This window comes from Nonomuraea sp. NPDC050783 (genome assembly GCF_040802095.1).
Taxonomy (GTDB): Bacteria; Actinomycetota; Actinomycetes; order Streptosporangiales; family Streptosporangiaceae; genus Nonomuraea.
This window is the reverse complement of record NZ_JBFAHK010000017.1, coordinates 56,880-112,276: the sequence shown is the minus strand read 5'-3', so window position 1 is coordinate 112,276 and position 55,397 is coordinate 56,880. Positions and strand designations below refer to the sequence as shown.

Annotated in this window: 53 protein-coding genes (2 of these 53 cut by a window edge); 28 read left to right on the top strand and 25 right to left on the bottom strand. The window is 72.0% G+C overall.

Going from position 1 to position 55,397, the window contains the following annotated elements; translation table 11 throughout:
* Positions 1-1,031: the 3' portion of an FAD-dependent monooxygenase gene (locus AB0H75_RS35480; RefSeq protein WP_367804017.1), read on the top strand. Its footprint begins 286 nt before the window's first position; only the last 1,031 of its 1,317 coding nucleotides appear in the window; its start codon lies beyond the left edge, outside the window; it ends in the stop codon at positions 1,029-1,031.
* Here the strand turns inward: AB0H75_RS35480 and AB0H75_RS35475 are convergent.
* On the bottom strand, positions 953-4,054 hold the full coding sequence (locus AB0H75_RS35475; RefSeq protein WP_367804016.1) for a BTAD domain-containing putative transcriptional regulator: 3,102 nt from the start codon (positions 4,052-4,054) through the stop codon (positions 953-955). The two genes, AB0H75_RS35480 and AB0H75_RS35475, sit on opposite strands and share 79 nt — an antisense overlap.
* Positions 4,055-4,196: 142 nt before the next feature.
* Here AB0H75_RS35475 and AB0H75_RS35470 point away from each other — a divergent pair, with 142 nt between their 5' ends.
* The 3 genes from AB0H75_RS35470 to AB0H75_RS35460 all read left to right on the top strand — a co-directional run bounded on the left by AB0H75_RS35470 (position 4,197) and on the right by AB0H75_RS35460 (position 7,715).
* Positions 4,197-4,799: an RNA polymerase sigma factor gene (locus AB0H75_RS35470; RefSeq protein ID WP_367804015.1), complete on the top strand. Its 603-nt coding sequence runs from the start codon at positions 4,197-4,199 to the stop codon at positions 4,797-4,799.
* Positions 4,792-5,658, top strand: a complete 867-nt coding sequence (locus AB0H75_RS35465; protein WP_367804014.1) for a hypothetical protein — start codon at positions 4,792-4,794, stop codon at positions 5,656-5,658. The genes AB0H75_RS35470 and AB0H75_RS35465 overlap by 8 nt, the downstream gene beginning before the upstream one ends.
* A 398-nt stretch (positions 5,659-6,056) precedes the next feature.
* Entirely contained in the window at positions 6,057-7,715 is a 1,659-nt protein-coding gene (locus AB0H75_RS35460; RefSeq protein WP_367804013.1) for a TROVE domain-containing protein, read from the top strand.
* A gap of 118 nt (positions 7,716-7,833) precedes the next feature.
* On the opposite strand, the gene AB0H75_RS35455 is transcribed toward AB0H75_RS35460, so the two are convergent.
* The 6 genes from AB0H75_RS35455 to AB0H75_RS35430 form a co-directional block, all read right to left on the bottom strand.
* Positions 7,834-8,049: a hypothetical protein gene (locus AB0H75_RS35455; RefSeq protein ID WP_367804012.1), complete on the bottom strand. Its 216-nt coding sequence runs from the start codon at positions 8,047-8,049 to the stop codon at positions 7,834-7,836.
* Between the two features lie 238 nt (positions 8,050-8,287).
* Positions 8,288-8,605, bottom strand: a complete 318-nt coding sequence (locus tag AB0H75_RS35450; protein ID WP_367804011.1) for a DUF3140 domain-containing protein — start codon at positions 8,603-8,605, stop codon at positions 8,288-8,290.
* Positions 8,606-8,642: 37 nt separating this feature from the next.
* On the bottom strand, positions 8,643-9,104 hold the full coding sequence (locus AB0H75_RS35445) for a YdeI/OmpD-associated family protein (protein ID WP_367804010.1): 462 nt from the start codon (positions 9,102-9,104) through the stop codon (positions 8,643-8,645).
* Positions 9,101-9,895 (bottom strand): alpha/beta fold hydrolase, encoded by a 795-nt coding sequence (locus AB0H75_RS35440; RefSeq protein ID WP_367804009.1) that lies wholly within the window; start codon positions 9,893-9,895, stop codon positions 9,101-9,103. Before AB0H75_RS35440 ends, AB0H75_RS35445 begins: the two co-directional genes overlap by 4 nt.
* Before the next feature lie 419 nt (positions 9,896-10,314).
* Complete coding sequence (locus tag AB0H75_RS35435) at positions 10,315-11,340, bottom strand: LacI family DNA-binding transcriptional regulator (RefSeq protein ID WP_367804008.1); 1,026 nt, start codon at positions 11,338-11,340, stop codon at positions 10,315-10,317.
* A 68-nt stretch (positions 11,341-11,408) separates the two neighbouring features.
* The gene (locus AB0H75_RS35430; RefSeq protein ID WP_367804007.1) at positions 11,409-11,678 is read right to left on the bottom strand and encodes a sulfurtransferase TusA family protein; all 270 of its coding nucleotides are present in this window, start codon (positions 11,676-11,678) and stop codon (positions 11,409-11,411) included.
* 105 nt (positions 11,679-11,783) lie between these two features.
* Here AB0H75_RS35430 and AB0H75_RS35425 point away from each other — a divergent pair, with 105 nt between their 5' ends.
* Positions 11,784-12,119, top strand: a complete 336-nt coding sequence (locus AB0H75_RS35425; protein WP_367804006.1) for a PadR family transcriptional regulator — start codon at positions 11,784-11,786, stop codon at positions 12,117-12,119.
* A 14-nt stretch (positions 12,120-12,133) separates the two neighbouring features.
* Here AB0H75_RS35425 and AB0H75_RS35420 read toward each other — a convergent pair whose 3' ends face one another.
* On the bottom strand, positions 12,134-12,499 hold the full coding sequence (locus AB0H75_RS35420; RefSeq protein ID WP_367804005.1) for a DUF4267 domain-containing protein: 366 nt from the start codon (positions 12,497-12,499) through the stop codon (positions 12,134-12,136).
* Between the two features lie 88 nt (positions 12,500-12,587).
* On the opposite strand from AB0H75_RS35420, the gene AB0H75_RS35415 reads away from it, so the two are divergent.
* From AB0H75_RS35415 to AB0H75_RS35405, 3 genes are all read left to right on the top strand, one after another.
* A complete protein-coding gene (locus AB0H75_RS35415; protein WP_367804004.1) occupies positions 12,588-13,190 on the top strand; it encodes a TetR/AcrR family transcriptional regulator in 603 nt (200 codons plus the stop codon).
* A 182-nt stretch (positions 13,191-13,372) separates the two neighbouring features.
* The gene (locus AB0H75_RS35410; RefSeq protein ID WP_367804003.1) at positions 13,373-14,110 is read left to right on the top strand and encodes a hypothetical protein; all 738 of its coding nucleotides are present in this window, start codon (positions 13,373-13,375) and stop codon (positions 14,108-14,110) included.
* Positions 14,107-14,673 (top strand): hypothetical protein, encoded by a 567-nt coding sequence (locus tag AB0H75_RS35405; RefSeq protein WP_367804002.1) that lies wholly within the window; start codon positions 14,107-14,109, stop codon positions 14,671-14,673. The genes AB0H75_RS35410 and AB0H75_RS35405 overlap by 4 nt, the downstream gene beginning before the upstream one ends.
* A gap of 336 nt (positions 14,674-15,009) precedes the next feature.
* Here AB0H75_RS35405 and AB0H75_RS35400 read toward each other — a convergent pair whose 3' ends face one another.
* Complete coding sequence (locus AB0H75_RS35400) at positions 15,010-18,114, bottom strand: hypothetical protein (RefSeq protein ID WP_367804001.1); 3,105 nt, start codon at positions 18,112-18,114, stop codon at positions 15,010-15,012.
* A 443-nt stretch (positions 18,115-18,557) separates the two neighbouring features.
* A complete protein-coding gene (locus AB0H75_RS35395; protein ID WP_367804000.1) occupies positions 18,558-19,154 on the bottom strand; it encodes a TetR/AcrR family transcriptional regulator in 597 nt (198 codons plus the stop codon).
* 118 nt (positions 19,155-19,272) lie between these two features.
* Here AB0H75_RS35395 and AB0H75_RS35390 point away from each other — a divergent pair, with 118 nt between their 5' ends.
* Positions 19,273-20,187 (top strand): NmrA/HSCARG family protein, encoded by a 915-nt coding sequence (locus AB0H75_RS35390; protein WP_367803999.1) that lies wholly within the window; start codon positions 19,273-19,275, stop codon positions 20,185-20,187.
* 112 nt (positions 20,188-20,299) lie between these two features.
* Here the strand turns inward: AB0H75_RS35390 and AB0H75_RS35385 are convergent, their stop codons facing one another.
* The gene (locus tag AB0H75_RS35385) at positions 20,300-21,313 is read right to left on the bottom strand and encodes a LacI family DNA-binding transcriptional regulator (protein WP_367803998.1); all 1,014 of its coding nucleotides are present in this window, start codon (positions 21,311-21,313) and stop codon (positions 20,300-20,302) included.
* Positions 21,314-21,423: 110 nt separating this feature from the next.
* On the opposite strand from AB0H75_RS35385, the gene AB0H75_RS35380 reads away from it, so the two are divergent.
* From AB0H75_RS35380 to AB0H75_RS35355, 6 genes are all read left to right on the top strand, one after another.
* Entirely contained in the window at positions 21,424-22,698 is a 1,275-nt protein-coding gene (locus tag AB0H75_RS35380) for an ABC transporter substrate-binding protein (RefSeq protein WP_367803997.1), read from the top strand.
* Positions 22,695-23,609 (top strand): carbohydrate ABC transporter permease, encoded by a 915-nt coding sequence (locus AB0H75_RS35375; protein WP_367803996.1) that lies wholly within the window; start codon positions 22,695-22,697, stop codon positions 23,607-23,609. Before AB0H75_RS35380 ends, AB0H75_RS35375 begins: the two co-directional genes overlap by 4 nt.
* Complete coding sequence (locus tag AB0H75_RS35370) at positions 23,606-24,370, top strand: carbohydrate ABC transporter permease (RefSeq protein WP_367803995.1); 765 nt, start codon at positions 23,606-23,608, stop codon at positions 24,368-24,370. The genes AB0H75_RS35375 and AB0H75_RS35370 overlap by 4 nt, the downstream gene beginning before the upstream one ends.
* Positions 24,363-26,162 carry a glycoside hydrolase family 127 protein gene (locus tag AB0H75_RS35365; RefSeq protein ID WP_367803994.1) on the top strand — a complete coding sequence of 600 codons (1,800 nt, stop codon included), beginning with the start codon at positions 24,363-24,365 and terminating at the stop codon, positions 26,160-26,162. Before AB0H75_RS35370 ends, AB0H75_RS35365 begins: the two co-directional genes overlap by 8 nt.
* An 84-nt stretch (positions 26,163-26,246) precedes the next feature.
* Positions 26,247-26,366 (top strand): Ig-like domain-containing protein, encoded by a 120-nt coding sequence (locus tag AB0H75_RS35360; protein ID WP_367803993.1) that lies wholly within the window; start codon positions 26,247-26,249, stop codon positions 26,364-26,366.
* Between the two features lie 102 nt (positions 26,367-26,468).
* Positions 26,469-28,523 carry a sensor histidine kinase gene (locus AB0H75_RS35355; RefSeq protein WP_367803992.1) on the top strand — a complete coding sequence of 685 codons (2,055 nt, stop codon included), beginning with the start codon at positions 26,469-26,471 and terminating at the stop codon, positions 28,521-28,523.
* A 31-nt stretch (positions 28,524-28,554) separates the two neighbouring features.
* Here AB0H75_RS35355 and AB0H75_RS35350 read toward each other — a convergent pair whose 3' ends face one another.
* Together AB0H75_RS35350 and AB0H75_RS35345 are read right to left on the bottom strand one after the other, a co-directional pair.
* The gene (locus AB0H75_RS35350) at positions 28,555-30,162 is read right to left on the bottom strand and encodes a cellulase family glycosylhydrolase (RefSeq protein ID WP_367803991.1); all 1,608 of its coding nucleotides are present in this window, start codon (positions 30,160-30,162) and stop codon (positions 28,555-28,557) included.
* Between the two features lie 110 nt (positions 30,163-30,272).
* The gene (locus AB0H75_RS35345) at positions 30,273-30,923 is read right to left on the bottom strand and encodes a TetR family transcriptional regulator (RefSeq protein WP_367803990.1); all 651 of its coding nucleotides are present in this window, start codon (positions 30,921-30,923) and stop codon (positions 30,273-30,275) included.
* A gap of 92 nt (positions 30,924-31,015) precedes the next feature.
* Between AB0H75_RS35345 and AB0H75_RS35340 the strand changes: the two genes are divergently transcribed.
* From AB0H75_RS35340 to AB0H75_RS35330, 3 genes are read left to right on the top strand one after another with little or no spacing between them, the layout of a single operon-like run.
* Positions 31,016-31,465 (top strand): (2Fe-2S)-binding protein, encoded by a 450-nt coding sequence (locus tag AB0H75_RS35340; RefSeq protein ID WP_367804128.1) that lies wholly within the window; start codon positions 31,016-31,018, stop codon positions 31,463-31,465.
* Positions 31,462-32,457 (top strand): xanthine dehydrogenase family protein subunit M, encoded by a 996-nt coding sequence (locus AB0H75_RS35335; protein ID WP_367803989.1) that lies wholly within the window; start codon positions 31,462-31,464, stop codon positions 32,455-32,457. The genes AB0H75_RS35340 and AB0H75_RS35335 overlap by 4 nt, the downstream gene beginning before the upstream one ends.
* Positions 32,454-34,745, top strand: coding sequence for a xanthine dehydrogenase family protein molybdopterin-binding subunit (locus tag AB0H75_RS35330; RefSeq protein ID WP_367803988.1), 2,292 nt, complete (start codon positions 32,454-32,456; stop codon positions 34,743-34,745). The genes AB0H75_RS35335 and AB0H75_RS35330 overlap by 4 nt, the downstream gene beginning before the upstream one ends.
* Here the strand turns inward: AB0H75_RS35330 and AB0H75_RS35325 are convergent.
* Positions 34,702-35,277, bottom strand: a complete 576-nt coding sequence (locus AB0H75_RS35325; protein WP_367803987.1) for a TetR/AcrR family transcriptional regulator — start codon at positions 35,275-35,277, stop codon at positions 34,702-34,704. The genes AB0H75_RS35330 and AB0H75_RS35325 overlap by 44 nt on opposite strands.
* A gap of 81 nt (positions 35,278-35,358) precedes the next feature.
* Here AB0H75_RS35325 and AB0H75_RS35320 point away from each other — a divergent pair, with 81 nt between their 5' ends.
* The 4 genes from AB0H75_RS35320 (at position 35,359) to AB0H75_RS35305 (ending at position 39,764) form a co-directional block, all read left to right on the top strand.
* Entirely contained in the window at positions 35,359-35,808 is a 450-nt protein-coding gene (locus AB0H75_RS35320; protein ID WP_367803986.1) for a nuclear transport factor 2 family protein, read from the top strand.
* A 270-nt stretch (positions 35,809-36,078) separates the two neighbouring features.
* Entirely contained in the window at positions 36,079-37,704 is a 1,626-nt protein-coding gene (locus AB0H75_RS35315) for a polysaccharide lyase family 1 protein (RefSeq protein ID WP_367803985.1), read from the top strand.
* Positions 37,705-37,715: 11 nt separating this feature from the next.
* Complete coding sequence (locus tag AB0H75_RS35310) at positions 37,716-38,738, top strand: polysaccharide lyase family 1 protein (protein WP_367803984.1); 1,023 nt, start codon at positions 37,716-37,718, stop codon at positions 38,736-38,738.
* Positions 38,739-38,747: 9 nt separating this feature from the next.
* Positions 38,748-39,764: a polysaccharide lyase family 1 protein gene (locus AB0H75_RS35305; protein ID WP_367803983.1), complete on the top strand. Its 1,017-nt coding sequence runs from the start codon at positions 38,748-38,750 to the stop codon at positions 39,762-39,764.
* Here the strand turns inward: AB0H75_RS35305 and AB0H75_RS35300 are convergent.
* The 3 genes from AB0H75_RS35300 to AB0H75_RS35290 all read right to left on the bottom strand — a co-directional run bounded on the left by AB0H75_RS35300 (position 39,754) and on the right by AB0H75_RS35290 (position 42,700).
* On the bottom strand, positions 39,754-40,722 hold the full coding sequence (locus AB0H75_RS35300; RefSeq protein ID WP_367803982.1) for a zinc-binding dehydrogenase: 969 nt from the start codon (positions 40,720-40,722) through the stop codon (positions 39,754-39,756). The two genes, AB0H75_RS35305 and AB0H75_RS35300, sit on opposite strands and share 11 nt — an antisense overlap.
* 58 nt (positions 40,723-40,780) lie before the next feature.
* Complete coding sequence (locus tag AB0H75_RS35295; protein WP_367803981.1) at positions 40,781-41,842, bottom strand: ROK family protein; 1,062 nt, start codon at positions 41,840-41,842, stop codon at positions 40,781-40,783.
* A 93-nt stretch (positions 41,843-41,935) separates the two neighbouring features.
* The gene (locus AB0H75_RS35290) at positions 41,936-42,700 is read right to left on the bottom strand and encodes a cyclopropane-fatty-acyl-phospholipid synthase family protein (protein WP_367803980.1); all 765 of its coding nucleotides are present in this window, start codon (positions 42,698-42,700) and stop codon (positions 41,936-41,938) included.
* Between the two features lie 119 nt (positions 42,701-42,819).
* On the opposite strand from AB0H75_RS35290, the gene AB0H75_RS35285 reads away from it, so the two are divergent.
* The gene (locus AB0H75_RS35285; protein WP_367803979.1) at positions 42,820-43,986 is read left to right on the top strand and encodes a DUF418 domain-containing protein; all 1,167 of its coding nucleotides are present in this window, start codon (positions 42,820-42,822) and stop codon (positions 43,984-43,986) included.
* Between the two features lie 140 nt (positions 43,987-44,126).
* Positions 44,127-44,381 (top strand): GntR family transcriptional regulator, encoded by a 255-nt coding sequence (locus tag AB0H75_RS35280; protein WP_367803978.1) that lies wholly within the window; start codon positions 44,127-44,129, stop codon positions 44,379-44,381.
* Positions 44,382-44,481: 100 nt separating this feature from the next.
* Here AB0H75_RS35280 and AB0H75_RS35275 read toward each other — a convergent pair whose 3' ends face one another.
* Complete coding sequence (locus AB0H75_RS35275; protein ID WP_367803977.1) at positions 44,482-45,381, bottom strand: YDG/SRA domain-containing protein; 900 nt, start codon at positions 45,379-45,381, stop codon at positions 44,482-44,484.
* An 899-nt stretch (positions 45,382-46,280) separates the two neighbouring features.
* On the opposite strand from AB0H75_RS35275, the gene AB0H75_RS35270 reads away from it, so the two are divergent.
* On the top strand, positions 46,281-47,228 hold the full coding sequence (locus tag AB0H75_RS35270; RefSeq protein ID WP_367803976.1) for a polysaccharide lyase family 1 protein: 948 nt from the start codon (positions 46,281-46,283) through the stop codon (positions 47,226-47,228).
* A gap of 94 nt (positions 47,229-47,322) precedes the next feature.
* Here the strand turns inward: AB0H75_RS35270 and AB0H75_RS35265 are convergent, their stop codons facing one another.
* Positions 47,323-47,739, bottom strand: coding sequence for a hypothetical protein (locus AB0H75_RS35265; RefSeq protein ID WP_367803975.1), 417 nt, complete (start codon positions 47,737-47,739; stop codon positions 47,323-47,325).
* 302 nt (positions 47,740-48,041) lie between these two features.
* Here AB0H75_RS35265 and AB0H75_RS35260 point away from each other — a divergent pair, with 302 nt between their 5' ends.
* Both AB0H75_RS35260 and AB0H75_RS35255 read left to right on the top strand, forming a co-directional pair.
* On the top strand, positions 48,042-49,892 hold the full coding sequence (locus AB0H75_RS35260) for an ABC transporter ATP-binding protein (RefSeq protein ID WP_367803974.1): 1,851 nt from the start codon (positions 48,042-48,044) through the stop codon (positions 49,890-49,892).
* Positions 49,892-51,721, top strand: a complete 1,830-nt coding sequence (locus AB0H75_RS35255; RefSeq protein WP_367803973.1) for an ABC transporter ATP-binding protein — start codon at positions 49,892-49,894, stop codon at positions 51,719-51,721. Before AB0H75_RS35260 ends, AB0H75_RS35255 begins: the two co-directional genes overlap by 1 nt.
* 223 nt (positions 51,722-51,944) lie before the next feature.
* Here the strand turns inward: AB0H75_RS35255 and AB0H75_RS35250 are convergent, their stop codons facing one another.
* The 6 genes from AB0H75_RS35250 to AB0H75_RS35225 all read right to left on the bottom strand — a co-directional run bounded on the left by AB0H75_RS35250 (position 51,945) and on the right by AB0H75_RS35225 (position 55,004).
* Positions 51,945-52,436, bottom strand: coding sequence for a general stress protein (locus tag AB0H75_RS35250; RefSeq protein WP_367803972.1), 492 nt, complete (start codon positions 52,434-52,436; stop codon positions 51,945-51,947).
* Between the two features lie 42 nt (positions 52,437-52,478).
* The gene (locus AB0H75_RS35245; protein WP_367803971.1) at positions 52,479-52,901 is read right to left on the bottom strand and encodes an Hsp20/alpha crystallin family protein; all 423 of its coding nucleotides are present in this window, start codon (positions 52,899-52,901) and stop codon (positions 52,479-52,481) included.
* 62 nt (positions 52,902-52,963) lie between these two features.
* Positions 52,964-53,722 (bottom strand): hypothetical protein, encoded by a 759-nt coding sequence (locus tag AB0H75_RS35240; protein ID WP_367803970.1) that lies wholly within the window; start codon positions 53,720-53,722, stop codon positions 52,964-52,966.
* A gap of 108 nt (positions 53,723-53,830) precedes the next feature.
* A complete protein-coding gene (locus AB0H75_RS35235) occupies positions 53,831-54,058 on the bottom strand; it encodes a hypothetical protein (RefSeq protein WP_367803969.1) in 228 nt (75 codons plus the stop codon).
* Between the two features lie 74 nt (positions 54,059-54,132).
* Entirely contained in the window at positions 54,133-54,273 is a 141-nt protein-coding gene (locus AB0H75_RS35230; protein ID WP_367803968.1) for a hypothetical protein, read from the bottom strand.
* Between the two features lie 326 nt (positions 54,274-54,599).
* On the bottom strand, positions 54,600-55,004 hold the full coding sequence (locus AB0H75_RS35225) for an ATP-binding protein (protein ID WP_367803967.1): 405 nt from the start codon (positions 55,002-55,004) through the stop codon (positions 54,600-54,602).
* 215 nt (positions 55,005-55,219) lie between these two features.
* Here AB0H75_RS35225 and AB0H75_RS35220 point away from each other — a divergent pair, with 215 nt between their 5' ends.
* Positions 55,220-55,397, top strand: the 5' end (the start) of a protein-coding gene (locus AB0H75_RS35220) for a PP2C family protein-serine/threonine phosphatase (protein WP_367803966.1). 1,001 nt of this gene lie beyond the right edge of the window; the window shows 178 of its 1,179 coding nt (coding positions 1-178); its start codon is at positions 55,220-55,222; its stop codon lies off the right edge, out of view.

The following is a 55,397-nucleotide window of genomic DNA, read 5'->3' as shown; positions in this document are numbered from 1 at the left end:
CGCCCTACCCCAACCTGATCATGCAGCCGCAGTGGCGCACCGAGGCCATCCTGCGCGACCGGCTGGCCGAGCTGGGGCACCGGGTCGAGTTCGGGGCCGAGGTGACCGGCCTGGAGCAGGACGCGGACGGGGTCACCGCCGTCCTCGCCACCGGCGAGCGGGTGCGCAGCGCCTACCTGGTGGGCGCCGACGGCGGGCGCAGCACCGTACGCAAGCGGCTCGGCGTGCCCTTCCGCGGCGAGACGTACGACAGCGAGCGCATGTTGCTGGCCGACATCAGGACCCGCGACCTCGACCGCGACCACTGGCACGCGTGGGGGTCGCTCGCCGAGCGGAGCATCCACTTCACGGTCTGCCCGCTGCCCGGCACCGACGTGTTCCAGCTCGCGGCCCCGTACCCCGGCCACGACGACCTGGCCGCGCTGGTCGCCGAGCACGCGCCGCACGTGCGGATCGACGAGGTCGTGTGGCGCTCGGAGTACCGGGTCAACATCCGGATGGCCGACCGGTTCCGGTCCGGGCGGGTGTTCCTGGCCGGGGACGCGGCCCACGTGCACTCGCCCGCGGGCGGGCAGGGGCTCAACACCGGGGTGCAGGACGCGTACAACCTGGGGTGGAAACTGGCGCTAGGGAGCGAGGCGCTGCTGGAGACGTACGAGGACGAGCGCATGGCCGTGGCCGAGCACGTGCTCGGGCTGAGCACCCGCCTGTACCGGGACAGGGAGATCAAGCGGGGCGACGACACCGACCAGCTCGGCCTGGCCTACCCCGGCAGCCCGCTGTCGGTGGGGGAGCGGGGCGGGGAGCGGCTGGGGGCGTACTTCGCCGAGCAGCGCGGCACCGGCTTCCTGCTGGTCGGCGAGGTCACCGCCGACCACGGGGCCAGGGTGCTGCCGCCGCTGCCCGGCCAGGAGGGCGTCCTGCTCGTGCGCCCCGACGGCTACATCGGCTATCACGGCGACGAGAGCGGCCTCAGCGCGTACCTCTCCGGGTTCGGCATCGCCGCGCCCCTGTCCAGCGCGGCCTCGTAGGCCGCCGTGCCCAGCGCCTCCCGGCAGCGCGCGGCCAGGGCGTTCACGTGGGGATCGGCCGAGGCGGCCAGGCCGCGCAGCGCCCGGGCCGCGCCCAGCAGCTCGGCCGCGCGCGCCGGCTCCAGATGCTCGGCCACGCCCTCCAGCACCGTCGCCCGCACGGTCCGGTCGGAGCAGCCGTCCATCAGCTCCAGCGCCTCGCGCAGCGGCCCGGCCGGCTCGCCGCACACCCGGGCCAGCTCGACCCGCAGGAGCGCCTGGAACTGCACGCTGACCCGCGCGTCCAGGGCCAGCGCCTCCCGCAGCAGCCGCAGCGCCGCGCCGGGGTCGCCGCCGCGCCTGGCCAGCTCCGCCCGCGCGTGCAGCACCCGGGCACCCAGCTCCCGGTCCCGGGAGCGCGCCGCGGCCTCCTGCGCCTGCCGCAGCGTGGCGGCGGCGCCCGGCAGGTCGCCCGCGCGGGCCTTGAGCTGCCCCACCCGCAGCAGGTACGACATCGGGCCGAGCGCCGTGTCCAGCCCCGCCAGCTCGGCCGCCAGCGGCCCCGGCACCTCGGCGAGCGCGACGGCGGCGGCGAAGTCGCCGCGGTTCTCGGCCACCAGTGACAGCCAGTAGAGCGCCGCCCACTGACCCCACCGGTCGCCGGTGCGCCGGAAACCGGCGAGCGCCGGCTCCAGCAGGTCCTCGGCGCCGGCCACCGGCCCGTACTCGAACCGCACCAGGCCGCCGACCAGCAACGCCGCCGACCTGGTCCACAGGTCGGGATGCTCGCGCAGCCGGGCCACGCCCCGCTCCGTGAGCGCCACCACGTCGTCCGGGGTGCCGAGCACGCCGCCCATCGCCCAGAAGTTCAGCGCCGCCGGATGGTCGGAGTCGAGGACCGCCGCCGAGGCCGGCTCGCCGACCAGCATCCGGCACAGCCCGTACGCCAGCTCCCGGCCCCCGGGCGGCGCCTCGCCCACCCGGGCCAGCACCGCGGCCGCCTGCTCGCGCATCTCGCGCAGCCGCCCCCGCATGATCCACGGCCAGAGCAGGGGCAGGATCAGGCGCAGCGGGTCGTCGCCGTGGCGCAGCGCGGCGTCCAGGTTGCCGCGCTCGGCGTCCAGCACCGCCAGCCAGGCGAGCTGCCCGCCGGTACGCAGGTGCGGCTCGGCGGTCTCGGCCAGCTCCGTGTAGTGGCGGGCGTGGGCGCGGCGCAGCTCCGCCAGGTCGGCGGTGCCGGGCCGGTCCGCGGCGTACTGCCGGATGGTCTCCAGCATCGTGTAACGGTCGCCGCTGACCGCGATGAGCGACTTGTCCACCAGCGACGACAGCAGCTCCAGCTCGCCGCCGCAGATCCGGGCGATCGCCTCGTACGTCGCGCCGCCGGAGAAGACGGTCAGGCCGCGCAGCAGCTCGCGCTCGGCGGCGGACAGCAGGTTCCAGCTCCAGTCGACGACCGCGCGCAGCGTGCGGTGCCGGGGCTCGGCCGTGCGGCCGCCGCGCAGCGCCAGACGGTCGCCGAGCTGCTCGACGAGCAGCGGCACCGGCATCGTCCGCAGGCGGGCGGCGGCCAGCTCGATGGCCAGCGGGATGCCGTCCAGCTCCCGGCAGATCCACGCCGCCTGGTCCGGCGCCACCCGCAGGCCGGGGCGGGCGGCGGCGGCCCGCTCGGCGAACAGCGCGACGGCCTTCGGCTCCGGCAGCGGCGCGACCGCGTGGATCGTCTCGCCGGGGATGTCCAGCGGCTCGCGGCTGGTGGCCAGGACGCGCAGGCCCGCCACCTCCGCCAGCAGCCATCCGGCCACCCGGGCGGCCTCCTCGATCACGTGCTCGCAGTTGTCCAGCACGATCAGCGACTCGCCGCCACGGCGTAGCGCGGCCACCGGGTCGCTGGTCCTGAGCACGCTCTCCACGGCGGCGCGTACGCCGTCGGCGGCGGCCAGCTCCACCAGCCACACGCCGCCGGGCACGTCCAGCCCGGCCGCGGCCTCGACCGCCAGCCGCGTCTTACCCGCCCCGCCCGGCCCCACCAACGTCACCAGCCGCGCCCCGCCCCCGCCCCCGCCCTCGCTCCCTCTCCCTCTCCCGCCCTCGCTCCCTCTCCCTCTCCCGCCCTCGCTCCCTCTCCCTCTCCCGCCCTCGCTCCCGCTCCCGCTCCCGCCGAGCAGGGTCCGCAGCCGGGTCACGTCCTCGGTCCGGCCCACGAAGCTCGTCACCTGGGCCGGCAGGTTGCCGCGCGGCGCGGGCGCGGGCTCCCGCAGCGCCTCCAGGTGGGCCTCGCGCAGCTCGGGCCCGGGATCGGCGCCCAGCTCCGACACCAGGGCCGCCCTGATCCGCTCGAAGACGGCAAGGGCCTCCCCGCGCCGTCCCTGCGCCGCCAGCGCCCGCACCAGCAGCGCGTGGAACGGCTCCCGCAGCGGACACGCCGCCACCAGCTCCTCCAGCTCGGCCACCAGCCCGGCCAGCCCGGCCAGCCCAGCGGACCCAGCGGACCCGGCGGAGCCGGCGGACCCGGCGGGGGCGGCCAGTCCAGCGGAGCCGGCGGGGGCGGCGGGGCCGGCCAGTCCGGCGGTGCCGGCGGGATCGCCGGGGGCGGCGGTGGCCAGGTCGCGGGCGATCCTCGTGGCGAGGGCCGTCAGGCGCAGCTCCTCCAGCCGGGCCGCCGGGGCCGCCGCGAACGGCAGGCCCGCCGCGTCCGCCAGCGCCGGCCCGCGCCACAACGCCAGCGCCCGGTGCGGCTCGCCGTCGCGTACCAGGCGCTCGAACGCCCAGGCGTCCACCTCGGCGGGCGGCACGTCCAGCAGGTAGCCGGCGGGGTGCGAGCCGATGACGCCCGGTGCCTCGCGGCGCGCCCGCGACACCAGCGACTGCAGCGCCGCCGGCGGGTGCGCGGGCGGCTCGTCCGGCCACAGGTCGTCGATCAGCCGGTCGGCGGGGACGACCCGGCCGGGGTCGAGCGCCAGCCGTACCAGCAGGGCTCGCACGCGGGCCCCGCCCACCTGCGCCCCCGCCACCTGAAGCGGCCCCAGAATCCCGACCCGCATCCACCCTCCACGACCCGCGTGCCGACCCCAGCCTACGGACGAACCCCCCGCCACGCCGCCGCCTCCCGCGCCGGGACGGGGAACCACCCTGCCGCGGCCCGGCAACAACCTGTTGTCATGATTGATCGCCGGAAGGCACTGTATGAACGACACGAACCAGGCGGACGGCGGCGACGACGCCTCCTCCATAGAACGCTCGCTACGCGAGCCGGAGGCGTTCGCCGAGGTGTTCCGCCGGCACGCCGCCGACATCACCCGCTACGTCACCAGAAGGCTGGGAGCGGACGCCGCCGATGACGTGGTGGCGGAGACGTTCCTGGCGGCGTTCCGGCAGCGCCACCTCTACGACCTGTCCCGCCCGAGCGCCCGCCCGTGGTTGTACGGCATCGCCACCCACCTGATGGGCCGCCACCGGCGCGCCGAGGTGCGGCAGTTGCGGATCCTCGAACGCACCGGCACCGACCCGGTGGCCGCCCCCTTCACCGACCGCAGCGACGACCGGGTCAGCGCCGAGGCGACCCGCCGCCGCCTCGCGGGGGCGCTGGCGACGCTGCCCCGGGGGCACCGCGACGCGTTGCTCCTGGTCGCCTGGGCCGGCCTCACGTACACGGAGGTCGCGGAGGCGCTGGACGTGCGGGTCGGAACCGTGCGTTCGCGGATCAACCGGGGCCGGACGAAGCTCCGGAAGGAGCTCGGCGGCGCCAACCCGATGGCCATCGTCAGCGAGGAGCCCGTCCATGAATGAGATGACCGAGCTCGGCCGCTTCCGGGCGGACGTGCCCGCGCCCGCCGCCGCCACGCTGGCCGCCCAGGAGGAGCGGCTTCTGGCCGCGATGGCCGCGATGGCCACCACGGCCCCCTCCGCTTCCCGGCGCCGGCGCCCCGTGCTCGCGGGCCTGCTGGTCACCGCCACGCTCGCCGCCGCGGCCGTCCTGGGCCCGGTGCTGGGCGGGTGGGAGTCCTCTCCCACCGCCTACGGCAACGCCGCCATCGACATCGTGCTGCGCGGCGACGAGTACGTGGCCACCATCAAGGACCCGTTCGCCGACCACGCCCTCTACACCGAGGCGTTCCGCGCGATGGGCCTGAATGTCGCCCTGGACCTGCGGCCGGCCTCTCCGACGGGGGTCGGCCATATCTTCCGGCTCGGCATCTCCGGCGCGACGGCGAAGGACCGCATCGGCGAGCGGCCTGAGCCGGAAGGCTGCACGCCCGGCCGGCCCGGCTGCACCCTCACCGTCACGATCTCGAAGGGCTTCAGCGGCAGAGGCACGATCTACCTGGGCCGCCCGGCCAGGCCGGGGGAGCCGTACCAGAACAACGCCGACGCCGCCCGGAAGGGCGAGTCCCTGGAGGGCTACGACCCGGACGGCCGCACGGTCGCCGAGGTCCTGGCCGAGACGCGCAGGCGCGGCCTGGAGGTGACGTTCCAGATCATCGAGCCCCACCCCGATGGCCACGGCTTCTCCATGCGCCCGGACCGGCAGCGGGCCGAGGTGGGCGGCCACTGGATCGTCTGGGCCGCCGAGCCGGCCCGCGAGGGCGCGGTGCGCCTGCTGGTGTCGGAGAAGCGCGTGGCGCGGAATCCGGTTACCGGACGATAATTCAGATGAAATGGGGCCCGGCGCTCGCTACCGTGAAAAGCGCGGTCCGGGACATTTCAACGAAGCGAGAGGAGGGCGCGGGTCGAATGGGAGCCGGTTATCTTTCTGTGAAAAAGAGTCCATCCGGTTTCCGCATGCCATATCCGCGCCCTTGCCGCTGGTCGGGTCCGGTGCCGGAGCGGGTCGAAGTCCCGTCGGTTATCCGCTTCTAACGGGGTGGTCGCAGGTTCGAGTCCTGCCCGGGGCACCGTGCCCCGGTAGCTCAGTCGGCAGAGCGCCAAAACGGCCGGTGGGCGAACCCATATCCGCTCCGGCTCCCGTCCCGATCAGCCCGCTCATCACGAGCGCGTTTTCCTTTCCGCCTTTCACGGCGGGCCGAACACCTAAGGAGTCCAGCCATGGCGCGTGACCCCCTTGCCACGATCTCGGCACACGCCACCCCGCAGTCCCGGCCGATGCCGGGCCGTCCCGAGCAGGTACGCAACGCCGCCGGCGGCTACGTCTTCGACAAGGACCTGTGGACCAGGCTGGAGGACTTCCTGATCCTCGGCACCACGGGCGGCACCTACTACGTCGGCCAGGACCGGCTGACCGCCGAGAACGCCGCCGTGCTCTCCCAGGCGATCGCCGCCGACGGGCCGCGCGTCGTCGAGTTGCTGACCGCGATCTCGACGGCCCGCCCGCCGCGGGCGCCGAAGCAGCGGCCGGCCCTGTTCGCGCTGGCCGCCTGCCACGCGCAGGGCGACCCCGCCACCCGCCAGGCCGTCAAGCGGGCGCTGCCGAAGGTCGCGCGCACCACCGACCACCTCGCCCAGTTCTTCGGTTACTGCAAGAACCTGGGCGGCAAGCCGACCGGGCGGGGCATCGCGCCGGTCGCCGGCCGGTCGCTGCGTACCGCGCTGGCCTCCTGGTTCCTGGCCGGCGAGGCCGACGCCGTGGCGTTCAGGGCGTGCAAGGCGCGCCGGCGCAGGACCCCGCAGGGGGAGGAGTTCGACCTGCGCGACGTGCTCCGCATCGCCCACCCGCGCGCGGACGGCGAGCCGCGCGCGACGCTGTTCGGCTGGCTCGCCGGCAACGTCGCCGACGAGCGGGCCCGCGAGGCGCTGCCCGCGGTGGACCGCTTCCTGACCGCCAAGTCCGTCACGAGCGCCGCCGAGGCGGTGCGCGTGGTCACCGAGCTGCGGGTGCCGTGGGAGTTCCTGCCGGACGCGGTGCTGCGCGAGCCCGAGGTGTGGGACGCGCTGATCGACACGATCGGCATGACCGCCCTGCTGCGCAACCTCGCCCGCATGACCCGGATCGGCACGCTCAAGCCGGCGAACGAGGCCGTCCGCCGCGCCGCCGCCCGGCTCACCGACCGCGACGCGCTGCTCAAGGCCCGCATCCACCCCATGGACGCGTGGCTGGCGATGCGCGTCTACGCCTCCGGCCGCGCCCGGCCGGACCGGCGCGCCGCGACGCAGACCTGGACGCCGGTCCCGGCGATCCTGGACGCGCTGGAGGAGACGTACGAGCTGTCGTTCGGCGCCGTCGAGCCGACCGGGAAGCGGCTGCTGGTCGCGGTGGACTCCTCCGGGTCCATGTCGTACGCCCGCGTCCACGTGGGCGGCTCCGACGTCGGCACGCCGTACGAGGTGGGCTGCGCCCTGGCGGTCATGCTCGCCCGCGTCGAGCGCGGCGGCGCGCACGTCATCGACGTGGACACCGTCGTCCACGCCTCGAAGGTGACGCCGCGCACCAACCTGCGCGAGATCGCCTCCTGGCGCCCGTCCGGCGGCGGTACCGACCTGTCGCTGCCGTTCACCTGGGCGAAGCGGGAGCGGATGGACGTGGACGGCGTCGTCGTGCTCACCGACAACGAGACGTGGGCGGGCCGCTCCCACGCGACGCAGGCGCTGACCGCCTACCGGCACGCGGTCAACCCGCGGGCGCGGGTGGTCGTCGCCTCGCTGACCGCGGCCGGCTACACGATCGCCGACCCGCGGGACGACGGCGTCCTGAACGTGGCCGGCCTCGACGCCTCCCTCCCGCTGGTGGTCGGCGGCTTCATCCGGTGACGCCCCGCGTCGGCGGGACGTCACCGGGACGTCACCGGAGCGTAAGGAAAACGGGCGGGCCGCGCCCTGACGTTCAGAGGGTGATCGATGCCGTGCTGCCGGGGCCGGGGAGCGGTGGTCAGGAGTCCGAGGAGAGCCGTTCGAAGAGTTCGAGCGCGGCCTCGCGTACCTCCTGCGGGGAGAGCCCGTCCAGCGTCTCCCTCGCGTGATCGATGTCGCGGGTGGTGGCCAGCGTGATGGCCACGGACGAGGCGGCGGCGCGGGCGGTCGATCCCGTCGGGGCGGCGTCGGCCAGCTCCTGGGCGCTCGCGGCGAGGTCGAGGTTGTCTCTCAACGGATCTCCTCGGATCGGACGAAGACGGATGCGGACGGATGCGGGAGGCGTCGACGACAGTGCTGCTGACAATGCTGCTGGCGGTGCTGCTGACGATGATGACGGATGCTGACCGCGGTGCGGCCCATTGCATCATCTGACGTCGTGTCCCAGCCACCGTTCAGCGGATTCCCGGCATCACCGATCCGGTGCTGCGAACCGTATCACCCGGGGAGAACCGCGCTCCGGCCCTCCCCGCTCAACCGCGCAGCGGGTCGTGCCCGATCGACATGAGCTCGCGCCGCGACTGGTCGTCCGTACGGTCGCCCAGGGTCCCGACCAGCTCGATGACCTGGCGCATCACGTCGAGGTCGTCCTTGGTGAGGTCGCCCTTGCGCTTGTTCAGGACGTGCAGCACGCCGCGCCCCAGCTCGTCGATCCCCATGTCGGGGTCGGGCGGGAAGCCTTCCTCGTCCGAGGCGTCCGCCAGCAGGTACGTGCGCAGCTCCGCGGAGTTCATGTTGACCGCGCGGTGGAACTCTTCCCAGAGCGTGTCGTTGTCAAGACCTTCAGTCATGACGGCCGCCTACCCTGCTCACCTCGCGTTACGCTCGTCAGCCGATCCCGCCGGCGAGCTTGGCCACCGCGTCCTCGACGCGCCGCCGCCGGGTCTCCGGCTTCTTCGCGCCCTCCACGGACAGGATGTGACGGCGCTTGCGGGAGTACGACAGGCTCTCGAAGAACCGCTTCGCCGCCGGCGCGGCGTCGAGCGCGGCGGCCAGGTCGGCGGGCACGGCGGCTTCGCGCGGCGCGGTGTCCAGCTCGACGGTGACCTCCGCCTCGTCACCCGCCGCGACCCCGGCGGCCTGCCGGTTCTCGGCGCTCAGCGGCAGCATGAAGCGCCCGCCCATGACCGCGACCGTGCTGCGGTAGGTGTGGGAGCCGATGGTCACGGTCACGGCCGGACGCCTGCCCGCGCCGAGCGCCTCGACCACCTCGTCCGGCACGGCCAAGCCCGTCGCGGTCCTGCCGCCCAGCTCGATCATCGTCCTGAACGTCACCGTCGTGGATCTCACTGGAAGAACTCCTTCAGCACGGGGGCCAGCGCGGCCGGCTTGACGATGTGGGTCTGGCCGCCGAGCGTGCGGTGCTCGGCGTCGGGGAGCGCCGCGGCCAGGGCGCGGGCGGCGTTGCGGATCCACGCCTGGCTCTTGCCGCCGTCCATGACCAGCGCCGGGACCTTCACCCCCGGCCAGCTCCCCTCCGGGTACGGCCGCCCCTGCTCGTACGCGGCCACGAAGGCGGCGTCGTACGGCAGCGTGTGCGCCACCGCCTTGAGCTTGGGCCAGGCCGGCATGAACCGCATCATGGCCACCACCGGGGCGGGCAGCCCGACGCCCTCGCGCATGAAGTAGCGGACGGCCTCGGCGCGCCGACCGGCGGCCAGCAGCTCGTCCAGCCTGGCCAGGTAGTCGGCGGGGACGGGCGGCCGGGTGTCGTCCACGATGAACGGCGGCTCGTACAGGGCCAGCCGGCGGATCGGCAGGCCGGCGTCCGCGGCGGCCAGGGCCAGGGCGGCGCCGGAGGACGTCCCGTACAGGAACACCGGGCCGCCCGCGGCCTTGATGAGCGCGGCCAGGTCCTCGATCTCGCGCTCGGGGGCGTGTGGAGGGGTGTCGCCGCTCGCGCCGCGGCCGCGGCGGTCGTACGTGAGGACGGTGTGCGTGTCGGCGAGCGCGGTGGCGAGGCCGTCGTTGACGCTCTGACCTCGGTAGCTCATCGCGCCGTCCACCAGGATCACGGCCGGGCCGCTGCCGGTGCTGGTGCAGGCGATGCGGGTGCCGTCTGCGGATCTCACCTCGTTCATGGGTCGAGAGTAGCTGCCGAAAAAAAAATTTGTCAACGGCGAGCGCGGGCGGAATTTGTCGGATTCGTTGAGGTATGGAGGTACTCAGGCGCCTCCTCGCGCGCTCTGCCATGTCAGGAGCCGTTCCGGCGCGGGGGACGCGGGGACGGCTCCCCAGGGCCCGCCGCGAGGGAGGGGCGGCGCGTGCCGCGGACCGGTGCGCGCGGTCTGCCAGCCGCCCACCCGGTCCGCGGCACGCGCGGCGACACGGGGCTGCGGCACGGTCCGCGACACGGGGCTGCGGCACGGTCCGCGACACGGGGCTGCGGCACGGTCCGCGACACGGGCTGCGACGCGGGCGGTGGCACGGTCCGCGACACGGGCTGCGACGCGGGCGGTGGCACGGTCCGCGACACGGGCGGGCGGACCGGCCGGCCGGCTCAGGACCTGCTCATCCAGGCCGGCGCCGGGCCGGTGCTGCCGCGCGGGGTGAGGGCGGCGGCCTGGTCCTCGTACGGGGGCACGCTCTCGCCGGCGATCAGGGCGAGCAGCCGCTGGGCCGCGTGCGCCCCGTACGCCGGGATGTCCCGGGTCAGGGCCGTCAGCGGCGGCCGCACGACCTGCGACAGCGGCGAGTCGTCCCAGGCCACGACGGACAGGTCGCGCGGCACCTCCACGCGCATCTCCTGGGCCACCGACAGCCCGGCGACCGCCATGATGTCGTTGTCGTAGATGATCGCCGTCGGCCGGTCGGGCGAGCTGAGCAGGCGACGGGTGGCGCGGGCGCCCTCCTCGCCGGTGTAGTCGGTGTGCACGGTGACCGGCTCGGCGACCCCCTGGCACGCCTCGGCGAAGGCCCGGTCGCGCACCGCGGTGTGCACCAGCTCGGGCAGCCCCGCGACCCGGGCGATGCGCCGGTGGCCGAGCGCGACGAGGTAGCCGACGGTCTCGCGTACGGCCTGCCCGTCGTCGGACCAGATCGAGGACAGCGAGCCGGACTCCGACGGGTGCCCGATGACGACGACCGGCATGCCGAGCCGCTCCAGCTCCCCGACCCGGGTGTCGGACGTGTGCAGGTCCACCAGGAACGCGCCGTCGATGCGGCTCTCGCCCCACCAGCGCCGGTAGACCTCGCTCTCCTGCTGGTGGTCGGTGACGACCTGGAGCAGCAGCGCGTACGACCGGTCGGCCAGCACGCCCTCGATGCCGCTGATCAGCTCCATGAAGAACGGCTCGACGCCGAGGATGCGCGCGGGGCGGCAGAGCGCGAGCCCCACGCAGTCGGCCCTGGCGCCGTTGAGCGCCCGCGCGGCGCTGTTGGGCCGCCAGCCGATCTCCTCGGCGATGGCCACGATCCTGGCCCGCGTCGCCTCCGACACCCCCGGCTGCCCGTTGAGCGCGTAGGACACCGCCACCTTGGAGACGCCCGCCCGGGCGGCGATGTCGGCGATCGTCGGTCGCTTCACGGGCTTCCTCTCTGAACCGGGTAACCAGGTCTACTGTAGGCCACCCGGGAAAGAAGCCTGTTAACCGGTCAAGCCACGTGCCAGGGCCGCGCGTCCAGGGTGTCCTGCGCGACCTCGGCGACCCGCAGCGCGTACGTGGGCCGCTCGGCCCCCTCCACCGGCCCCAGATAGGCGTGCCCGGTCAGGTGGCACCAGGCCGGCAGGTCGACGGGCGCGGCCGGATCGGTGGCGATCAGGTGGATCACCGCTCCCGGCCCGGCCCGGCGTACGTGGCCGCGCAGCTCGATGAGGAGCTGCACGCACAGCTTGTCGCCGCCGTCGACTACGAGATCAGGCATGAGTATAGGAAATCATCCCTCGGGACCGGTATGCGCCGGTTCTGTGCCCGACGGGCATTGCCGGATCCGGTAGCCGGTGTTACGAAGTAGCCGGAAGGGCTGTTCATGGGCGGGCAGATGACCGAACTGCTCAAGGGGACGCTGGAGGGCGTCGTCCTGGCGATCCTGTCCGGCCGGCCCGCTCACGGCTACGAGATCACGGCCCGGCTGCGGAAGCGGGGCTTCTCCGGCCTGGCCGAGGGCACCGTCTACGCGCTGCTGGTCAGGATCGAGCGGCGCGGCCTCGTGGACGTGGAGCGGGTCCCGTCCGGGAAGGGGCCCCCGCGCAAGGTCTACTCGCTCAACGCGCGGGGACGCGAGTGTCTCGACGAGTTCTGGAGGTCCTGGACCTTCCTCGCGGAACGGCTCGAACAGCTCCGCCGGGGCGACGGGCCATCGTGACCGGCGGGGCGGGATCAGAGGAGGAAGAGCAGGACGGCGTCGATCAGGACGAGCACGGCGGTGGCGAAGTGCACGCCGAACGCGACCGCCTTGGTGCCGCCGTTGCGCAACACGATCAGGGTGTCGCCCAGGGGCAGCAGGGCCACGACGAGCATGAACCAGGCCTCGGCCTGGGCGCCGGCGAAGAACAGCAGGGCCAGGCCGACCAGGCCGTAGGTGCCGTCACGCAACCCCTTGATCGTCAGGTAGGCGCGGTCGGTCGTGGCGGGCACGCCGTAGCCCGTGGCGGCGGCGACGGGCTGGAACAGGAAGCGGGCGCCGATCAGCAGGCACAGGAGGTTGAGGACGATGGCGAGGCCGTAGGCGATGACAGTGAGCACGGGGGTCTCCGTTTGCTAGCGCTGCTAGGAACAAGAACGAAGCTAGCAGAGCAATGACAATTCCGCTAGCGGTGCTAGATTGCGGAGCATGACGATCCAGAACCGCAAGGAGCGCGAGCGCGCGGAGCGGGAGAAGCTCATCATCACCGCGGCCCGGGAGCTGGCCGAGGCCGAGGGCTGGGAGGCGGTGACCACGCGCCGGCTGGCCGAGCGGGTCGAATACAGCCAGCCGGTCCTCTACAGCCACTTCAAGGGCAAGGGCGCCATCATGACGGCCGTCGCCCTGGAAGGCTTCGCCGAACTGGCCGCCGAGCTGCGCGAGGCGCGGATGGCGGCGCCGGATCCAGCGCAGGCCCTCGCCCGGGTCGGCGCCGCCTACGTGGCCTTCGCCGACCGGCGCCCGGCCCTCTACGACGCCATGTTCCGGCAGAGCGTCGACCTGCCCTTCGCCACGCCCGAGACGCCGGCCGCCCTGCGCGCCGGGTTCGAGGAGTTCACCGAGGCCCTCCGCCCGCACCTGCGCGCCCCGCACCTGGCCGGCGCCGACCCGGGGCCGCTGGCCGAGACCTTCTGGGCGGCCCTGCACGGCCTGGCGACGCTGATGCGCGGCGGCCGGCTCCCCCGCGAACACCACGACACCCGCCTCACCCTCCTCCTCGCCTGCTTCACCCACCAGCCCACGCCGCGGTGAACGCTGATTTGCCGTTCGCCCGTTATTCGATGGATTTATACGGGTGACGTGACCCATAGACCGGCCGGCGAGTGGTAAAAACACCGTAAGAGACGGTCAATCTCTGGCATGCTGCACCATGCGAAAGGGAGGAAGCGGCCGAAGCGACTTCCTCCCGTATGGCGAGGAGAATATCCCACCCCATGCTCGATGACAACCAGTGCCATCACGACACGGCAAAACGCATGCTGGACTTCGCGGCCGTCGCGACTCCCTGGCATCGCAGATTGTGGCGGCTGGGGACCGTCCTGGAACTGTCGGAGCTTCTGGAGGCGGTGAGCGCGAGAGCCCTGGGGGCTCTCGCCGAATCCTCGGTGAAGTACCTAGGTGACGTGCTGGCGAAGAGGATCCAGCGGGATCCCGGGATGGGGTCTCCCGCCGAGCGCGGTCAGCTCATCAAACACGTCAACAGGACCATGCAGGCGGACGGGCATGACTGGGTGGCGCTGAACATGTTGTCGCAGGAGAGTCGGCCCGTCTATCTGTCACGGTGGGCGAGCCATCTCAGAAGTGCGGAGACGGGATGCGAGCCGACTGCTCGGGCAATCGTCAGTCACATATTGGATGAGGGCTACAGCGCGGAGGCGACACACAAATGGCTGACATATCAGGTGAAATACAATAAGACGGCCATGCAGTTGAGCGATCTGTGCGATGAGGCGCAGGCTCTCCTCAACCGCCCGAAGGTGAGATTCACCGTATTGGTGCCGTTGGTAGCCTGCCCTCCTCTTCCCGAGGACCGACCGGCGTCGTGGTTGAGCTCGTCACAGACCGCTGACTGGCTCTCGTCCTGGTTTCCGGCCGCTCCGGGCATCAGGCAGGCGGGCGGTCTCGTCCTGGAGATCGACCCAGGGACAAGTACTCGGCTCTCAAGGCAGTGAACAGCGAGGTCGAGAGGCTGACGGCCCGGTTCCAGGTGGGCGCGCGCCAACGACTGGAGTTCCAACCGACGCTCTACATGCTCGGCGAGCCGGAGCCTCTGGACTACCTCGGTGGACCGCGTCGCGTGCAGGTGCACGCGCTCGAACGCACGAAGGAAATCTTCCGTCTTCGCATCGATCCGCAGCTCGACGCGGCTCTGGAGCTCCTGCAGCCGCTCGATCGGGGTACGCCCGCCGCGGCGATCGCCGGTAGCTGGGCCGCGCTGGAGGCCCTGCTGGTGGGGCCTGGGGACACCGCCAACCGCGTGGTCGCCGCGACCCGGATGGCCCGCATCGTGACGTGCGGCTACGTCATCAGTGAGTTGCTGGCGCTCGCGCGCGTTCACGCCGGTACCGGTGATGACGCCGTGGCAAGACACCTGCGCTCGATCGACGACGACCAGGAGAGGGCGATCCACTTCGAGAAGGCGATCAGGAGCGGTTCGGTGACCGGCACCGTGTCGTCCAGGCCGGTGCGTTGCACGGCGTCCCGGCTCTCGCGTTCGCGGCCGCGGCGGAGTTGAGGCTGACGCAGAGTGCCTTCAGCGGACGGTGTCTCTCCGAGCTGTTCGGCCACCAGAGGTGATCACCGGACGAAGGGGCTCAAGGATCATGGGCGGAGCGCAGGCCGCCCGTACGGGGTCACCGGCCGATGCCGTCCCCGTAAGCGGGTGACAACCCTGATCGCCTGACCCTGTTGTTCATCCACGAGGTGACCGGCCCGTCCATGACGACCGTCCGGCTCGGGGCCACCGTGGCGGCGGCCGTGGGGCCGGCGGCCAACCCGGTGGCCGGGATCCTCATCGTGGCGAGGGCCCCCGCCGGGTGTGGCGGCGGGGGCCCGGCCTTCGGGGTGGTCGCTATTCCTTGTCGCCTCCGGCGCCGTTCTTGGACTGGTTGAGCATGCCGCCGAGTGCGCTGAGGCTGCCGGCGGCCTGGCCGGCGGGGACCGCCTTCGACACGGCTTCGAGGGCGATCTGAGCCATCTTCTGCATGTGTTCGGCGGCCGTCTTCATGGCCTCGCCGGCGCGCTGGGCCGCGGCCTGGTCGTTGCCGGCCGCCAGCTCCATGCCCTTGGTGAGGACCTTGCCGATCTCGGCCATGCCGCTCATGTCGCGGAACAGGTTGGCGGCGGCCACGGTCTGGAGCGTGGCGTCCATGCCGGTCGGGTTGGGCAGCGCCTGGATCGTCTGGAACCTGGCCTCGGTGGGGGCGAGGGGGGTGACCTTGACGTCGACCTCGCGGCTCCGGCCGCCGGTGGCGACGGGGGCGATGTCGGTGGGCAGGATGGGGATGGGGGACTCCTTCCAGTTCCAGAAGCGGGTGAGGTCGATCTTCTCGGCGGAGTTGGCCCGGCCGAGCACGGCCTCGGCGAAGACGCCGTTGGTGGCGATGCCGACGACGCTCGTCAGCTCCTTGCCGAGTTCGGTGCTGTCCTGCCGGCGGGCCTTGACCCAGTCCTCGCGTTCCTGTTCGGTGGCGAAGTTCCAGCGGAAGCCGAGGTAGTTGCCGGTGACGGCGACCGGTTTGGGGTCGAGCTGCGCGCCGAGCGGCACCAGGCTGTCCTTGCCGCCGGGCGGCGTGTAGGTGTAGTTGGCCAGGATGCGGCTCAGCGTCAGCTCGTCGAGGCTGCTCCAGATCGCCTGGCTGTAGTGGCGGCGGTTGTCGTTGAGGTGGTCGAGGATGAGCTGGGGCACCTGGTCGCCGCGTACGTGGAAGCCGAGCGAGGCGATGTAGGTGCGGCTGCCGGTGGTCACCGTCGATCCGTGCAAGCCGCACAGCGCGCCGCCGGCGTCCTCGGTGAGGTCGGGGATGGCGGTCGAGCCCACGGCGGACCCGAATTCGAGCACGCGGGACTGCATGGTCAGCCGCAGCCCGGACAGGCTGCCGCGGGCCGCGGAACCGGCCCAGTAGTCCACCGAGAGCAGCTTGTCACCGGCCTCGAAGGCGTAGGCCGCGTGCTGCTGGATCCCTGAGCCGCTGGTGTCGCCGCACCGGAAGGTCTGGCCGGACACGACGAGCGTGACGCTGCGGATGCCGTCCTCGTCCCACCACACGTCGATCTTGGAGGCCGCGCCGGAGTCCGACTTGCCGTCGTACGGGGTGGGCGTGCCGCGGGTCGCGGTCTGCAGGCGGAGCGGCTGGTTGGTGGACGTCCGCAGCCAGAACTCCCCGTTGCCCACGGGCAGGACGTCGAGGAGCTTGTCCGGCGGGGGCACGGTCTTCGGCAGCTCGGTCAGGCTGAAGGGACCGCTCTTCACCTGGGCGCCGGTGGGGGTGCCGGTCTGCGGATCGGGCTCGAACGTAACCAGGAACTGGCGTGAGGGCTGGCCCGGGGACTGGCCCGGGGTCGTGCTTTGGAACTGGGCGAGGACCCAGATGATGCCGTCCGGGGCGGCGGCCAGGCCGGTGACGGCGAGCGAGCTGGACCCGCCCGCGTTGGGCATGCGCTCCGTCCACGTGTTCCCGGTGCGCTCGTAGATCTTGCCGTGCCGGCAGTACCAGAGCCGGTCGCGGCCGAGGACGGCGAGGTCGTCCGCTTCGACCTGCATGTCCTGCCAGCCGGTGCCCCGTTGGTAGATCATGCCGTTCGTGCCGACGAGGTACGGGGTGCCGTCGGCCCCGCAGGCGATCTTGCGCGCGCTGGCACCCGAGGGGTCGTACTTCCAGGTCGTCCCGTCGTACACGACGACTCTTTCGTCGCTCTGGAGGATCCCCCAGATCTGCCCCTTGCCCGGCGCGATGCACTTCAGGCCGCCGCTCAGCCCGGTCGTCGGCAGGGCGTACCAGCGCTGGACGGCCGGGTCGAACCGGACCGGCGCGCCGTCGGACTTGCGTATGCCGTAGACGCCCATGCTGGACGTGGCGAGGTCGATCAGCTTCACGTCCTCGAAGGTCTGCTTCTCCGGGGCGCTCACCGCCGTGTAGCCGTTGAGCTTGCGGGCCGTGGCCCTGACCAGCTTCGTCTCGCGGATCAGTTTGGCCCAGTCCGCAGGCGCCACAGCCGCCAGCACCTCCTTGTAGCGCTGGAAGCTGCTGGGGGTGAAGTTGAGATCCTCCAGCGGGATGAACAGGCACCGTTCGATGCGCGCCGGCTTGGTCGTCACCTTGTAGACCTGGACGACCTCGTAGTACTGCACCGACAGGGCGTGCATGTGGTTGTAGTTGGTGACCACGCGGGTCATGACCTGCTCTTTTTCCGACTGCGAGGTCTCCCGCACCACGGTCATGTGGCGGCTGCGGGCGGCGGTCGCCAGTTGCTGGGTGCGGGCGTTGATGCGCTGGGCGGCCTCGGCGGCGACCGACCTCACCCCGGTGGAGCGGCCCACCGACGTCGCGAAGCCCACGTTGGTCGACTTGCTCGCCGAACCGCCGGCGGTGATGCCGAAGAACGAGAAACCCCCGCTGCCGCCCTTGCTCTCGGACACGCTGAACTGCGACATCTGCGACGAGCCGTGCTGCTCCTCCCGGGCGATGCTGTTGGCCAGCTCGCTGATCGACCGCTCCTGGAGCGTCTGGTTGGTGAGTTCGTCCTTCTCGCTGGTCTTCTCCGTGCCGGTGCCGACCGTGCGCCGCTCCCAGTCGATGACCGCGACCTTGGTGCTCTCGCCCGGCGCCAGCGGGAGGCTGTGGAGCAGCCGGCCCAGCGTCACGCCTTCCACGGCCCACTTCTGCTCGGTGGTGACGATCATGCCTTCGGCGGGGCGGTCGTAGAACGGCAGGTCCTCCTCGCCGAGGTCGATCGCGCCGGTCAGCTTCCGTTTCGTCTTGGCGCCGGGGATGTCGGTCAGCACGACGGTCTGGTAGCGGACGATCTCGACGGGGTGCTCGCCGCTGGCCGGCAGGAGGTCCTTCGGGGTGGGGCCGTCGAGGGCGGTGGCGGTGGGGGTGGCGGTGGGGGCGGGGGTTTTCGTCGTCGATGACGGTGTGGTGGTCGTCGACTGCTTCGGATCTGGAGTGCTCATGCGTTCCTCTCCGTGTGAGCATGACCCCGAAGGCAGGACCGATGATCAGGTGGCGGGTTCCGGCCCCGTGGTCGTGGGCGTGGACCGAATGAACGCCGTTGTCCGCCTTCCGGCCGAGCCCTGCGGGCCCGCCCCGAAGACGCTAGGAGAGCGCGTCGATGCTCACAATGACGGAAAAGCAGTCACGGCCGGTCAGGCTGGACCGAAACAACCAGAGCGGTACTCACCTTTTGATTGCGGGCCGCGCGTTACCCCTTCGGACGCGGTAGCGGCCTCCTGTCCCGCCAGGACCGGCCGGGCCGTACGCGCCGGCGCGAAGCCGCAGCCCGAACCGTAGATCCACGTGAACCGCCATCGGCCGGTTCCGCCGGCTCGACCCACGTGTCTCACCAGCCCCGGAACGTGATCACCCTAAAAGATCACCGTCGCCTGTCCTCATCCGGTCACGACCCGGCCTTGCGCACTCCGGTGAGCGCGAGGGTGAGCAGCCGGTCGGCCTGGGCCGCGGCGTCGGGCTCCCGCTCGACGGCCAGGCAGATGGCGTTGACGAGTTTGAGCAGGTCCGTGATCGGGACGTCGGGCCGTACGGCCTTCGCCCGCCGGGCGCGGTCCAGCAGGTCCGCACCCGCGTTGGTGATCATCGTGTGGCAGGTGGCGCCCAGGGCCGGGTCGCCGTCGTGGGCGCCGCGCATCAGCGAGGCGGCCAGCCCCCGGTTGGACACGGCGTGCGCGGCGACGGCTCCCAGCCAGGTCGCCAGCGCGTGCCAGGGGTCGGGGCCGCCGGCCAGGCCGGCGGCGGTGGCGCACAGGGCCTCCACCTTGTCGCGGAAGACGGCCTCCAGCAGCCGCTGCCGGGAGGGGAAGTGGCGGTGCAGCGTGGCCGAGCCGACCCCGGCGCGCCGGGCGATCTCCTCCAGGGACGCCTCGGCGCCCTGCTCGGCGACGGCTTCGGCGGCGGCGGCCAGGATGCGGTCGTGGTTGCGGCGCGCGTCCGCGCGCATCGGGCGGGCGGACGGGACCGTACGGCTGGCGGGCGACATGGGTTCTCCGGCGGACTTGCAAAAGCGGGGTGGCCCTCCATATGGTACTCAACCATAACCGGAGGGCCACCCCATTTAAGTGGGTGGCCGCCGGGTGCCTACCGTTGGGGGAAACATCGTGAAGACCATCGTGGTGATCGGGGCGACCGGCCTCCAGGGCCGGGCCGTGACGGCGCGGCTGCTCGCCGGCGGCCGGCGGGTACGGGCGGTGACGCGCGACGTGGACACCGCGGCGGCCCGCGCGCTGGCGCGGGCGGGTGCCGAGCCCGTCCGCGCCGACATGGACGACCCCGCCTCGCTCGTGGCCGCCGCCGAGGGCGCCCACGGCCTGTTCAACGTGCAGCCCACCGTCGGCTCGCCGGGCACCCCGGCGGGCTTCTCGGCCGAGGACGAGGTCCGCTGGGGATGCAACGTCGCCGACGCGGCCCACGCCGCCGGCGTGCGGCACCTGGTCTACGCCTCGCTCGCCGGCGCGGGCCGTCACAACACCGAGAAGCTGCCGGGCAACACGATCAACAAGTGGCGGATCGAGCAGCACATCACCCGGCTGGGCCTGCCCGCGACCTTCCTGCGCCCGGTGTCGTTCATGGAGAACTACACCGGCGCCTACCACCTGCGCGACGGCGCCGTGGCCACCGCGTTCGCGGCCGACGTACCCCAGCAGGTCATGGCCGTGGACGACATGGGCGCCTTCGCCGCGCTGGCCTTCGCCCACCCGGGCGAGTGGATCGGCCGCGCGGTCGACCTGGCCGGGGACGAGCTGACCCCGCGCCGGATCGCCGCCGCCATCTCCGAGGCGGTCGGCCGGCCGCTGCCGTACGTCCAGATCCCGATCGAGGTGATCGGCCGGCTCGGCGCGGAGTTCGCCTACGCCTACACCTGGCTCAACGAGCGTGGCTACCGCGCCGACGTCGCCTTCACCCGCGCCCTGCACCCCGGCCTGATGGACCTGCGCACCTGGCTGCGGCGGACGGGCGCGGCCCGGATCGCCGCCTTCCTGGCCGCCCGGGACACCGCGGAGCGGGACCGATGAACCCCGGACGGATCGGCGTCCGGGCGGGCGAGATGGACCGCTACCCCGCCCCGGTCCTGCGCCGGACGAGCCGCCCTTCGGGCGGCCTGGAGATCCGGGCTCCGTACGGGCTCTAGGAGACGCCGGGTGGGGAGGTGGAGTCGCGGATGACCAGTTGGCAGGGCATCTTGTGGACGCCGGGCGTGGCCCTGCCGTCGATCGCGGCGAACAGGTGCTGGGCCGCGGTCCGGCCCAGTGACTCCAGGTTCATGTCCACCGTGGTCAGCGCGGGGCGGGTCTCCGTGGACAGGACCTCCCAGTTGTCGTAGCCGACGACCGCGATGTCGTCCGGCACCCGCCGGCCCCGCTCGCGGGCCGCCTCCACGAAGCCGGCGGCGATCTGGTCGCTGCCGCAGAAGACCGCGTCGATCTCGGGCTCGGACATCAGCAGCATCTCGGCGGCGTGCCGCCCCCACCGCTGCGACCACGGGCCGGACAGCGTCCGGCCGGCCTGCGGCAGGCCCGCGGACTCCAGCGCGAGGCGCAGGCCCTCCTCGCGGTCGCGGGCGGCCTTGTAGTGGGCCGGGCCGGTGATGTGGGCGATGCGGCGGCGGCCGAGGGCCAGCAGGTGGCCGACGGCCATCGCGGCGGCGCCCACGTCGTCGGGGACGAACGAGACGTCCTCCGGGTCCTCGGAGGGGCCGTAGGCGTAGACGACCGGTATGGGCAGGTCGGCGCTCACCGACGGGCGCGGGTCGGTGCTCTCGCCCACCACGATGAGCCCGTCCACCCGGCGGGACAGCAGCGCCCGCAGGTGGTGCTGCTCCCTGATGGCGTCGCCGCGCGCGTCGCAGAGCAGCACGGCCATCTCGCCCGCGCCGAACGCGTCCTCGGCGCCGAGCAGCACCGGGATGCCGAAGCGGCCGACGCTGTCGGAGGTGAGCAGCCCGACCGTGCGCGTCTGGCCGGACAGCAGGCCCCGGGCCAGGGCGTTCGGCTGGAAGGAGAGCTGGGCCGCGGCGGCGAGCACGCGCTCGCGGGTGGCGGCCCGCACGTCCTGCCGCCCGTTCAGCGCCTTGGACGCCGTGGCGATCGAGACCCCCGCCAGCGAGGCCACGTCGTTGATGGTCGCCCGCTTAGTCGCCATGCTTCGAAACCCTTTTCGGTCGCTGTGAACTGCTTAGCACCCTAGCACCCATTGACAGAGGTCCGTGTTTCTTCTACGTTTCCGAAAACCTTTAAGTCCAGGAGCACATCATGAGACGAAGGCTGGCCGGGATCTCCCTCCTCGGCGTGTTAGCGCTCACGGCGGCGGCCTGCGGCAACGGCGGCGGCAGCGGGGGCGGCGGCACCCAGCCCGCGGAAGGTCCCGTGACGATCACGATGTGGACCCGCGCCGCCACGCAGACGCAGAGCGAGCGGCTGGTCCAGGAGTACAACAGGACCCACAAGAACCAGGTCAAGCTCACCGTCATCCCGACGGACAACTACCAGCCGCGCATCGCCGCCGCGGCCGGTGCCAAGCAGCTCCCCGACGTGTTCGCGGCCGATGTCATCTTCGTTCCGAACTACACCTCCCAGGGCCTGTTCCTGGACCTCACCGACAGGATCGCGGCCCTGCCGTTCAAGGACAAGCTCGCGCCCTCGCACATGAAGCTGGGCACGCTCGACGGCCGCAGGTACACGCTGCCGCACACCCTCGACCTGTCGGTCTGGTTCTGGAACAAGGACCTGTACGAGAAGGCCGGCCTCGACCCCGAGAAGGGGCCGAAGACGCTGAAGGAGTTCGCCCAGCAGGCCACCACCATCCAGGAGAAGCTGGGCGAGGACGGCAAGGTCCACGGCACGTTCTTCGGCGGCAACTGCGGCGGCTGTTACGTCTTCACGTTCTGGCCCTCCGTCTGGGCCGCCGGCGGCCAGGTCATGAACGCCGAGGGCACCCAGTCCCTCAACGACCGGCCCGCCATGCTCGACGTCTTCAGGATCTACCGCGAGCTGTACGAGAAGAAGGCCACCGGCCCGACCGCCAAGGAGGAGCAGGGCCCGACCTGGACCGGCTTCTTCCCCAAGGGCGAGATCGGCGTGATGCCGATGCCCTCGACCACGCTCGGCCTGATGCCCAAGGACATGAGGATCGGCGTCACCCCCATCGCCGGCCCGGACGGCGGCGAGTCGACCTTCGTCGGCGGCGACTCCATCGGCGTCAGCTCCACCACCAGGAACGCCGACGCCGCCTGGGACTTCGTGTCCTGGACGGTCGGCGACCAGGCCCAGGTGGAGGTCATGGCCAAGAACAAGGACGTGCTCGCCCGCACCGACCTGGCCGGCAACAAGTACTCCGCCGAGGACCCGCGCGTGGTGCTGATCAACTCGCTGGTGGCCAAGGGCCAGACCCCGTACGCCCTGCGCTTCGGCCAGACCTTCAACGACCCCCAGGGCCCGTGGCTGCGCTTCGCCCGCGAGGCCGTCTTCGGCGACACCTCCAAGCTGCCGCAGCTCAACGCCGAGATCACGAAGTCGCTGCAACCATGACGTTGACGATGACCCGGTCCGGGCGGCGGGCGGCCCACGGCGCGCCCGCCGCCCGGTGGCGGAGCAGGAAGATCCAGGGCTGGCTGTACGCGGCGCCGACCGCCGTCATCGTGGGCGTGCTGTTCGTCGCGCCCCTGGTGCTGGTGGTCTGGATGTCGCTCAACCGCTGGCCCCTGCTCGGCGGCGCCACGTTCAACGCCCCCGACAACTACACCAAGATCGCCGACAATCCGCTCTTCCTGGACGCGGTGCTCTTCACGCTCAAGTACACCGCGATCACCACCGTCCTGCTGTCGGGGGTGGCGCTGGGCCTGGCCCTGCTGGTGCAGGAGCGCCGGCCCGGCATCGGGTTCTTCCGCACCGCGTTCTTCCTGCCGGGCGCGGTCGGCTTCGCCGCGGCCGGGCTGCTGTTCTACGGCATGCTCAACAACGACTTCGGCCCCATCGACCCGATGCTCCGGGCGGTCGGCCTCACCACCGAGCCGGTCAAGTGGATCGGCACCCCCAGCATGGCGCTGTTCTCCACGATCGCGCTGGTGATCTGGCGCTTCGCCGGGTTCAACATGCTCATCCTGCTCACCGGGCTGCAGGCCATCCCCACCGAGGTGTACGAGGCCGCCCGCAGCGACGGCGCCGGCCGCTGGCAGATCTTCACCCGGATCACGCTGCCGCTGCTGCGCCCCACGCTGGCCCTGATGCTCATCCTCAGCGTCACCGGCTCGCTGCTCGCCTTCGACCAGTTCTTCGTCTTCACCAACGGCGGCCCGGACAACAGCACGGTCTCCATGGTCATGGTCGTCTACCGGGACGCTTTCTTCCGCTTCGACCTCGGCGGCGCGGCGGCGCTGTCGGTCGTGCTGCTCGTGGCCCTCGTCGGGCTCAACACGCTCATGATGCGGAGGCTGCGATGAGCCGGTACCTCACGCTGTCCGCGCTGGCGGTGCTGTTCCTGTTCCCGCTGGTGTGGAGCGGCTACGCCTCGCTGGAGGACCCGTCCAACTACCTGGAGATGGCCCGCTTCGGGGAGGGCGTGGGCACGTACGCGACCAACAGCGTGCTGGTCTCCGCCATGACCGTGGCGGGCACGCTGGTCGTCTCGGCGCTCGGCGGCTACGGCTTCGCCCGCTTCGACTTCCCCGGCAAGAACGTGTTGTTCCTGGCCACGCTGGCGATCCTCATGGTGCCGTACGCGACCATCCTCATCCCGCTCTACGTGCTGCTCGGCTACCTCGGCCTGCAGAACTCCCTGGTCGGGCTGTCGCTGGTGTTCGTGATGTTCCAGCTCCCGTTCGCGCTGTTCATGATGCGCAACGCGTTCGAGGCGCTGCCGCGCGAGCTGGAGGAGGCGGCGCTGGTGGACGGCTGCGGGACGTTCCGCGCGTTCTCCCGCATCCTGCTGCACGCGGTGCGGCCGGCGCTGGTCACGGTCGGGCTGTTCGCCTTCCTCGCCTCGTGGAACGACTTCTTCGCGCCGCTCATCCTGCTCAACGACGGCGCGTCGTTCACGCTGCCGGTGGCCGTGGTCAGCATGACGCAGCGCACGTTCGGCGCCATCGACTACGGCATGCTCCAGGCCGGCGTCATGGTCATGGCCATCCCCTGTCTCGTCCTGTTCATCGTGCTGCAGCGCCACTACGTGCGCGGATTCATGTCAGGAGCTCTGCGTGGCTAACCCCGTCCTGCCCTCATCGGGCGTCCTGTCCCCCCTCGGCCTCGACTCCGTACGGCTCGCGCCCGGCTTCTGGGGCGACCGGGCCGCGCTGAACCGCGAGGTCACCATCGCCCACTGCCTGGACTGGGACGAGCGCGAAGGCTGGATCCCCAACTTCCGGGGCGAGCGCCCGCGCCGGGGCCGGGAGTTCAGCGACTCCGAGATCTACAAGCTGCTGGAGGCCATGGCCTGGGCCGGCCATCCGGCGCTGCCCGCGCTGGCCGAGACGGTGGCGGGCGCGCAGGAGGGCGACGGCTACCTCAACACCCGCTGGACCGGCAGCCGCTACACCGACCTGGAGTGGGGGCACGAGCTGTACTGCTACGGCCACCTCATCCAGGCCGGGGTGGCCCGGCTGCGCACGCACGGCGAGGACACCCTGACCCGGGTCGCGACGCGGGCGGCCGACCACGTGTGCCGCCGCTTCATGGAGGGCACGCAGACCTGCGGGCACCCGGTGATCGAGATGGCGCTGGTCGAGCTGTACCGGGCGACCGGGGCCGAGCGCTATCTGGAGATGGCCCGCCGCTTCGTCGAGCGCCGCGGCCTGCCCGCGCTCGCCGACATCCCGTTCGGCCGCGCCTACTACCAGGACGACCAGCCGGTCCGGCAGGCCCAGGTGTTCCGCGGGCACGCCGTGCGGGCGCTCTACCTGGCCTGCGGCGTGGTGGACGTGGCCGTAGAGACCGGCGACGAGGAGCTGCTGAAGGCCGTCGAGGCGCAGTGGGAGCGGACCGTCGCCCGGCGTACCCACCTGACCGGCGGCATGGGCTCGCGCCACGCCGACGAGTCGTTCGGCGAGGACTACGAGCTGCCCCCGGACCGCGCCTACAACGAGACCTGCGCGAGCATCGCCTCGATCATGCTGGCGCACCGGCTGCTGCTGGCCACCGGCGACGCGCGCTACGCCGACCTGGCCGAGCGCACCCTCTACAACATGCTCGCCACCGGCGTCGCGCTGGACGGCCGCTCGTTCTTCTACGCCAACCCGCTCCAGGTACGGGTGCCGGCGGTGCCGCTCGACGGGGTGAACCACGCGCCGGAGGGCGGGCTGCGCTCGCCCTGGTTCGACGTCTCCTGCTGCCCGCACAACGTCGCCCGCACGCTGGCCTCGCTGCCCGCCTACCTGGCCACGTCCTCGGCGGACGGCATCCAGGTCCACCACCCGACGCCGGCCGAGATCCGGCACGGCGGGCTCGCGGTCCGGGTGGAGACCGGGTACCCGTGGGACGGCGCGGTGACGGTACGGGTGCTGGAGGGCGGCAGGGGGCGGATCGCGCTGCGCGTCCCGGCCTGGGCGAAGGGCGCGACGCTGGCGCGCGGCGGCGTGACCCGCGAGGTGAGCCCGGGGTACGCGAGCGCCGACGGCCCCTGGCGGCCCGGCGACGAGCTGCGGCTGGAGCTGCCGATGACGCCGCGCTGGACGTTCCCGCACCGGCGCGTCGACGCGCTGCGCGGCAGCGCCGCCGTGGAGCGCGGGCCGCTGGTCTACTGCGCGGAGTCGGTGGCCGACGAGCCGCCGCTCGGCGACGTCGCCGCCCGGGTGGCCCCGCCGGTGGAGCACCACGTGGACGGGGTGGTGGAGCTGGAGGTCCCCGTGTCGCTGGGCGGCGGGGAGCCGGCCGGCTGGCCGTACGGGGACGCGCCGGACGGGGAGCCCTCGGGGCCGGACACCGCGCTGCGGCTGGTGCCGTACCACCGGTGGGGCAACCGGGGCCCGGCGACCATGCGCGTCTGGCTGCCGGTCGGCTGAGGGGGACGAGCTGGGCATGCCGGTGTTCACCGGCGCGGACCCGGTGCCGGACGAGCCGGTCGGCTACCACCCGCGCCGGGCTCGGTGGCCGTCACGTGGGAGGCGATCGACCCCGACCGATACGCCCGGCCGGGCACGTTCACCGTGAACGGGCAGGTCCAGGGCGCGACCGTGCCCGCCAAGGCCACTATCACGGTCCGGTAGCGCCTATATTGTCCTGGCCTTGTGGGTTCATGAGGCCAGGACATAATGCGTTCTACCGAGCGCGTGCCACCGATCGCGGGGGAGCGGAGAGGCGGAGAGCACATGGGCCAACTCGCCGACGACGTCCGGAGGGCCACGCCCGCGCGGGTGCTCGCCGTGGCCGTGGCGGCCGTGTCGCCGGTGCTCGGGATCGTGGCCTGGCTGGTCTGGGCCGGGCTGCCGGCCGAGTGGACGCCGGAGCGGACCGTCACCCCGCAGTCCGCGGTCGCCCTGACCTTCCCCGCCGTGGGCGCGTTCCTGATCGTGCACCGGCCGCGGCTCAACATGGCCTGGCTCATGTGCGCCGGCGGGCTCGCGGCGGCGGTCAGCGACCTGGCGGACGCGCTGATGTTCCGCGCCGCCGCCGCCGGCGACCTGGCCCTGGCCGGCTGGATGCGCCTGCCGGCGAACCTCGGCTGGGCGGTGTGCGGGCTGACGCTCACCATGCTGCTGCCGCTGTACTCGCCCGACGGGCGGCTGCCCTCGCCGCGCTGGCGGCCGGCGCTGCTGCTCGGCTGGGCGTCCATCACGCTCACGTTCGTGCGCAACACCTTCAGGGAGCCGCCGCCGGCGGCCGGGTACCCGTTCCCGCGGGTCATCCCCAACCCGCTGGCGGTCGAGGCGCTGAGCCCGTACAGCGGCGTGCTGGCGGCCGTGGGCTGGACCGGCATCTACACGGCGATGGCGCTGGCCGCGCTGTCGCTGGCGACGCGGCTGCGCGGCGCCGACCCGGTGCTGCGGCGGCAGATCGGCTGGCCGCTGCTGGCCTTCGCCGGCTACATCGTGTTCCTGGTCGCGGCGTCCTTCACCGACAGCCTGATGTGGACGGCCATCGTGTGGGCGGCGGCGATCCCGTTCGCCGTGGCGTTCTCCGTCATGCGTTACCGGCTCTACGGCATCGACACCGTGATCAGCCGCGCCTTCGTGGCGGCCGGGCTGGTGGCCGTGGTCAGCGCGGTGTACTTCGGCGTGGGCGCGCTGTCCGGCCTGGTGGTCTCCGGCTACGGGCAGGTCGCCGGGGTGGCCGCCGCGCTGTTCGCCGGGGCGTTCTTCCAGCCGCTGCGCCGGGCGCTGCAACGGGCCGTGGACCGGCTGCTGTACGGCGCCGTCGGCGATCCGGCCGTGCTGGCCGAGCGCCTCACCCAGGCCGTCCGGCGCGGCGACCCGGCCAACGCGCTGACCTCGGTGGTCGGCGTGCTGCGCGACGGGCTCGCGGTCGAGGGCGTGGCCGTCGAGGTGGCCGACGGCGAGCCCCGCTACGTCGAGAGCGGCCGGGTGGGCGAGCGGCCCCGGGAGGTGCCGCTGGTCTGGCACGGGGAGCGGGTCGGGCGGCTGCTCGTCGGGCCGCCGGGGCCGCGCCGGTTCCCGGCCGCGCACAACGAGCGCGTGCTGGCCACGCTCACCCCGTACGCGGCCGACGTGGCGCACGCCGTGCGGATGGCGGCCGACCTGCAACGCTCGCGCGAGCGCATCCTGACCACCCGCGAGGAGGAGCGCCGCCGGCTGCGCCGGGACCTGCACGACGGGCTCGGCCAGACCCTCTCGGCCATGGCCATGACCATCAACATGGCCAGGCTCAGCCTCAAGAGCTCCCCGGAGGCCGCCGACGAGCTGCTGCGCGAGCTGCACGCCGGGATGGCCGCCGTCACCGGCGACATCCGCGAGCTGGTCTACGGCCTGCGCCCGCCCGCCCTCGACGACCTCGGCCTGGCGCGGGCGGTGCGCGACCTGGCCGGGCAGCCCGCGCCGGACCCCGCCGTCGGGGCGGAGCTCGCGGTCGAGGTGGAGGTCGAGGGCGACCTGGGCGACCTGCCGGCCGCCGTCGAGGTGGCCGTCTACCGGATCGTCCAGGAGGCGCTGACCAACGTGCGCAAGCACGCGGCGGCCTCCGGCGTGCGGATCGTGCTCCAGCGGGAGCGGTCGGTGCTGCGGGTGCTGGTCGCCGACGACGGCAAGGGGCTGCCGGAGGGCGTGCGGCCGGGGATCGGGCTCGGCTCGATGCGGGAGCGGGCGGCCGAGCTGGGCGGCATCTGCGTGGTGAGCGGCGAGCCGGGCGGGGGCACCCGGGTCGAGGTGATGTTCCCGCTCCTCACCGCCCCGTCGGAGGCGCTGGCCTGACGACGGAGCGGTGGGCCCGTGCGTGGCCGCCTCAGGAGGCGGCGCAGGCGTAGGACGAGACCGTGGCGGTGTTGCCGGACGGGCGGGTGACCTGGAAGCCGAAGCCGGTCGAGGCGTTCGGGGCCAGGGTGCCGTTGTAGCCCGCGTTCCTGGCCGTGACGGTCTGGCCGCTGACGCTCACCGTGGCGTTCCAGGAGCCGGCGAGCGTGTGGCCGGCGGGCAGGGTGAAGGTGACCGTCCAGCCCTTGGTGGCGGCGGTGCCGGTGTTGGTGACCGTGACCGGCTGCACCACGTAGCCGCCGCCCCACTGGCTCTGGACCGTCCCGGCGGCCGTGCAACCGCCGGTCCCGCCGCCCTGCAACGTGGTGAACGTCGTCGTGGCCGAGGCCGCCGAGGTGTTGCCGGCGACGTCACGGGCGCGCACGTACACCTGGTACTGGGTGGCGGCCGACAGCCCACTCAGCGTGATCGAGTTGGTGGCGGACGCCCCGAGCAGCGTGTCGGTCGTGCCCTGCTCGCGGTAGACGTCGTAGCCCGCCACGCCCGAGCCGCCGGTGTCGGTGGAGGCCGTCCAGGTCAGGGTGGCGCCGGAGGAGGTGACGTTCGAGGCCGACGGGGTTCCCGGCGTGGTCGGCGGGGTGGTGTCGGTGCCGCCGCCGCTGAAGAACGTGGCCTCGCGCGAGGTCGCCACGATGCCGTTCGCGCCGTTGAAGATGCGCTGGCCCCAGGAGGTCAGGGCGGCCGGGTCGAAGTTGGTGACCATGTCGAGGTACTCGACGCCGCCGCCGTTGCCGCTCCACGACCAGCCGATGTAGCCGATCCCCCGCTGCTGGGCCTGGGCCATGATCGTGTCCTCGTCGGGGTCGCCGTCGGAGTGGTTGAACCCGAACTCGCCGATCACCAGCGGCAGCCCCGCGCTCTGGAAGACGTCGAGGTAGGCGGTGATCTCGGCGGCCGTGTCGAAGACGCCGTACATGTGGATGGAGAAGACGGTGTTGTGCTGCGGGTCGGCGGCGGCCACCGCGGCGGCGTTGTCGCGCATGGTGAACTGCCAGTCCTGGCCCCAGTTGGGGGCGTCCACCATGAGCAGGTGCTGGAAGCCGAGGCCGCGCATGCGGGTGATGGCGGAGGTGGTCGCGCTGGTCCAGCCGGAGACGTTGTTGTTGCCGTACGGCTCGTTGCCGATGTTGATGACGATGAAGTCCTCGGTGCCGGTGAGCGCGCTCTTGACGCTGTTCCAGTAGGTGACGGCCTGGTCCAGCGTGTACGCGCCGCTCTGCTCGCCGTAACCGGTGGTGTCGTGGTTTTCGAGCACGCATATTAACCGGTTCTGCCGACACAGCGAGACGACGTTGGCGACGTCGGAGGCGGCGTTCGGCGTCCACCGGCCGCCGCTCAGCACCACGCGCACGGTGTTGGCCTTCAGCGCCTTGATGTTGGCGAAGGAGCTCGTCTGGCTCGCGTACCAGGTGTGCGCGTGGCTGACCCCGCGCATCACGAACGCGTTCCCGTTGGCCTCCACGATCCTGGTGCCGCTGACCCGCAGCCCGACCGCGGCGTGCGCGGGGGCCGGGGCGGCGAGCATCGAGACGAGGAGCGACAGGAGCGCCGCCGCCACGAGCCCGATGGGTCTGCTCATAGGGGTCCCTTCTCCAGTGTTAACCGGTTAGGCCACGGTGCTGGGAAACCGCCACGATGTACAGGATTCGGCCCGCCGGGCCGCGAATGCGCTGGACGCCGCTGAAACTTTCAGCGCAGCGTGGGCAGCCCGGCGGCGAGCGCGCGCAGCGCGCGGACGAGCGTGGGCAGGAAGGGCGGGCACGTGGCGGCCAGCTCGGGGTCCTGGGCGTAGACCTGGGCCATCGTGGGGGGCGGGTTGGCGGCGGGGTAGAGCATGCCGGCCAGGCCGGTGGCGGCGCCGACCAGCTCGGTCGCCTCGACCGCGGTCAGGCCGGTGACCGGCGCGATCCGGGCGCCCAGCCCGGCGACCAGCTCCACCACGGTGCGCTTGAAGGCGTGCGCGGCGGGGACGGAGACGTTGTGTTCCAGGCTGGTGGAGGTGTGGCTGAGCAGGTCGCAGAAGAGCGGCCGCGCCAGCAGCGTCTCGCCCAGCGCCGCCACGACCGCCGCCGTGTTCCTGTCCGCGGGGAGGCGGGCGGTGACGTCCGCCGCCCAGGCATGCCACTCCTCGGCCGCGAGCTGGAGGTAGATCTCCTCCTTGGTGCCGAAGTAACGCACGATGTTGGACTTCGCCAGGCCGACCGCCTCCGCGACCGCCCCCAGGCTGACGTTGCGCACGCCGGAGGCGGCGGCGAGCTCGCGGGCGGCGTCGAGGATCGCCTGCCGCCGTTGCTCCTTGTGCTCGGGCCGCCGGGCCCGGAGGAAAGCCGATCGCGTCATGTCGCTGCCAGCATACGGCCGACTTAAGAGAACGCCGTTCTCTTGTTAAGCGGACGCCGTTCTGTTAGCGTCCGACCGTGACCGAGATACGGATGCGGGTGAACGGCGCCGACGAGAAGCTCGACGTCGAGCCCTGGACGAGCCTGCTCGACCTGCTGCGCGACCGGCTGGGCCTGACGGGGGTGAAGAAGGGCTGCGACCAGGGCGCGTGCGGCGCGTGCACGGTCCTCGCCGACGGCGTGCGGATCAACTCCTGCCTGGCCCTCGCCGTCCAATACGACGACAAGGACATCACCACCGTCGAGGGGGTGACCCCGCACCCGCTCCAGGAGGCGTTCGTCCGCCACGACGGCCTGCAGTGCGGCTACTGCACCCCCGGCCAGATCTGCTCGGCCATCGGCATGCTGGCCGAGCACGCCGCCTCCGGCGCCGACCCCGCCGCCCTCACCGAGGCCGAGATCAGGGAGCGGATGAGCGGCAACCTGTGCCGCTGCGGCGCCTACAACGGCATCGTGGACGCCATCAAGGACGTGGCCCGGTGAAGCCCTTCGCCTACGTCAAGCCCGCCGACGTGGACGAGGCCGTGCTGGCCGTGGCCGCCGACCCCGGCGCCCGCTTCCTCGGCGGCGGCACCAACCTCGTCGACCTCATGCGCGAGGGCATCGAGCGCCCCGCCACCGTCGTGGACCTCACCGCGCTGCCCCTCGACGAGGTGCACGACCTGCCCGGCGGCGGCCTGCGGATCGGCGCGCTGGTCCGCAACAGCGCCCTGGCCGCCGACCGCCGGGTCGCCGCCCGCTACCCGGTGCTGGCCCAGGCGATCCTGGCCGGCGCCTCGGCCCAGCTCCGCAACATGGCCACCGTGGGCGGCAACCTGCTGCAACGCACCCGGTGCCCGTACTTCTACGACCGCGAGGCGGCCTGCAACAAGCGCGAGCCGGGCGCCGGCTGCGACGCGTTCGGCGGCTTCAACCGCTCCCACGCCATCCTGGGCACCAGCGCGAGCTGCATCGCCACCCACCCGTCGGACATGTGCGTGGCGCTGGCCGCGCTGGACGCCGAGGTCGAGGCCCGCAGCGTGCGCGGCGTGCGGCGCATCCCGATCGCCGGGTTCCACCTGCCGCCCGGCGACACCCCGCACGTCGAGACCGCGCTGGCCGCCGACGAGCTGATCACGGCGGTCGAGCTGCCGCCCGCGCCGCTCGCGGCCCGCTCCCGCTACCGCAAGGTCCGCGACCGGGCCTCCTACGCGTTCGCGCTGGTCTCCGTGGCCGCCGCGCTGGAGGTGCGGGACGGGAGCGTGGCCGGGGTCCGGCTGGCGCTGGGCGGCGTGGCGACCACGCCGTGGCGGGCCAGGCAGGCCGAGCGGCTGCTGCTCGGCGGGCCGGCCGACGAGGAGGCGTTCCTGCGGGCGGCCGAGGCCGAGCTGGCGCCCGCCACCGTACGGCCCGGCAACGCGTTCAAGGCCGGCCTGGCGCGCGCCACGATCACGGCCACGCTGCGCGAGCTGGCCACCGGGGAGGAGACGGCATGACCACGACCGAGACCGAGCGCGAGCGCGCCGCCGGCGCCGCGACGTACGTCGGGCGGCCGGTGGACCGGCTCGACGGCCGCGCCAAGGTCACCGGCGAGGCCCGCTTCGCCGCCGAGCACCACTACCCGGACCTGGCCCACGCCGTGCTCGTCCACGCCACCGTCGCGCGCGGCCGCATCACCGCGATCGACCCGGCGGCGGCCAGGACCGTGCCCGGCGTGATCGACGTCCTCACCCACGAGAACGCGCCGCCCATGAAGCCGCCGCCCGCCTTCAGCGCCCTCGACCTCAGCACGTTCGTCTCGCCCACGTCGGTCAACTACCTGGCCACCGACGAGGTCCACTGGAGCGGCCAGCCGGTCGCCGTCGTGGTCGCCGAGACCCCGGAGGCCGCCCGGCACGCGGCCACGCTGGTGCGGCCCGCCTACCAGGAGCTGCCCGCCGTCGTGGACTTCGCCGCCGAGGAGCCCGGCGCCGTCCCGCAGAAGGGCAACCCGCTCCAGCCCGCCGCGGCCGACAAGGGCGACGCGGCCGCGGCGCTGGCCGCCGCCCCGGTCAAGGTGGACCTGCGCTTCACCACGCCGCCCTACAACCACAACGCCATCGAGCCGCACGCCACCGTCGCCGTGTGGGACGGCGACCGGCTGACCGTCCACGAGGGCACCCAGAACATCGCGTGGACGCGCAAGCACCTCGCGATGCGGTTCGGCGTTCCGGAGCGGGACGTGCGGGTGTTGTCGCCGTACGTGGGCGGCGGGTTCGGCGGCAAGGGCATGGTGTGGGCGGGGACGCTGCTCGCGGTGCTGGCCGCGCGGGCCGTCGGCCGCCCGGTGCGCCTGGCGCTCAGCCGGGCGGCCGTCTACCACACGGTCGGCGGGCGCACCCCCAGCACGCAGCGGGTCGCGCTCGGCGCGGACGCCGGCGGGCGGCTGACCGCGATCGTCCACACCAGCGTCTCCAGGACCGGGCGGGCCGGCGGCATGGCCGAGCCGATCACCGCCGCCACCCGGCACCTCTACGCCGCCCCGAACATCCACCTGCGCCAGCACGTCGTCCAGCTCGACCTGCTGGCCAACTCGCCCATGCGCGCGCCCGGCGAGGCCATCGGCACCTTCGCGCTGGAGTCGGCCATGGACGAGCTGGCCTGGGAGCTCGGCATGGACCCGGTCGAGCTGCGGCTGCGCAACGAGCCCGAGCGCGACCCGGTGGGCGGCCAGCGGCTCAGCCGGCGGCTGCTGCGGGAGGCGTACGCGGAGGGGGCCGAGCGGTTCGGCTGGAGCGGGCGCGACCCGCGCGCCGGAGCCACGCGGGACGGGCGGTGGCTGGTCGGCATGGGGATGGCGGCGGCGTACCACCCGTCGCTGGTGCTGCCCGCGAGCGTGAGCGTGCGCCTCGGCGCGGACGGCCGGGTCGTGGTGCGCTGCGGGATGCAGGAGATGGGCATGGGCGCGGCGACCGTCCAGGCCCAGATCGCCGCCGACGAGCTGGGCGTGCCGCTGTCGTCGGTACGGGTCGAGTACGGCGACTCGGCCCTGCCGGACGCGCCCGGCGCGGGCGGCTCGGCGCAGACCGCGAGCGTCGCCGGCGGCGTGCTGGCCGCCTGCGACAAGCTGAAGCGCTCGGTGCTCGCCCTGGCCAGGCGCGCCCCCGGCTCGCCGCTGCGCGGGCGGCGGCCGGCGCGGGTCGAGGCCCGCGACGGCGGCCTGTACCACGGCACGGAGGGGGAGAGCTACGCCGCGATCCTCGCGCGGGCGGGCCGCGACCACGTGACGGCCGAGGTCAAGCCCAGCATGCCGCTGTTCATGGCCAGGACCCTGCTGGAGCACCGGCGCTGGATGAAGGCGGCGTGCGGGGCGCACTTCTGCGAGGTGCGGGTGGACCGGGACACCGGCGAGATCCGGGTGTCGCGCTGGCTCGGCGTCTTCGACGTCGGCCGGGTGATCAACGCCAAGACGGCGGCCAGCCAGCTCCGGGGCGGGATCGTCATGGGGCTCGGCATGGCGCTGTCGGAGGAGACGCTGGTCGATCCGCGTACCGGCAGGATCGTCAACCCGGGCCTGGCCGACTATCACGTGCCGGTCCACGCCGACGTGCCCCGCATCGACATCCACTACCTCGACGAGCCCGACCCCAGGACCCCGCTGGGGCTGGTCGGCATCGGCGAGGTGAGCATCACCGGGGTGGCGGCGGCGGTCGCGAACGCGGTCCGGCACGCCACCGGCAGGCGGGTCCTGGACCTGCCGATCACCCTGGACAAGGTGCTGCCCGGCCAGGCCCCGCCCCCGTGAGCGCGGCGGCGGCCAGGCCCGCCGCCCGTGCCGCGGCCGTCGCCGCCTCCGGAGGGCCGGTCATGGCGGTGACGGTGGCGCCCTCGACGAGCACGAGGAGCTGCCCGGCCAGCAGCTCGGGGTCGGCCGCCCCCGCCTCGGCGGCCAGGCTGCGCAGGTAGCCGCGCAACCGCTCCTTGTGCCGGCGCACCACGTCGCGGACGGCGGCGGAGTCGGCGCCGAGCTCGCCGTAGGCGTTGACGAAGCCGCAGCCGCGGAAGCCGTCCTCGCCGAACCACCGCTCCAGCCAGTCGAAGACGGCCTGGACGCGGTCGGGGCGGGCGGCGACGTAGCCGGTGAGCGCGGCCATCCAGCGCTCGTCCCGCCGCTCCAGGTAGGCCACCACCAGCGCCTCCTTCGAGGGGTAGCACTGGTAGAGCCGCTTGAGCGACACGCCGGAGGCGGCCCGGACCTCGTCCATGCCGACCGCGCGCACGCCGCGCCGGTAGAACAGCTCGCCGGCCGCGGCGAGGACCCGTTCCGCGTGTTCCATGACCCTCCTTGCGGTTGAGAACGGTCGTTCTCTAGGCTACGAGAGAACGCTCGTTCTCCGCTGCCCCGCCGAGGAGGCCCGATGACCCGCCCGCCCGTCCCGCCGTTCACCGAGGAGAGCGCCCGCGCCAAGGTGCAGGCCGCCGAGGACGCCTGGAACACCCGCGACCCCGACCGCGTCGCGCAGGCGTACACGGAGGACTCCGTCTGGCGCAACCGCGGCGAGTTCCTCCGGGGCCGCGACGAGATCCGGGCGTTCCTGCGCCGCAAGTGGGACAGGGAGCTGGACTACGCGCTGCGCAAGGAGCTGTGGGCGGTGCTCGGCGACCGCATCGCCGTGCGCTTCCAGTACGAGTGCCGCGACGCCACCGGCCAGTGGTGGCGCAGCTACGGCAACGAGCAGTGGGAGTTCGACGAGCGCGGCCTGATGCGCCGCCGCGAGGCCAGCATCAACGACGTGCGCATCGAGGAGTCCGAGCGCCGCATCTTCGGCCCCCGCCAGGGCGCCGAGCCCCCGCTCCCGCTCAGGTGAGCCCGCCCGGGCGGCGTCACGTTCTACAATCGCTTGCACGATCGCCGTCCGGGCCTGCCGATCTCTGCAACAAAACTGCACACCGTACGGATTGACGCGCCTAACAATCGGTTGCATAAAGGTGTGAAGCTCGCGAGTGACCGCGCAACACCACAGCCAGTAAGGGACCCCCGTTCACGGTTCCGGCTCCACCCCCTGCGATCGGCGCGGATCCCGCGCGTGCGCGCGCGTGCGCCTCGCGCCGACGCCATCCCGACCGGAGGCTTCACGGTGCGCAGAAGCAAAGCTCGCAAGACCCGCCTGGCGCTCGCCCTGACCACCACGGCACTCACCACGGCGCTCACGACCGCCGCCGCGGCGCTGGTGCTGCTCGTGGCACCCGGCGGCGCGTCCGCCGCGACGCTGTTCAGCGACGACTTCGAGGACGGCAACGTGACCGACTGGTCGCGCTCCGGCGGAAGCTGGTCGCTGGTGACCGACGGCTCCCGCGCCTACCGCCAGTCCGGCACCAGCGCCGACGCCCGCGCGCTGGCCGGCGCGGGCTGGTCCGACCAGGCGGTGCAGGCCAGGGTCAAGCCACTGGCGTTCAACGGCTCGGGGCGGCACGTCGCGGTGCTGGCCCGGGCCCAGAGCACCAGCAGCTACTACTACCTCGGGCTGGGCGACGCGGGCACGGTCGTCCTCGGCAAGCGGACCGGTGGGGCGCCCGTCACGCTCGCCACCGGCACGGCCACGGCTCCGGCCGGCACCTGGCACACGCTGCGGCTGGAGGCGTTCGGCAGCACGCTGCGCGGCTTCGTGGACCACGTGCAGGTCGTCACCGCCACGGACGGCTCGCTCGGCTCCGGCCGCGCCGGCCTGGCCGGCTACTACGCCGCCGCCACCTTCGACGACGTGCTGGTGACCGACGTCGGCGGCCCCACGGAGGAGCCGACCGACCCGCCGACCACCCCGACCGTCCCGCCCGGCACCTGCTCGGCCTCCGGCACGCCCACCGGCTTCGCCGCCGTCGACGCCTGGGGCCAGAACGGCACCACGGGCGGCGCGGGCGGCCCGACCGTCGAGGTGGACACCGCAGGCGAGCTGATCGCGGCCATCGGCCGGAGCGGCCCGCTGAACATCTGCGTCCGCGGGACGATCACCGTCCCGGCCGGGATGCACAACGTCACCTCCGACAAGACGATCGTCGGCATCGGCGCCGGCGCCGGCATCACCGGCGGCGGGCTCACCATCGGCCTGCCGGTGGACGACGCGGTGACCTCCCCGCCGGCCAACGCCGTCCACAACGTCATCATCCGCAACCTGTCGTTCCGCGGCGCCACCGACGACTCGATCAACGTCCAGATGTTCAGCCACCACATCTGGATCGACCACAACGACCTGGCCGGCGGCTACGACGGCCTGATCGACATCAAGCGCGGCTCCTCGTACGTGACCGTCTCCTGGAACCACACCCACGACCACACCAAGAACATGCTCCTCGGCCACGACGACTCCAACGCCGCCCAGGACGTCGGCCGGCTGAAGGTCACCTACCACCACAACTGGTTCGACCGCACCCCGCAGCGCAACCCGCGCGTGCGCTTCGGCGAGCCCGTGCACGTCTACAACAACTACTACGTCTACAACACCGACGTCGGCGTGGCCTGCCAGGCGAACGCCGGCTGCGTGGTCGAGGGCAACTACTTCGAGCGCGTCGAGGAGCCGGTCAGCAACCACTACGCCGGCCCCGCCGGGCGCTGCGTGGCCAGGAACAACGTCTTCGTGGACGAGTCGGGCACGCCCGACTGCAGCGGCACCGTCCAGGAGCCGAGCGGCTACTACGCCTACACCCTCGACGACCCGGGCACCGTGAAGGCGGCCGTCACGGCCGGCTCCGGCGTGGGCAGGATCTGAGGGGGACCGCCATGGTGCTCCGCCTGGCGGCCACGGCCGCCCTGCTCACCGCCCTCACGCCTGTCACCGGGGCCGCTGTCACTGGAGCCGCTGTTACCGGGGCCGATGTCGCTTCGGGCCCCGTCGGCTTCGCCACTGTGAACGCCCTCGGCCGGAACGGCACCACCGGCGGTGCCGGCGGCCCCACGGTCACCGTCACCACCACCGCCCAGTTCCTCGACTCCATCGCTCGCCCCGGCCCGTACGTCATCCAGGTCAGCGGCACCATCACGCTGCCCACCGGCTCGACCGACGGCATGCACGACGTGACCTCCGACAAGACGATCGTCGGCCTCGGCGGCAACGCCGCCCTGGTCGGCGGCGGGCTCAACATCGGCCTGCCGGTGAACGACGCGGTGACCTCCCCGCCGGCGAACGCCGTCCACAACGTCATCATCCGCAACCTGTCGATCAGGGACGCCACCGACGACCTGATCAACGTCCAGATGTTCAGCCACCACATCTGGATCGACCACAACGACCTGTCCAACGGCGACGACGGCGCCGTGGACATCAAGCGCGGCTCCGACTACGTCACCGTCTCCTGGAACCGCTTCCACGACCACGACAAGACCCTGCTCCTCGGCCACGACGAGGACGCCGGCCCCCAGGACATCGGCCGGCTGCGGGTCACCTACCACCACAACTACTTCGACGCCTCCGACCAGCGCCATCCGCGCGTCCGCTTCTCGGCGCTCGCGCACGTCTACAACAACTACTACCGGGACAACAGCTACGGCGTCGCCTCCACCTACGACGCGGCCGTACTGATGGAGGGCAACTACTTCTTCAGCGTCAACAACCCCGGCCGGGTGGACTTCAGCGGCGACCTGGGCCGCATCGTCCAGCGCGACAACATCCTCGTGGACTGCAACCACGCGATCGAGACGCGCGGCACGGTGCCGGACCCGCGCACCTACTATCCCTACACGGCCGATCCGGCCGCCTCCGTCCCGACCGTCGTCCCGGCCGGTGCCGGGGTCGGCAAGATCTGAGGAGCGTCCATGGTGTCACGCGTCCTGGCGGCGGCGGCTGCCCTGCTCGCCACCGCGTTCTCGGCCCCCGCCGCCGCTGCCTCCGTCCCTCCCTCCGCCGCTGTCCGCGTCGCTGCCTCCGCCGCTGTCTCCGCCGCCGACCCGGCTCTCGTCGGCTTCGCCGCCGTGAACGCCCTCGGCCGGAACGGCACCACCGGCGGCGCGGGCGGCCCGGAGGTCACCATCACCACCGGCGCCCAGCTCAAGGACTACGCCGGCCGCAACACGCCGTACGTCCTGCGCATCTCCGGCCGCATCCAGATCAGCGGCATGATCACCGTGGTCGCCGACAAGAGCATCCTCGGCGTCGGCGCCACCGCCGAGATCACCGGCGGCGGCCTCCAGCTCGGCTCCACGACCCGTCCCGGCAACAACGTGATCATCCGCAACATCACGTTCACCGGCGCCTCGGACGACTCCATCAGCGTCACCAACAAGGCCCACCACGTGTGGATCGACCACAACGACCTGTCCAACGGCTACGACGGCCTGCTCGACATCAAGCGCGAGTCCGACTACGTCACGGTCTCCTGGAACAGGTTCCACCACCACAGCAAGACCATGCTGCTCGGCCACTCCGACAACTACACCGCCGACATCGGCAAGCTGCGGGTCACCTACCACCACAACTTCTTCGACGGCACCGACCAGCGCCACCCCCGCGCCCGCTTCGGCGAGCCGGTCCACGTCTACAACAACTACTACCGGAACAACTCGCTGTACGGCATCGCCTCCACCGAGAACGCGGGCGTCCTCGCCGAGGGCAACTACTTCGAGAACGTCGCCCACCCCATCCACGTCGGCTACTCCGAGAGCGCCCCTGGCCGGGTCGTGGAGCGCCGCAACCTGTACGTGAACTCCGGCGCTCCGGAGACGGCGGGCACCGTGGTCGAGCCCGGCACCTACTACCCGTACACGCTGGACGACCCCGCCACCGTCCCCGCCAGGGTGCAGGCCGGCGCGGGCGTCGGCACGATCACGCCCTGACCAGCAGCAGCGACTTGCCCACCGTGGTGCGGGCCGCCAGCGCGCGATGCGCGTCGGCGGCCCGCTCCAGCGGGTACGTGGCGCCGACCGCCGGGCGCAGCCGCCCCTCCCCGGCCCGCCGCAGCGCCAGGTCCAGCAGCTCGCGCACGGTCTCCTGGTCCGGCGGGCCCTCCATCAGCGGGAACACCAGCCGGATGCCCCGGCGCGCGGCCTCCTCCTGGTCGGGGGCGGCGAAACCGTTGCTGGTGCCGTAGGTGACGAACCGCCCGCCGTCGGCCACCGCCTCCAGGGCCGCCGTCCCGACCGGCCCGCCCGCCCCGTCGTAGACCAGGGCCGCTCCGCCGCCGGTGATCTCCCGTACCCGCTCGACCCAGTCCGGCCGGGTGTAGTCGACGCCGGCCTCCGCGCCCAGCCCGCGGGCCAGCGCCAGCTTGTCGTCGCTGGACGCGGCGGCCACCACCCGTGCCCCGGCGTCGGCGGCGAGCTGCACCAGCAGCGACCCGGCCCCGCCGGCCGCCGCCGACACCAGCACCCACTCGCCCTTCTCCGGGGCGCCCCGCCGGTCCATGTTGAGCGCGGTCACGCCGTCGTGGACCAGCGCCGCGGCCGTCTCGTCGTCCAGCCCGTCCGGGATCGCCATGATCTCCTGGACGCCGGCGACGACGCGCTCGGCGTACCCGGTGGAGGAGCGCACGACCACCCGCCGCCCCACCCAGGCCGGGTCCACGCCCTCGCCGACCGCCACGACCTCACCGGCCCCGCCGCCACCCGGCACGTACGGCAGCTCCCGGGGGAAGATCTCCTGCCCCCACCCGCTCCGCAACAGGGTGTCCAGGAAGATCACGTCCGCCACGGTCATCCCGACCACCACCTGCCCGGCCCCGGGCACCGGATCGGGCACCTCCACGGGCGTCAGCACCTCCGGACTGCCGAACGCCGCCACCTGAATCGCACGCATGAGGACGACCACCTTTCATCGAGAATCCTTGTCGTCCTCACCAGTCTTCAACCTCAAGCTAACTTGAGGTCAATCCGCGCGTCGATGCCGGTCCGGGCCGGGCGGTGACGGCCTCGCGGGCCGCGATGGCCGCGCCGCGCGCGCCCGCCATGTCCAGATCGGGCACGAGGGCGAAGACCGTGGCCTCCCGCTGCTCGGCCCGGAGCACCGTGTGCGCGCGCACCCGCTCCAGCATCCAGTCGCGGAAGCGGGCCTCGGCCGCCACCACGCCGCCACCCAGGAAGTAGGCGTGCGGATCGGTGAAGTTGGCCGCGATGGTGAACAACATCCCGAGCGCCCTGGCCTGCTGCTCGAAGACGCCCAACGCGAGGGGGTCGGCGCGCTCGGCGTAGCCGCGCAGCAGCCTGGCCGCCACCGGCAGCGGCTCGGCGGCCAGCGGGTGGTCCGGATGGCGGGCCAGCCAGTGGGGGAGCAGGTTCTTCTCGATGCCGGTCAGCGACGCGACGCTCTCGACGTCGCACACGTTGCCGCAGTTGCACGCCGGTAACGCCTGCCCGTCCTCCAGCAGCCCGCTGGACGGGAGCGGGATGTGCCCCAGCTCCCCGGCCATGCCCGCGGCGCCCCGTACGATCTGCCCGGACTCGACCACCCCGCCGCCCAGCCCGGTCCCCACGATCGCCGACACCGACGACCGCCGCCCGGCCTCCTCGGGACCGAAGTAGACGTGGTGGGCGTAGAGCGCCGCCGCGTTGGCGTCGTTGCTGTAGACGACCGGCAACCCCAGCAGGTCCTCCAGGGCCGTGCGGATGTCGAACCCCGCCCACTCCGGGTGCAGGAAGTTCGTCGAGCCCCGGGACGAGATGACGCCGTTCGCGCTGGCGGGGCCGGGCGTGTCCAGCCCGACCCCCGCGACCGCCGGGCGCGGCACGCCGGTGGCCGCCAGCACCTGCTCCATGGCGTCCGCGAGCGCCCGCAGCGCCGCCTTCGGCCCTTCCCTGACCCGGCTGGGGGACTCCATCATCCCCTGGACGAGGAAACGCCCCGAGGAGTCGAGGACGGTCGCGTTGTTGGCGCTACCGCCGTTGTCGAGACCGACGACGTACCAGGAACCGGAGCCCATGCGTGCCCCTCGGGGAGCCGACCTTCACGAAAGCCTCGCCCACAGCATCGCCGACCCCCGCCGAGGCGGCAAGGCACCCGACCCGCCCGTCCACTACCTCTTCTCGGCGGTGATCAGCGCGAACGACAGAAACTCCCCTCGGTCGGCCTCCAACATGTCGAGCACGGGCCGCTGCGCCGCGCCCGCCTCCCCCTGATGCTCCATCAGGGCCCGCGTCCACAGCAGCCAGTCCCGCCACCCGCCCTCCTGCAACCGGGCCGAGGTGACGGTGACCAGCTCGGTGATCTCCCACTGGAACCGCCACCACTCGGCGGTGTGCCAGGCGATCGCCTCCCACCCGACGACGGCCTTGATGTGGGCGGGAATCGCGCCCAGCTCGCGCACCTCCCGCGTCATGCCGACGGTGGCCATGCCGAGCCGCCCGCCCGGCCGCAGGAACCGCGCCAGGTAGGGAAAGTAGTGGTCGTCGGTCCCGAAGTACTCGAAGGCGTCCACGCTCACGATGGCGTCGAAGCTCCCGTGCTCGAACGGCAGCGCCCGCGCCTCGGCCCGCACCGCCTCCACCCGCTCCCCGACGCCCGCCCCGGCGAAGACCTCCGCGGCCTCCTCCGCGGGAACCCACCAGTCGGCCGCCACCACCCGCACCCCGAACTCCCTGGCCAGGAAGACCGAGGTCGCGCCCTTCCCGGAGCCCAGGTCGAGCACGCGCATCCCGGGCCGCAGGTCCAGCTCGGCGGTCAGGTCCTCCAGCATCCACAGCGGGTTGGGGCCCATGTCGAGCCCGAGGAGCCAGCGCGGATCGTACCCGGACGAACGGGGATAACGATCCGGGCGGATCAGCTCGTCGATCGCACTCATCCGACCGACCCAACCAGTGCCCCGCCACCGCCCGCAACTGAGATACATCGATCGATGTACGGCCGATCTCCTCTCATAAGACGAGGTCAGAGGCATCGGGCCCGGCGAGGCTGGACGGTGTGGGAAAACGTATCGACGCTCTGGACACGCTGCGCGGCATCGCGATCATGGGCACGCTCGGCACCAACATCTGGATCTTCACCGACCCGGCGGGTCCGCTCGGCGTCCTGACCTCCGGCGGCGCCGGGCTCGCCGGCGCGGGCGGGGCCGCGGAGACCTTCCTGCGCTTCCTGTCCAACGGGAAGTTCCTGGGCCTGCTGACGCTGCTGTTCGGCATCGGGATGGAGCTGCAGTACCGCGGCGCGGTCCGCAGGGGCCTGCGCTGGCCGGGCCGCTACCTGTGGCGGGCGGCGCTGCTCCTGGTGGAGGGCACGCTGCACTTCGTCCTGATCTTCGAGTTCGACGTGCTCATGGGGTACGCGATCACGTCGATGCTGGTCGCGTACCTGATCGGCCGCAGCGACCGCACCATCAGGACGTGGATGATCGCGGCAGGCGCCCTGCACGCCGCCCTGGTGGCCCTGCTCACCCTGGCCCTGCTGTCCACCGCCACCGCCACCGCCACCGCCACCGCCACCGCCGAGCAGCCCACGGGCACGGGCACGATCCCGCCCCTGTACACCGAGGGAAGCTGGCCCGACCAGGTGCTCTTCCGCCTCGGCCACGCCCTGCTGTTCCGCCTGGAGCTGGTCCTCATCATCCCGATGGGCGTCGTCCTGTTCCTGCTGGGCACCCTGCTCCTGCGCGCCGGCCTCTTCGAGGACCGCGGGGCCGTTCTGCGCCGCCGCCTGTCCACGATGGGGCTGGGCATCGGGATCCCCTTGAACCTCCTCACCTCGTACGCCGGCCCGTCCTGGTTCGCCGTGGACCGCTACCTCGCCGCCCCGCTGGTCGCCCTGGGCCTCCTCGCCTTCCTGACCACCCTCCTCCTGTACCGCCCTCCGGGCCCGCTCCTGAAGGGCATCACCAACGTCGGCCGCACCGCCCTGTCCTGCTACGTCTTCCAGAACCTGGCGGCCGCCGCTCTATGCTACGGCTGGGGCCTGGGCCTGGCGACCCGCCTGGACCTCGCCCGCCCCTGGTGGATCCCCCTGGCCTGGGCCACCATCTGCCTCCTCTTCACGACCCTGTCCACCGCATGGCTCCGCCGCTTCCCCCGCGGCCCCCTCGAACTCGCCTGGCAATGGGCCTACCAAGCCCCCTGGCGTACCCCCACCCACCACTGACCCGGCACCAGCTCAGACCCGGCGAGGACCCGCCGCCCACCACGTCACGGTCGCCGAACCCTCCCTCCACGACCTCGGCGAAACGCTCTGTTAACCTGAACAGCCCGCACGGCACCGGGCTCGTGCTTAGCGTGCTGGCCATGACGGTTGACCAGCTGGATCCCACACCCATCTACGAGCAGTTGGCACGAATCATCAGGGAGAGGATCAGGGTGGGTGATCTGAAAGAACGTCAGACGGTGCCATCGGAGAGCTCGTTGCAGCAGGAGCACGGCATTGCCCGCGGCTCGGTACGCCGTGCGATGGAGCTCCTACGCGAGGAAGGCTGGGTGATCACCATCCAGGGCCGGGGAACGTTCGTGGCGCCCCGCGAAAAGTGGCCCGAGCAGGGCTGATCTCAAGCCCACACCAACCGCATCCTCTGCAGTAGTCACTCCTGCATGAGGACCTGGCAGCTTATACGTAAGCTGCTGGCGTTCCTTTAATCACCTAAAGTCACTTGATCCAGTAGCTGCGATGTTGTCGTACATATCGGAGATCAATGACATGCTTTGGATGGGTATTGAGCTTGCCGATGACTTGCTGAGTTTTTGTATCCACCACCTTCAAGTCGTCGGTGAGGTAGAGGGCGCCGTGATCGAATCGAAGATGGTCGTTTGGGCATAGGCAGAGTGCGTTCTCTTCGCAGTCTGGGCCATTATGTGGTTCGCCTAGGCCCTGGATGTGGGCAACTTCGCTGGCAGGGCCGCTAGGCAGCTCGATTGTCATTCGGCAGATCTGGCAGATGTTGTTGTGCCACTTTTTGATATTTCTTACTACGCTTGCCCTGCGATTTAGCCGATTTACGGTCTGTTCGGTGCGAGTCGTGGGGGCGAGGTTGTCGGCGGGCCGTGATTCCAGGTCGCCGGTATCTTGCCCGAAGTCTCGTACGATTTCGGTATCGTAAATTTTCTCTAGCCGGAACTGAAGAACGCGAAACCCGTCATCGCGTTCCTTGAACCAATGTCGGACTACGCGGTACAAGCCGTCGTACCGATAACCTGCGGCGGGAGCATGCTCAGATTTCTCTTCGTACCCGCGAATTACGCGTACGGGAAGTCCATCAATCTGGCTTTTGACCAGTCCGGCGTTGCCGCTGGTGAGTTCTTGATCGGCGATCTGGCGTCCTCGTGAGTCCTGTCCTCCCTGACCTGTATAGATAATTGTGTCACCTTCATCACGATCGTCAGGGTATCCACCGTTTAGTACGATGGCGTCAGCCCCTTCGGCCGGCGTGCCAGAGATTCCGTTCTGCTTGTGCGCGTGAAGCCCAGCAAGGCGCAGCGCTTCTCGATCTTCGTAAGTTGTGCCTTCGGGATGACCTGGGATCTCGCCAAATGTCCTGATATACGCCACGCCGAGATCATGCCACCCAGTGGTGACAGATGCACGCGAGTCGGCAAGCTCTGCTGGGCGAGCTGGAGCTGAGATGGGCAGGTGACCCCTGTGGTGCTTCTTCCCCCGCCCTTGGCTCTTCCGCTGCGGGGTTGGGGTCGTCGAACCGGAGGGAGGCAAAGGCTTGCAATCACCGAAGGCATCCCTGTGGAGGGCAGTTTTCGCAGCGTAAAAGCCTCGGTCCGGGATGATCACGACGTTACGTACCCAGAAGTTGCCCAACGGCAATTGGCGAGCTCTGCACGCTCAGGGAGGCTGAAGCGTGGGTCGGCAGAGTGGGAACGAGCTGGCGAGAGCGAAATGAGCTGACTTCAACAACTCACCTCAAGGTGACGAATGGACGCGACTGCTCGTCCTGTACAACGATCCGGAGTCCAACCCGCATCGAACCCCGAGCCTGCGCTGTACCTGTCGCCATTGCCTACCCGTCCAGCATCTCGGTCGGGCTGTCGTGACACTTGTTGCAGCGAACTAGGTGATCAGATGGAAATCTCTTAGCCGGGGCCGCTCAGGAGAGACGACCTGAGTACATCGAGGCCGGCCATTCTGGGCCTCTGCCGCTGGTTGACGGGCGATAACGTCGGCAGCGGATCTGTGTCGGACGAGGTTAGGGGCGTTCTCGGGACGTACACCCACAGGTATGGGAGGGCGCCTTGGCTGTCGGACCTGAAAGTTTCACGGACGGAAAAATTTGTTGTTAGGCCCACAGCCAGGGCTGATGGCTTCTATGGGGGCTGAGGGGAGCCGGTGGGGCGTTGACGGTAGGAAAGCGCTTTCCTATGCTCCCGAGCGTTCGTACATCTGAGTGTCGTTCACATATGTGGACGGCGATCGAGACACGATCAGAAGGAGTACCAACGATGCGAGGTAGCTCCAGGATCATCACGGGTCTCACCGCGGCGGTCACGGCGGTGGCCGGGCTGGCCGTGGCCGCGCCGGCGGCCTCGGCGGCCGAGACCGCGCCGGTCGGGTGGGCCAGCCAGGGCGGCGGGACCACCGGCGGGGGCGGCACGCCTCCGACGACGGTGACCACGTCCTCGGCCCTGACCAGCGCGCTGTCGTCCGGGTCGGCCGCGGTGATCAGGGTGTCCGGGACGATCTCCTGCTCGGGCATGCTGAAGGTGGCGTCGAACAAGACCGTCATCGGCAACTCAGGCGCGGCGATCGTCGGCTGCGGCCTCAACGTCACCAAGGCGTCCAACGTCATCATCCGCAACCTCACCTTCCGGAACTGGAACGACGACGGGATCAACGTCCAGTACTCCACCCGGGTGTGGATCGACCACAACTCCTTCAGCAACGGCTATGACGGAGCGGTCGACATCAAGCGGGCCAGCGACTACGTGACCGTGTCGTGGAACAAGTTCTCCAATCACGACAAGACGATGCTGCTCGGCCACGACGACGGCAACGCCTCCGAGGACCGCGGGCACCTGCGGGTGACGTACCACCACAACTGGTTCGACGGCACCAACCAGCGCCACCCGCGCGTGCGTTTCGGCAACCCGGTGCACGTCTACAACAACTACTACTCCAGCATCGGGTCGTACGGCGTCGCCTCCACCAAGGAGGCCGGCGTGCTCGTCGAGGGCAACTACTTCGAGAACACCGAAGACCCGTACCACCTGGGCGAGGGCAGCTCGCCCGCGGGCAGCCTCGTCGCGCGCAACAACTACTTCGTCAACTCGGGCAGCGGGCAGACGGGCGGCAGCGTCAAGTCGATCCCGTACTCCTACAGCCTGGACGCCGCCGCCAACGTCAAGTCGATCGTGTCCGGTGGGGCGGGGGCCGGGCGGATCAGCATCTGATTCCGTGTCCCCCGTTCCCCCGCCCGCGGCCTCCCCGCCCCCGCCCCCGGGGTCAGGGGAGGCCGCCCGGCGCGGTCCCGGCCGGTACGCGGGCTCAGTCGACGCGTTCGGCGTTGGAGTCGTAACCGCCGCCGCCCGGGTAGACCCAGGCGCCGGTGAGGCGGCGGCCGTCCGGGCTGAAGGTGCCCTGGTAGTAGGCGGGGGAGCCGCGGTCGCCGGCCCAGATGGTGAGGGTGTCGCCGGCGAGCTCGTACGTGTAGTCGAGAGTGCTGCCGTCGTCGCCGTAGTAGCGGGACTTGATGTCGGCGCTGGGCTCGGACATCAGCCGGCGTTCCCTGCCGATGATCTCGATGCCGTGCGTGTCGCCCAGGTGGACGTCCTGCTGGAGGAAGAAGTCGTTCAGCCAGCGGTAGGTGACGCTGCCCTCGTGCCCGCCGGTGATCTTCCAGGTGCCGACGAGCCTGTCCAGGGCGCGCAGGGCCGGGTCGGGGGTGGTGGGGGTCGTGCTCATCGCCGTCTCCTTCCGAACGAACGGGTCGTCGCCTCTGTAGACGGGCGCGGCGGGCGGAACTCATCGGTCCGCGGCGGATTTTCGTCGGGGAAGGGGGCTCCGGGTCCGGGCGGGGGAGGGGTTCGGCGTGTGGCAAGGGCGGGTTCTCCGGACAAGTGGTGTCACTTTTCGTGCATCGGATTTGTGCCCGAAGTGAGGACGCCGGGCCCGCCGGTGCCGGGTAAAACCGTTGGGAAACTGTCGGTCGCCGGTGATAGAAAGCGGGTTCGAAGCCTGTCGAGACGCGGCCGGGGGCGGTGCTTGTGGCGATCAGCAGTTCGGAGTTCTCCGTGTCGGGGCCGCGCCACAACCGGCGCGGGCCGGTGCGGTGGCTCTGGTCGCACCTGCGGCGGCACCCGTTCCAGCTCGCCGGGTTCCTCGGCGGCTCCGTGGTGATGACCACGCTCAACGCGATGGTGCCGCAGCTCACCGGCGGCGCCTTCGACGCCGTGCTGGGGCAGCGCGGCGCGCCCTTGGACGCGCTCGGGCTCATCGCGCTGGCGATGCTGGCGGTGGTGCTGGCGCGGGGCGGGTTCGACCTGGTCGCGCGGCTGTCCAGCGAGGTGCTGGCCAAGCGGTTGGAGCGCGACGCGCGCGACGAGCTGTACGTGAGCCTGCTCGGCAAGAGCCAGACCTTCCACAACCGGCAGCGGGTCGGCGACCTCATGGCCCGCGCCGCCAACGACATCAGGCAGCTCTCCATCATGATCACTCCCGGAGCCGACCTCATCGTCGACTCCGGGCTCACCGGGGTCGTGCCGCTGTTCTTCATGGCGGCCATCGATCCGCGGCTGCTGCTGGTCCCCGCCGTGTTCGCCGTGGTGTTCGCGGCCGCGCTCTGGCACTACATGCGCCGGCTCAACCCGGTCGCGACGCGGATGCGGGAGGAGTTCGGGGATCTCAACGCCGGGCTCAGCCAGGCCGTGCGCGGCATCGAGGTGATCAAGGTGACCGCGCAGGAGGGGCAGGAGCGGCTGAGGTTCCGGGCCAACGCGCGGCGCTACCGCGACTCGTTCGTACGCAACGGGCTGATCCAGGCCCGTTACCTGCCGACGTTGCTGTTCGCGTTCGCGATGGCGGGGGCATTGTGGCACGCCCTCTCCCTGCAGGCCGCCGGGGTGATCAGCGTCGGCGAGCTGGTGGCGTTCATGGGGCTGATGGGGATGCTCGGCTTCCCCACCCAGATGTCGATCTTCACGTTCTCGCTCGTCCAGATCGGGATCGTCTCCTCGCGCCGCATCCTCGACACCATGACCGCCGAGAGCGAGATCGACCAGCGCCCCGACGGGCACGCCGCGTCGATCAGCGGCGAGATCGTCTTCGAGGACGTCACCTTCGGCTACGACGAGGGCGGCGAGCCGGCGTTGCGCGGGGTGTCGTTCACCGTGCGGCCGGGCGAGACCGTCGCGATCGTGGGGGAGACCGGGTCGGGCAAGAGCACCCTCACCAAGCTCGTGCCGCGCATCTACGACGTCACCGGCGGGCGCGTCCTGATCGACGGGGTGGACGTGCGCGAATGGGACCTCGACTCGCTGCGCTCGCAGATCTCCACGATCGAGCAGGACATCGTGCTGTTCTCGCGCCCGGTGAAGGAGAACATCGCCTTCAGCCTGGGGCAGCGGGCCGACCAGGAGGCGGTGGTGCGGGCGGCCGAGGACGCGCAGGCCGCCGAGTTCATCGAGGAGCTGGAGGACGGCTACGACACCGTGATCGGCGAGCGCGGCGTCACGCTCTCCGGCGGGCAGCGCCAGCGGCTGGCCATCGCCCGGGCGCTGCTCACCGACCCGGCGATCCTCGTGCTCGACGACTCCACCAGCGCCATCGACTCCGCCACCGAAGACAAGATCCAGCAGGCCATCGGCCGCATCCTGGAAGGGCGGACGACGCTGCTGATCACCCACCGGCTCTCCCAGATCCGCTGGGCCGACAAGGTGCTGCTGCTGCGCCGCGGGCAGGTCGTCGACTTCGGTACGCACGACGAGCTCATCGCGCGCAGCCGGCTCTACCGGCGGGTGTTCGCCCACTACGACGAGATCGACACCCCGGACGACGGCTCGGACGACACCCCGGGCGGCGGCCGGGTGCTGGCCGGCGAGCAGGGAGGGGCGCGCTGATGGGCTTCCTCATGGACGGCCTCGACGCCGAGGACTACGACCGCACCTACAACGACCGCGACCTGCTGCGCCGCATCCTGTCCTACTTCCGGCCCAAGCTGGGCGCGATGCTGCTGGTCGCCACGATGATCGTGCTGCTGTCGGCGAGCCAGGCGGCCGTGCCCGCGCTGGGCAGCCTGGCCGTGGACGCCATCGCCGACGGCACGATCGGCGAGGTCGGCTGGATGCTCGTGGCGGCCGTCCTGGGCACCGGCGTGCTGTCGTGGGTGTTCAACTACGTCCGGCAGAAGAACAGCGCGCGGGTCACCGGCGACGTGGTGCTGCGGCTGCGCGAGGACGCCTTCGACGCGGTCCTGGAGCGCGACCTGTCCTTCTACGACGAGACGCCGTCCGGGCGCATCGTCAGCCGGGTCACCTCCGACACCGACGACTTCGCCACCGTCTCCACCCTGACGATGGATCTGATCAGCCAGGTGCTGATGGTCGGCTTCGTCACCCTGCTGCTGTTCGCGCGCAGCGCGCAGCTCGCGCTGATGACGTTGCTGGTCGTGCCGGTCGTGGTGGGGCTGGCGCTGCTGTTCAGGCGGCTGGCCAGGGTCAGCACCCGGCGGGCGCAGCGGTCGCTGGGCCGGGTCAACGCCAACCTCCAGGAGACCATGAGCGGCATCGCCGTGGCCAAGAACTTCCGGCAGGAGCAGCAGGTCTACGACGAGTTCCGGCCCATCAACCAGCAGAGCTACCAGGTGACGCTGCGGCAGGGGTTCGTCTTCTCGACCATCTTTCCGGTGTTGTTCACGGTGGCGGGGCTGGCCACGGTCGCGCTCGTGCAGCTCGGCGGGTCGCGGGTGCTGGTGGGCGGGCTGACGGCGGGCGACTGGTACCTGTTCCTGCAGAGCGTGTCGCTGTTCTGGTTCCCGCTGACGTCGATCGCGGCGTTCTGGTCGCAGTTCCAGCAGGGGCTGTCGGCGTCCGAACGGGTCTTCGCGCTGATCGACGCGCCGCCCCGGGTGGTGCAGACCGGCGCGCGGCCGGTCGGGAGGCTGGCCGGGCGCATCGAGTTCCGCGGCGTCACCTTCGGCTACGACCCGGCCAGCCCGGTGCTGCGCGATTTCGACCTGACCATCGAGGCGGGCGAGACGGTCGCGCTGGTGGGGCACACCGGGGCCGGGAAGTCCACGCTGAGCAAGCTCATCACCCGGTTCTACGAGTTCCAGGAAGGCAGCCTGCTCATCGACGGGCAGGACATCCGCGAGCTGGAGCTGGGCGGCTACCGGCGGCAGATCGGCGCGGTGCCGCAGGCGCCGTTCCTGTTCAGCGGCACCGTGGCCGACAACATCCGCTACCCGCGGCCGGAGGCGAGCGACGAGGAGGTGCACCGGGCCGCCGCGGCGGTGGGCGGGGGCGACTGGATCGACGCCCTCCCCAACGGCCTGCGGACGGACGTGGGCGAGCACGGGCGGGCGCTGTCCATGGGGCAGCGGCAGCTCGTCGCGCTGGCCCGGCTGCTCATCCAGGACCCGGCGATCGTGGTTCTGGACGAGGCCACCGCCAGCGTCGATCCGCTGACCGAGGCGCAGATCCAGGAAGGGCTCGACACGGTGCTGTCGGGGCGGACGTCGATCGTCATCGCGCACCGGCTGTCCACGATCGAGCACGTCGACCGGATCATCGTGCTCGACCACGGGCGCATCGTGGAGGAAGGCGACCACCCGACGCTGCTGGCGCGGGGCGGGCGCTACTGCGAGGTCTACAACACGTACTTCCGCCACCAGTCGCCGAACTACCGGGCGGGGGCGGGGTTCGTCGCGGTGGGCGGGGGCGGGGCGTAGGCGTGTCGTCCGCCTGATGGGGCTCGGCGCGCTGACGGCTTTGGCGAGCGTGACGTCGCCGAGATGGTGATCGACGAGCCGGACAGGCACCTGTGGCGGGTGGTGGACGCGGCCTACGACAGGCTGGTCTGCGCCGAGTGCGGTGATCGGCTGAGCCGGGGCCCGGGACGGGGGACAGCGGCGTGCATGTGGCGGGCTTCCTCCTGGGCCGGTCGGCCGGTCCCTACGTGGTCCGCCAGCCGTACGTGACCAGCAGGTTCCTGGCGTCGTCGGCGACCGCGACGTCGGTGACCACGTCGTAGCGCCCGGCCACGATGTCATGGCGGGACACGATCCCGTGGCGTCCGCGCGCGAGCAGATGGCTGACCAGGCCGAAGGCGGCGCCGAAGAGCGCGCCGTAGACCAGGCCGCCGAGTGCCGCCGCGAGCGCGACGCCCGGGTCGCCGGTGACGATCGGCATGAGCAGCCCTGCCGGCATCCCGAACCACACACCGGTGGCCGCGCCGGCCCCGGCCGCGCGCAACGCTGTGGCGCGGCCGAGGACCGTTTCGACCAGGCGCAGATCGGAGCCGACGATACCGGCCCGCTCGACCGGGAAACCGTTGTCGGCCAGGAAGCCGACCGCCTCGCGGGCCTGCTCGGCCGTGGAGTACGAGCCGACGACCGGCCGGTCCGCGGCGTCCGGCAGGACGAGCGTGGGGGCCGTGGTAGCCATGATGATCCTCCTCGGTCCTCCTTCCGCTGGGTCGATCGATGGTCAGGCGGCGGGCCCGGTGGCGTCGCCGCGGGTGATCTCGATCCTGCGCGGTCTGGCGGCCTCCCTCACGGGGATGCGCACGGCCAGCTCCCCGTGCTGGTAGGCGGCCTGGACGTGGTCGGCGTCCAGGTGGTCGGGCAGGTGGACCCGGCGGGTGAACACGCCGGTGCGGCGCTCGCGGACGAAGAACCGCCCGCCCTCCCGCTCGCTGGTCTCCTCCCGGGTGGCGGTCACGGACAGGACGCCTCGGTCCACGGTGACCTCGATGGAGTCCGGGTCGATGCCCGGGACGTCGAAGCGGAGCAGGAGCTCCTCCGGACGGCGGATGACGTCCATCGGCATCGTCGCGCCGACGTTGTCGAGGACCTGCCCTCCCTGTCGTTCGAACGCGTGCGGCAATGGCTCGATCGATGTGAGCAGCATCTCGATACCTCCAAGACAAGCTCTATATAACATATAACTCGACTTAGAGGTTTTGTCAAAGGCTAGGGCGACGGGGAGATCGTCCAGTTGTGGGCCAGGAGCAGCCTGCGGATGCCGTACGCGCCGAGCGGGGTCAGGCGGACGAGCGGGCTGCCGTGGATCAGGTCGAGGACGGGGCCGGGGATGCGCCGGAGGAAGCGGTCGGCGGCGGTGACGGGGTCGCCGGAGGCGTCGTCGTCCCGCCAGAAGGCCCGCACCAGGTCGACGGCGCTGATCCTCTCGCCGGTCCCCTCGCCGGTCCCCTCGGCGGCGGGGGCGAGGACTCCGGCGGTCGTCCAGTCGTCCATGGCGGCTCGTACGCTGTCGAGCACGGCGCTGGGCGTCCGGTGCAGGCCGGTGAGGTCGTGGGTGGCGGCGGCGACGGGGAGCGCGGGGAGCAGGGCGGGGAACGGGCGGTCGGCGAGGTGCACGGCCAGGAGGTGCGCGGTCAGCGGGAAGACGGCCTCCCGCGGGGCCTGGAGGAAGTAGTAGGCGGCGTCCTGCTGCTCGGCCTCCATCCTGGCCCGCAACATCCGCGCCAGCAGCCGGGCCCACCTCTCCAGCCGATCCTCCGCGGAGGCGCCGCCCGCCCCGGCGCCCTCCCGCGCCGGTGCCTGCCGGGCCAGCGCGGACGCCTCCGCCTCGGCGGCCAGCTCGGGAACGGGCGCGGTGGCGTGCGGCCGGAGCGTCCGCCGCTCGTCGTACAAGGGCACGAGCCAGGGGAACAACCCGATGAACACCAGGTCGAACCGCCGGGCCGTACGCGCCGCCTCGTACGTCATGAACGGATCATGCACTGCCTCCGGCCCCCGTGGCGAAGGTGTGCGCAACCGCTATGACGTGAAAGATCTTTCACGCTGGGAACGCGGGACGCCGGGACGCCGGGGCGGTCAGCGGCGCAGGTCGCGGCAGGCCAGGGCGAGCCAGCCGTACGGGACCGCCGGCATCGCCAGCCAGAACCGGTGTGCCTCGTCCCAGGGGCCGAAGCCGCAGGTCGGCGGCCACAGCCTGAACCGGTCCGGCAGCAGGATGGTGGCCAGCACCAGGGCGAGCTGCACCACGACGTAGGGATGGGACGGCTCGGGCGGCGACACCTGGCCGATGATCCACAGTGCCACCAGGTCCTGGCCTGCCCCGCCGCGTCGCAGCCGTCGCTCGGGACCGGCTTGCCGCGGCCGTCCAGGCCGGTCGCTCAGAGTGCCATCTCGGCGGCCAGCAGCGTCCGCTGGTCCGGGTGGCCCCAGGTCGTTGACGGCCTGATGAGGGCCGCGTCGTCGTCGCCGAAGTACCAGGTGAACGGGGTCTGCTCGACACGCGGCAGGCGGGCGCGCACGTCGGAGGCGTGGCGCCGGTGCAGGACGCGCAGGGCGGCGGTGCTGCCCGCGGCGACGGCCGCGACGAGCCGGGCATCGGAGACACCCTCCCCGGGCTCCTGGAACGGCCCGGGCTCCTGGAACGGCCCGGACTCCCGGAACTGCCCGGGCTCCTGGAACGGCCCGGACTCCCGGAACTGCCCGAACTCCCGGAAGTCCCCGAGATCCTGGGACTCCTCAGGATCCCCGGAAGCGCCGGGCTCCCCGGGGGCTGGGGCGGGTGGGGGCGCCGGCGGAAGGTGAACAGGCTCACGCGTCCTCTATCGCATGCCGGGTCCGTCCCGGTTCAGCCGGCCCAGCCGGTGATCACCACCTTTGTCCCCTTGCCCGGCGCGCTCTCCAGGTGGAACTCGTCCACCAGCCGCCTGACGCCGCCGAGCCCGTGTCCCAGGCCGAAGCCGGTGGAGTGGCCGTCGGTCAGCGCCGCGGTGACGTCCGCGATGCCGGGACCCTCGTCGGCGATCGTCAGCCGGAGCCCGGCGCGCGGCGGTGGCAGCAGGTGCTCGATCAGCAGGTCGCCGCCGCCGCCGTGAACGTAGCAGTTGCGTACCAGTTCGCTCGCCGCCGTGATCAGCATGGTCTGCGCCACGAGCCCGAACCCCGCCTCCAGGGACGCCGCGCGTATCGCGTGCCGTGCGGTGAGCAGGTCACGCTCCGCACGTATGGGCAGCGAGAGCGTCCTGCCGGACATCTCAGGCTCTCCGTCGCCCAACACGGACCCTCTCCACGTCGTCCGGTTATTTGTCGCGTGGCAAATATATAGGATCTTGCCGTCGGTCGCGGAGCCCGGGCCCGAGGGGAACTTGACCACAGAGTTATTTGCTAGCGTGCAAATTTATGGCGGCGTTCGGCCGCGCCTGGAGAAGAGGACAAGCGTTGGGCAGCATTTCCGAAAGTGGCTACGCCGTGCGACAGGCGGTTCACGCGGCCGCGCCCTATGCCGTCGCGGAGGCGTTGCGCGAGGCGGTGACCCTGCACTTCGCCGTCGAGCGGGTCGAGGTGCTGCTGGCCGATCCGGCCCTGGTCACGCTCCGTCCCGTCCTCGACGAGCTGGCGCCGGGCGCGCGCGGCGTGCCCATCGACG

Bases quoted from the DNA above. Each gene is read 5' to 3' on its own strand.
- AB0H75_RS35475 (WP_367804016.1), bottom strand. From the start codon at position 4,054: ATGCGGGTCGGGATTCTGGGGCCGCTTCAGGTGGCGGGGGCGCAGGTG.
- AB0H75_RS35470 (WP_367804015.1), top strand. From the start codon at position 4,197: ATGAACGACACGAACCAGGCGGACGGCGGCGACGACGCCTCCTCCATA.
- AB0H75_RS35465 (WP_367804014.1), top strand. From the start codon at position 4,792: ATGAATGAGATGACCGAGCTCGGCCGCTTCCGGGCGGACGTGCCCGCG.
- AB0H75_RS35460 (WP_367804013.1), top strand. From the start codon at position 6,057: ATGGCGCGTGACCCCCTTGCCACGATCTCGGCACACGCCACCCCGCAG.
- AB0H75_RS35450 (WP_367804011.1), bottom strand. From the start codon at position 8,605: ATGACTGAAGGTCTTGACAACGACACGCTCTGGGAAGAGTTCCACCGC.
- AB0H75_RS35440 (WP_367804009.1), bottom strand. From the start codon at position 9,895: ATGAACGAGGTGAGATCCGCAGACGGCACCCGCATCGCCTGCACCAGC.
- AB0H75_RS35430 (WP_367804007.1), bottom strand. From the start codon at position 11,678: ATGCCTGATCTCGTAGTCGACGGCGGCGACAAGCTGTGCGTGCAGCTC.
- AB0H75_RS35425 (WP_367804006.1), top strand. From the start codon at position 11,784: ATGGGCGGGCAGATGACCGAACTGCTCAAGGGGACGCTGGAGGGCGTC.
- AB0H75_RS35415 (WP_367804004.1), top strand. From the start codon at position 12,588: ATGACGATCCAGAACCGCAAGGAGCGCGAGCGCGCGGAGCGGGAGAAG.
- AB0H75_RS35410 (WP_367804003.1), top strand. From the start codon at position 13,373: ATGCTCGATGACAACCAGTGCCATCACGACACGGCAAAACGCATGCTG.
- AB0H75_RS35400 (WP_367804001.1), bottom strand. From the start codon at position 18,114: ATGAGCACTCCAGATCCGAAGCAGTCGACGACCACCACACCGTCATCG.
- AB0H75_RS35395 (WP_367804000.1), bottom strand. From the start codon at position 19,154: ATGTCGCCCGCCAGCCGTACGGTCCCGTCCGCCCGCCCGATGCGCGCG.
- AB0H75_RS35385 (WP_367803998.1), bottom strand. From the start codon at position 21,313: ATGGCGACTAAGCGGGCGACCATCAACGACGTGGCCTCGCTGGCGGGG.
- AB0H75_RS35380 (WP_367803997.1), top strand. From the start codon at position 21,424: ATGAGACGAAGGCTGGCCGGGATCTCCCTCCTCGGCGTGTTAGCGCTC.
- AB0H75_RS35375 (WP_367803996.1), top strand. From the start codon at position 22,695: ATGACGTTGACGATGACCCGGTCCGGGCGGCGGGCGGCCCACGGCGCG.
- AB0H75_RS35370 (WP_367803995.1), top strand. From the start codon at position 23,606: ATGAGCCGGTACCTCACGCTGTCCGCGCTGGCGGTGCTGTTCCTGTTC.
- AB0H75_RS35355 (WP_367803992.1), top strand. From the start codon at position 26,469: ATGGGCCAACTCGCCGACGACGTCCGGAGGGCCACGCCCGCGCGGGTG.
- AB0H75_RS35350 (WP_367803991.1), bottom strand. From the start codon at position 30,162: ATGAGCAGACCCATCGGGCTCGTGGCGGCGGCGCTCCTGTCGCTCCTC.
- AB0H75_RS35345 (WP_367803990.1), bottom strand. From the start codon at position 30,923: ATGACGCGATCGGCTTTCCTCCGGGCCCGGCGGCCCGAGCACAAGGAG.
- AB0H75_RS35340 (WP_367804128.1), top strand. From the start codon at position 31,016: ATGCGGGTGAACGGCGCCGACGAGAAGCTCGACGTCGAGCCCTGGACG.
- AB0H75_RS35330 (WP_367803988.1), top strand. From the start codon at position 32,454: ATGACCACGACCGAGACCGAGCGCGAGCGCGCCGCCGGCGCCGCGACG.
- AB0H75_RS35325 (WP_367803987.1), bottom strand. From the start codon at position 35,277: ATGGAACACGCGGAACGGGTCCTCGCCGCGGCCGGCGAGCTGTTCTAC.
- AB0H75_RS35320 (WP_367803986.1), top strand. From the start codon at position 35,359: ATGACCCGCCCGCCCGTCCCGCCGTTCACCGAGGAGAGCGCCCGCGCC.
- AB0H75_RS35310 (WP_367803984.1), top strand. From the start codon at position 37,716: ATGGTGCTCCGCCTGGCGGCCACGGCCGCCCTGCTCACCGCCCTCACG.
- AB0H75_RS35305 (WP_367803983.1), top strand. From the start codon at position 38,748: ATGGTGTCACGCGTCCTGGCGGCGGCGGCTGCCCTGCTCGCCACCGCG.
- AB0H75_RS35300 (WP_367803982.1), bottom strand. From the start codon at position 40,722: ATGCGTGCGATTCAGGTGGCGGCGTTCGGCAGTCCGGAGGTGCTGACG.
- AB0H75_RS35295 (WP_367803981.1), bottom strand. From the start codon at position 41,842: ATGGGCTCCGGTTCCTGGTACGTCGTCGGTCTCGACAACGGCGGTAGC.
- AB0H75_RS35290 (WP_367803980.1), bottom strand. From the start codon at position 42,700: ATGAGTGCGATCGACGAGCTGATCCGCCCGGATCGTTATCCCCGTTCG.
- AB0H75_RS35280 (WP_367803978.1), top strand. From the start codon at position 44,127: ATGACGGTTGACCAGCTGGATCCCACACCCATCTACGAGCAGTTGGCA.
- AB0H75_RS35270 (WP_367803976.1), top strand. From the start codon at position 46,281: ATGCGAGGTAGCTCCAGGATCATCACGGGTCTCACCGCGGCGGTCACG.
- AB0H75_RS35265 (WP_367803975.1), bottom strand. From the start codon at position 47,739: ATGAGCACGACCCCCACCACCCCCGACCCGGCCCTGCGCGCCCTGGAC.
- AB0H75_RS35255 (WP_367803973.1), top strand. From the start codon at position 49,892: ATGGGCTTCCTCATGGACGGCCTCGACGCCGAGGACTACGACCGCACC.
- AB0H75_RS35250 (WP_367803972.1), bottom strand. From the start codon at position 52,436: ATGGCTACCACGGCCCCCACGCTCGTCCTGCCGGACGCCGCGGACCGG.
- AB0H75_RS35245 (WP_367803971.1), bottom strand. From the start codon at position 52,901: ATGCTGCTCACATCGATCGAGCCATTGCCGCACGCGTTCGAACGACAG.
- AB0H75_RS35240 (WP_367803970.1), bottom strand. From the start codon at position 53,722: ATGACGTACGAGGCGGCGCGTACGGCCCGGCGGTTCGACCTGGTGTTC.
- AB0H75_RS35225 (WP_367803967.1), bottom strand. From the start codon at position 55,004: ATGTCCGGCAGGACGCTCTCGCTGCCCATACGTGCGGAGCGTGACCTG.